At 46.1% G+C, this 57,347-nt stretch carries 59 protein-coding genes (2 of these 59 cut by a window edge); 39 read left to right on the top strand and 20 right to left on the bottom strand.

Features of this window, described 5'->3' with window-relative positions; all coding sequences use genetic code 11:
* The 11 genes from FOT42_RS13480 to FOT42_RS13430 all read left to right on the top strand — a co-directional run.
* A protein-coding gene (locus FOT42_RS13480; protein ID WP_151891073.1) for a MarR family winged helix-turn-helix transcriptional regulator crosses the window boundary here: on the top strand, positions 1-399 show its 3' portion. Its footprint begins 48 nt before the window's first position; the window shows 399 of its 447 coding nt (coding positions 49-447); its start codon lies off the left edge, out of view; the stop codon is at positions 397-399.
* 9 nt (positions 400-408) lie between these two features.
* Positions 409-1,041 (top strand): NAD(P)H-dependent oxidoreductase, encoded by a 633-nt coding sequence (locus FOT42_RS13475; RefSeq protein ID WP_151891072.1) that lies wholly within the window; start codon positions 409-411, stop codon positions 1,039-1,041.
* Between the two features lie 37 nt (positions 1,042-1,078).
* Positions 1,079-1,651 (top strand): YceI family protein, encoded by a 573-nt coding sequence (locus FOT42_RS13470; RefSeq protein ID WP_151891071.1) that lies wholly within the window; start codon positions 1,079-1,081, stop codon positions 1,649-1,651.
* A 243-nt stretch (positions 1,652-1,894) separates the two neighbouring features.
* Entirely contained in the window at positions 1,895-3,292 is a 1,398-nt protein-coding gene (locus FOT42_RS13465; RefSeq protein WP_151891070.1) for an anthranilate synthase component I family protein, read from the top strand.
* Positions 3,293-3,294: 2 nt separating this feature from the next.
* Positions 3,295-3,870: an anthranilate synthase component II gene (locus FOT42_RS13460; RefSeq protein WP_151891069.1), complete on the top strand. Its 576-nt coding sequence runs from the start codon at positions 3,295-3,297 to the stop codon at positions 3,868-3,870.
* A 176-nt stretch (positions 3,871-4,046) separates the two neighbouring features.
* On the top strand, positions 4,047-5,042 hold the full coding sequence (trpD, locus tag FOT42_RS13455; RefSeq protein ID WP_151891068.1) for an anthranilate phosphoribosyltransferase: 996 nt from the start codon (positions 4,047-4,049) through the stop codon (positions 5,040-5,042).
* Positions 5,039-5,824, top strand: coding sequence for an indole-3-glycerol phosphate synthase TrpC (gene trpC / locus FOT42_RS13450; protein WP_151891067.1), 786 nt, complete (start codon positions 5,039-5,041; stop codon positions 5,822-5,824). The genes trpD and trpC overlap by 4 nt, the downstream gene beginning before the upstream one ends.
* 105 nt (positions 5,825-5,929) lie before the next feature.
* Positions 5,930-6,634 carry a phosphoribosylanthranilate isomerase gene (locus FOT42_RS13445; protein WP_151891066.1) on the top strand — a complete coding sequence of 235 codons (705 nt, stop codon included), beginning with the start codon at positions 5,930-5,932 and terminating at the stop codon, positions 6,632-6,634.
* Between the two features lie 54 nt (positions 6,635-6,688).
* On the top strand, positions 6,689-7,870 hold the full coding sequence (trpB, locus tag FOT42_RS13440; RefSeq protein ID WP_151891065.1) for a tryptophan synthase subunit beta: 1,182 nt from the start codon (positions 6,689-6,691) through the stop codon (positions 7,868-7,870).
* An 81-nt stretch (positions 7,871-7,951) separates the two neighbouring features.
* Positions 7,952-8,713, top strand: coding sequence for a tryptophan synthase subunit alpha (gene trpA, locus FOT42_RS13435; protein ID WP_151891064.1), 762 nt, complete (start codon positions 7,952-7,954; stop codon positions 8,711-8,713).
* 34 nt (positions 8,714-8,747) lie between these two features.
* The gene (locus FOT42_RS13430) at positions 8,748-10,247 is read left to right on the top strand and encodes a M20/M25/M40 family metallo-hydrolase (RefSeq protein WP_151891063.1); all 1,500 of its coding nucleotides are present in this window, start codon (positions 8,748-8,750) and stop codon (positions 10,245-10,247) included.
* Here FOT42_RS13430 and FOT42_RS13425 read toward each other — a convergent pair.
* From FOT42_RS13425 to FOT42_RS13405, 5 genes are all read right to left on the bottom strand, one after another.
* Positions 10,231-10,941: a uracil-DNA glycosylase family protein gene (locus FOT42_RS13425; RefSeq protein WP_151891062.1), complete on the bottom strand. Its 711-nt coding sequence runs from the start codon at positions 10,939-10,941 to the stop codon at positions 10,231-10,233. The genes FOT42_RS13430 and FOT42_RS13425 overlap by 17 nt on opposite strands.
* A gap of 14 nt (positions 10,942-10,955) precedes the next feature.
* Complete coding sequence (locus FOT42_RS13420) at positions 10,956-13,502, bottom strand: phosphoenolpyruvate carboxylase (RefSeq protein WP_151891061.1); 2,547 nt, start codon at positions 13,500-13,502, stop codon at positions 10,956-10,958.
* Positions 13,503-13,676: 174 nt separating this feature from the next.
* The gene (gene yaaA / locus FOT42_RS13415; RefSeq protein WP_151891060.1) at positions 13,677-14,438 is read right to left on the bottom strand and encodes a peroxide stress protein YaaA; all 762 of its coding nucleotides are present in this window, start codon (positions 14,436-14,438) and stop codon (positions 13,677-13,679) included.
* Between the two features lie 164 nt (positions 14,439-14,602).
* Entirely contained in the window at positions 14,603-15,631 is a 1,029-nt protein-coding gene (locus FOT42_RS13410) for an RluA family pseudouridine synthase (protein ID WP_151891059.1), read from the bottom strand.
* Between the two features lie 2 nt (positions 15,632-15,633).
* Positions 15,634-16,221, bottom strand: a complete 588-nt coding sequence (locus FOT42_RS13405; RefSeq protein ID WP_151891058.1) for a PASTA domain-containing protein — start codon at positions 16,219-16,221, stop codon at positions 15,634-15,636.
* Positions 16,222-16,301: 80 nt separating this feature from the next.
* Between FOT42_RS13405 and FOT42_RS13400 the strand changes: the two genes are divergently transcribed.
* The 5 genes from FOT42_RS13400 (at position 16,302) to FOT42_RS13380 (ending at position 22,034) form a co-directional block, all read left to right on the top strand.
* Positions 16,302-17,276 carry a D-alanine--D-alanine ligase gene (locus tag FOT42_RS13400; protein WP_151891057.1) on the top strand — a complete coding sequence of 325 codons (975 nt, stop codon included), beginning with the start codon at positions 16,302-16,304 and terminating at the stop codon, positions 17,274-17,276.
* A 32-nt stretch (positions 17,277-17,308) separates the two neighbouring features.
* Complete coding sequence (gene coaD, locus FOT42_RS13395; protein ID WP_151891056.1) at positions 17,309-17,767, top strand: pantetheine-phosphate adenylyltransferase; 459 nt, start codon at positions 17,309-17,311, stop codon at positions 17,765-17,767.
* 187 nt (positions 17,768-17,954) lie between these two features.
* Positions 17,955-19,784: a PAS domain-containing sensor histidine kinase gene (locus tag FOT42_RS13390; protein ID WP_226789897.1), complete on the top strand. Its 1,830-nt coding sequence runs from the start codon at positions 17,955-17,957 to the stop codon at positions 19,782-19,784.
* Positions 19,768-20,181, top strand: a complete 414-nt coding sequence (locus FOT42_RS13385; protein WP_226789896.1) for a response regulator — start codon at positions 19,768-19,770, stop codon at positions 20,179-20,181. Before FOT42_RS13390 ends, FOT42_RS13385 begins: the two co-directional genes overlap by 17 nt.
* A 77-nt stretch (positions 20,182-20,258) precedes the next feature.
* The gene (locus FOT42_RS13380) at positions 20,259-22,034 is read left to right on the top strand and encodes a M14 family metallopeptidase (RefSeq protein ID WP_151891054.1); all 1,776 of its coding nucleotides are present in this window, start codon (positions 20,259-20,261) and stop codon (positions 22,032-22,034) included.
* Here FOT42_RS13380 and FOT42_RS13375 read toward each other — a convergent pair.
* Positions 22,024-22,623 carry an NUDIX hydrolase gene (locus tag FOT42_RS13375; protein ID WP_151891053.1) on the bottom strand — a complete coding sequence of 200 codons (600 nt, stop codon included), beginning with the start codon at positions 22,621-22,623 and terminating at the stop codon, positions 22,024-22,026. The two genes, FOT42_RS13380 and FOT42_RS13375, sit on opposite strands and share 11 nt — an antisense overlap.
* 7 nt (positions 22,624-22,630) lie before the next feature.
* Here FOT42_RS13375 and pyrE point away from each other — a divergent pair, with 7 nt between their 5' ends.
* Positions 22,631-23,269, top strand: coding sequence for an orotate phosphoribosyltransferase (gene pyrE / locus FOT42_RS13370; protein WP_151891052.1), 639 nt, complete (start codon positions 22,631-22,633; stop codon positions 23,267-23,269).
* 9 nt (positions 23,270-23,278) lie between these two features.
* Entirely contained in the window at positions 23,279-23,671 is a 393-nt protein-coding gene (locus FOT42_RS13365; protein WP_151891051.1) for an SRPBCC family protein, read from the top strand.
* A 121-nt stretch (positions 23,672-23,792) separates the two neighbouring features.
* Here FOT42_RS13365 and FOT42_RS13360 read toward each other — a convergent pair whose 3' ends face one another.
* Entirely contained in the window at positions 23,793-24,536 is a 744-nt protein-coding gene (locus tag FOT42_RS13360; protein ID WP_151891050.1) for a biotin--[acetyl-CoA-carboxylase] ligase, read from the bottom strand.
* A gap of 82 nt (positions 24,537-24,618) precedes the next feature.
* On the opposite strand from FOT42_RS13360, the gene rsfS reads away from it, so the two are divergent.
* Genes rsfS through FOT42_RS13330 form a run of 6 tightly spaced genes read left to right on the top strand, consistent with a single transcriptional unit; the run spans position 24,619 to position 29,335 of the window.
* Positions 24,619-24,996, top strand: coding sequence for a ribosome silencing factor (gene rsfS / locus FOT42_RS13355; protein ID WP_151891049.1), 378 nt, complete (start codon positions 24,619-24,621; stop codon positions 24,994-24,996).
* A 6-nt stretch (positions 24,997-25,002) separates the two neighbouring features.
* On the top strand, positions 25,003-26,949 hold the full coding sequence (ftsH, locus tag FOT42_RS13350) for an ATP-dependent zinc metalloprotease FtsH (RefSeq protein ID WP_151891048.1): 1,947 nt from the start codon (positions 25,003-25,005) through the stop codon (positions 26,947-26,949).
* A 59-nt stretch (positions 26,950-27,008) separates the two neighbouring features.
* The gene (locus FOT42_RS13345) at positions 27,009-27,617 is read left to right on the top strand and encodes an LUD domain-containing protein (RefSeq protein WP_151891047.1); all 609 of its coding nucleotides are present in this window, start codon (positions 27,009-27,011) and stop codon (positions 27,615-27,617) included.
* Between the two features lie 3 nt (positions 27,618-27,620).
* Positions 27,621-28,424: a phosphatidate cytidylyltransferase gene (locus FOT42_RS13340; RefSeq protein ID WP_151891046.1), complete on the top strand. Its 804-nt coding sequence runs from the start codon at positions 27,621-27,623 to the stop codon at positions 28,422-28,424.
* Entirely contained in the window at positions 28,414-29,079 is a 666-nt protein-coding gene (locus FOT42_RS13335) for a phosphatidylserine decarboxylase family protein (RefSeq protein ID WP_151891045.1), read from the top strand. The genes FOT42_RS13340 and FOT42_RS13335 overlap by 11 nt, the downstream gene beginning before the upstream one ends.
* A complete protein-coding gene (locus tag FOT42_RS13330; protein ID WP_151891044.1) occupies positions 29,072-29,335 on the top strand; it encodes an acyl-CoA-binding protein in 264 nt (87 codons plus the stop codon). The genes FOT42_RS13335 and FOT42_RS13330 overlap by 8 nt, the downstream gene beginning before the upstream one ends.
* Here the strand turns inward: FOT42_RS13330 and FOT42_RS13325 are convergent.
* From FOT42_RS13325 to FOT42_RS13305, 5 genes are all read right to left on the bottom strand, one after another.
* The gene (locus tag FOT42_RS13325; RefSeq protein WP_151891043.1) at positions 29,332-30,600 is read right to left on the bottom strand and encodes a sterol desaturase family protein; all 1,269 of its coding nucleotides are present in this window, start codon (positions 30,598-30,600) and stop codon (positions 29,332-29,334) included. The genes FOT42_RS13330 and FOT42_RS13325 overlap by 4 nt on opposite strands.
* Positions 30,601-30,653: 53 nt before the next feature.
* Positions 30,654-31,487, bottom strand: coding sequence for a sugar phosphate nucleotidyltransferase (locus tag FOT42_RS13320; protein ID WP_226789895.1), 834 nt, complete (start codon positions 31,485-31,487; stop codon positions 30,654-30,656).
* A 5-nt stretch (positions 31,488-31,492) separates the two neighbouring features.
* Complete coding sequence (locus FOT42_RS13315) at positions 31,493-32,545, bottom strand: GHMP family kinase ATP-binding protein (RefSeq protein ID WP_151891041.1); 1,053 nt, start codon at positions 32,543-32,545, stop codon at positions 31,493-31,495.
* Between the two features lie 7 nt (positions 32,546-32,552).
* A complete protein-coding gene (locus FOT42_RS13310; RefSeq protein ID WP_151891040.1) occupies positions 32,553-33,941 on the bottom strand; it encodes a Gfo/Idh/MocA family protein in 1,389 nt (462 codons plus the stop codon).
* Positions 33,942-34,041: 100 nt separating this feature from the next.
* Complete coding sequence (locus FOT42_RS13305) at positions 34,042-36,672, bottom strand: valine--tRNA ligase (RefSeq protein WP_151891039.1); 2,631 nt, start codon at positions 36,670-36,672, stop codon at positions 34,042-34,044.
* Between the two features lie 197 nt (positions 36,673-36,869).
* Here FOT42_RS13305 and FOT42_RS13300 point away from each other — a divergent pair, with 197 nt between their 5' ends.
* Positions 36,870-37,256, top strand: coding sequence for a DUF1573 domain-containing protein (locus FOT42_RS13300; protein WP_108424388.1), 387 nt, complete (start codon positions 36,870-36,872; stop codon positions 37,254-37,256).
* A 56-nt stretch (positions 37,257-37,312) separates the two neighbouring features.
* Here FOT42_RS13300 and FOT42_RS13295 read toward each other — a convergent pair whose 3' ends face one another.
* Positions 37,313-38,653 (bottom strand): aspartyl protease family protein, encoded by a 1,341-nt coding sequence (locus FOT42_RS13295; protein WP_151891038.1) that lies wholly within the window; start codon positions 38,651-38,653, stop codon positions 37,313-37,315.
* A 147-nt stretch (positions 38,654-38,800) separates the two neighbouring features.
* Between FOT42_RS13295 and FOT42_RS13290 the strand changes: the two genes are divergently transcribed.
* From FOT42_RS13290 to FOT42_RS13250, 9 genes are all read left to right on the top strand, one after another.
* On the top strand, positions 38,801-39,994 hold the full coding sequence (locus FOT42_RS13290; protein ID WP_151891037.1) for a pyridoxal phosphate-dependent aminotransferase: 1,194 nt from the start codon (positions 38,801-38,803) through the stop codon (positions 39,992-39,994).
* Positions 39,991-41,007: a UDP-N-acetylmuramate dehydrogenase gene (gene murB / locus FOT42_RS13285; protein WP_151891036.1), complete on the top strand. Its 1,017-nt coding sequence runs from the start codon at positions 39,991-39,993 to the stop codon at positions 41,005-41,007. The genes FOT42_RS13290 and murB overlap by 4 nt, the downstream gene beginning before the upstream one ends.
* 200 nt (positions 41,008-41,207) lie before the next feature.
* The gene (locus tag FOT42_RS13280; protein ID WP_108424203.1) at positions 41,208-41,774 is read left to right on the top strand and encodes an RNA polymerase sigma factor; all 567 of its coding nucleotides are present in this window, start codon (positions 41,208-41,210) and stop codon (positions 41,772-41,774) included.
* A complete protein-coding gene (locus FOT42_RS13275; RefSeq protein ID WP_151891035.1) occupies positions 41,771-42,529 on the top strand; it encodes an anti-sigma factor in 759 nt (252 codons plus the stop codon). The genes FOT42_RS13280 and FOT42_RS13275 overlap by 4 nt, the downstream gene beginning before the upstream one ends.
* 58 nt (positions 42,530-42,587) lie before the next feature.
* Positions 42,588-42,797, top strand: coding sequence for a membrane or secreted protein (locus FOT42_RS13270; RefSeq protein WP_108424205.1), 210 nt, complete (start codon positions 42,588-42,590; stop codon positions 42,795-42,797).
* 37 nt (positions 42,798-42,834) lie between these two features.
* Positions 42,835-43,395 (top strand): RNA polymerase sigma factor, encoded by a 561-nt coding sequence (locus FOT42_RS13265; RefSeq protein ID WP_151891034.1) that lies wholly within the window; start codon positions 42,835-42,837, stop codon positions 43,393-43,395.
* Between the two features lie 62 nt (positions 43,396-43,457).
* Positions 43,458-44,333, top strand: a complete 876-nt coding sequence (gene lipA, locus FOT42_RS13260) for a lipoyl synthase (protein WP_151891033.1) — start codon at positions 43,458-43,460, stop codon at positions 44,331-44,333.
* A 25-nt stretch (positions 44,334-44,358) separates the two neighbouring features.
* Complete coding sequence (gene gap / locus FOT42_RS13255) at positions 44,359-45,369, top strand: type I glyceraldehyde-3-phosphate dehydrogenase (RefSeq protein WP_151891032.1); 1,011 nt, start codon at positions 44,359-44,361, stop codon at positions 45,367-45,369.
* Between the two features lie 23 nt (positions 45,370-45,392).
* Positions 45,393-47,597 (top strand): response regulator, encoded by a 2,205-nt coding sequence (locus tag FOT42_RS13250; RefSeq protein ID WP_226789894.1) that lies wholly within the window; start codon positions 45,393-45,395, stop codon positions 47,595-47,597.
* Here FOT42_RS13250 and lpxK read toward each other — a convergent pair.
* Positions 47,594-48,592: a tetraacyldisaccharide 4'-kinase gene (gene lpxK, locus FOT42_RS13245; protein ID WP_151891030.1), complete on the bottom strand. Its 999-nt coding sequence runs from the start codon at positions 48,590-48,592 to the stop codon at positions 47,594-47,596. The two genes, FOT42_RS13250 and lpxK, sit on opposite strands and share 4 nt — an antisense overlap.
* 48 nt (positions 48,593-48,640) lie before the next feature.
* Here lpxK and FOT42_RS13240 point away from each other — a divergent pair, with 48 nt between their 5' ends.
* Positions 48,641-49,735 carry a Nif3-like dinuclear metal center hexameric protein gene (locus tag FOT42_RS13240; RefSeq protein ID WP_151891029.1) on the top strand — a complete coding sequence of 365 codons (1,095 nt, stop codon included), beginning with the start codon at positions 48,641-48,643 and terminating at the stop codon, positions 49,733-49,735.
* A 6-nt stretch (positions 49,736-49,741) separates the two neighbouring features.
* Complete coding sequence (locus FOT42_RS13235) at positions 49,742-50,521, top strand: zinc ribbon domain-containing protein (RefSeq protein WP_151891028.1); 780 nt, start codon at positions 49,742-49,744, stop codon at positions 50,519-50,521.
* 139 nt (positions 50,522-50,660) lie between these two features.
* Here the strand turns inward: FOT42_RS13235 and FOT42_RS13230 are convergent, their stop codons facing one another.
* The 5 genes from FOT42_RS13230 to FOT42_RS13210 all read right to left on the bottom strand — a co-directional run bounded on the left by FOT42_RS13230 (position 50,661) and on the right by FOT42_RS13210 (position 54,538).
* Positions 50,661-52,007 carry an FAD-dependent oxidoreductase gene (locus FOT42_RS13230; RefSeq protein ID WP_151891027.1) on the bottom strand — a complete coding sequence of 449 codons (1,347 nt, stop codon included), beginning with the start codon at positions 52,005-52,007 and terminating at the stop codon, positions 50,661-50,663.
* A 281-nt stretch (positions 52,008-52,288) separates the two neighbouring features.
* On the bottom strand, positions 52,289-52,837 hold the full coding sequence (locus tag FOT42_RS13225) for a ClpP family protease (RefSeq protein WP_151891026.1): 549 nt from the start codon (positions 52,835-52,837) through the stop codon (positions 52,289-52,291).
* Positions 52,838-52,912: 75 nt separating this feature from the next.
* Complete coding sequence (locus FOT42_RS13220; RefSeq protein ID WP_151891025.1) at positions 52,913-53,740, bottom strand: mechanosensitive ion channel family protein; 828 nt, start codon at positions 53,738-53,740, stop codon at positions 52,913-52,915.
* Positions 53,741-53,776: 36 nt separating this feature from the next.
* Positions 53,777-53,965 (bottom strand): hypothetical protein, encoded by a 189-nt coding sequence (locus tag FOT42_RS13215; protein WP_151891024.1) that lies wholly within the window; start codon positions 53,963-53,965, stop codon positions 53,777-53,779.
* Positions 53,966-54,538, bottom strand: coding sequence for an RNA polymerase sigma factor (locus tag FOT42_RS13210; protein WP_226789893.1), 573 nt, complete (start codon positions 54,536-54,538; stop codon positions 53,966-53,968). It lies immediately after the preceding gene.
* A 143-nt stretch (positions 54,539-54,681) separates the two neighbouring features.
* Here FOT42_RS13210 and FOT42_RS13205 point away from each other — a divergent pair, with 143 nt between their 5' ends.
* From FOT42_RS13205 to FOT42_RS13195, 3 genes are all read left to right on the top strand, one after another.
* Positions 54,682-55,362, top strand: a complete 681-nt coding sequence (locus FOT42_RS13205; RefSeq protein ID WP_151891022.1) for a hypothetical protein — start codon at positions 54,682-54,684, stop codon at positions 55,360-55,362.
* A gap of 290 nt (positions 55,363-55,652) precedes the next feature.
* Positions 55,653-56,012 (top strand): DUF4180 domain-containing protein, encoded by a 360-nt coding sequence (locus FOT42_RS13200; RefSeq protein ID WP_151891021.1) that lies wholly within the window; start codon positions 55,653-55,655, stop codon positions 56,010-56,012.
* A gap of 9 nt (positions 56,013-56,021) precedes the next feature.
* Positions 56,022-56,222 carry a hypothetical protein gene (locus FOT42_RS13195; RefSeq protein WP_151891020.1) on the top strand — a complete coding sequence of 67 codons (201 nt, stop codon included), beginning with the start codon at positions 56,022-56,024 and terminating at the stop codon, positions 56,220-56,222.
* Positions 56,223-56,353: 131 nt separating this feature from the next.
* Here FOT42_RS13195 and FOT42_RS13190 read toward each other — a convergent pair whose 3' ends face one another.
* A protein-coding gene (locus FOT42_RS13190; RefSeq protein ID WP_151891019.1) for an MFS transporter crosses the window boundary here: on the bottom strand, positions 56,354-57,347 show its 3' portion. The gene runs 155 nt beyond the window's last position; only the last 994 of its 1,149 coding nucleotides appear in the window; the start codon falls outside the window, past its right edge; it ends in the stop codon at positions 56,354-56,356.

The following is a 57,347-nucleotide window of genomic DNA, read 5'->3' as shown; positions in this document are numbered from 1 at the left end:
ACCAGGACCATCATCCACATGGCATTGGTCCAGAACAAGAACAACGAAGCATTTGCCAATGCATTGAAACCTTTTGAAATTTCGATGCAGCAGTTCAATGTGCTCCGGATCTTGAGGGGCCAACAGGGCAAGCCGGCCAACTTGTGCACCTTGAACGAACGGATGGTGGCCAAAATGAGCAACACGACCCGCTTGGTGGACAAACTTTTGGCCAAAGGTTTTGTGGACCGTTCGGTCTGCCCATCGAACCGACGAAAAGTGGAGATTGTGATCACCGCATCGGGTCTGGAGTCTCTTTCAAAAATGGACAAAGCCGTTGCTGAAGCGGAAAACGATCTTGTGAAAAATTTCAGCACGGAGGAATTGGAACAATTAAATCACCTATTGGATAAATTTTAAATACATATAATGAACAGCGTAATTGAACATAGAACCTGGCGCTATGCCACCAAAAAATTCGATGCCACCAAAAAAGTGTCGGAACAAGACTTGGAAACCCTTTTGGAAGCGACCCGCTTGAGTGCTTCTTCCTACGGATTGCAGCCCTACCATGTGTTTGTGATCTCCGACCAGGAAGTAAGGGAACAACTGAAACCTGCTTCTTGGGGGCAGTCCCAGATCACCGACGCATCACATTTGATCGTGTTTGCCAATACCAAAGATTTTGGCGAGGAACTGGTGGATGATTATTTGGCCAATGTGAGCGAAACAAGGAACATTCCCTCCGAAGGCCTAAAAGGGTATTCCGATTTTATGAAGTCCAAATTAATGGACCTGCCCGAGGAACTAAAAAACCAATGGACAGCCAAGCAGGCCTACATTGCCTTTGGCAACTTGATGCAGGCCGCTGCCGAACTGAAAATCGACACCTGCCCCATGGAAGGATTTGAGCCCGAAAAGTACAATGAGATCTTGGGACTGGACGAAAAGAACCTCAATGCCGCAGTGGTACTGGCCATTGGATACCGTTCCGAGGAAGATGCCACCCAACATCTTCCCAAAGTGAGAAAATCGAAAGAAGAATTGTTTACCCTTATATAAATCCATAACTATTAAAAACAGAAATTTTAAAACAATCATGAAAAAGACAATCTTAAGTTTGGCCCTGATCACCGTTTTTGGCGCATCTGCCGTTGCAAATCCTATTGAAAAAGAAACCAAAGAAGTAAAGACTTCTGAAAGTAACGTAACCTGGAAGGGCTACAAAGTGGGCGGTTCGCATACCGGAACCATTTCCCTGAAATCAGGTGCCTTGGAATTTGACGGTGAAAAATTGGTAGGTGGTGAATTTGTAGTGGACATGACCAGCATCAACACTACCGACCTGGAAGGTGACTACAAAAACAAATTGGACGGTCACTTGGGCTCTGATGATTTCTTCGGAATTGAAGCCCACCCAACTGCAAAATTGGTGTTCACCAAAGTGAAGTCAAACGGTAAAAACTCGTATGCGGTCACTGGTGACCTTACCATCAAAGGCATTACCAAGCCTGTGACCTTCGATGTATCCGTATATGGAGACAAGGCCACTGCCTCTTTGAAAGTGGACCGAACCAACTATGATGTAAAATACGGCTCTGGGATTATTGGTACCGCCAAGGACAAATTGATCTATGACGAATTTGATTTGGTAGTTGATCTACAGATGTAATCAGCTCCGGTTTAGTGTGTGAAAATCCCGTCCAGGAAATTCTTGGACGGGATTTTTGATTTTAAACAAAACAATGTTTGCCCGTTAAAAATTCATCCCTATATTTGAGGCAATGAAAAACAACATAGCAAATAACTGGTGGTGGAACAACTTACTTCGAAAGTCGTGAGCTAAGTCCCCATTATAACCATACAAGAGGCTTGTCATCACGACAGGCCTTTTTTAATTTATAGCGTTTATACAATGAGTTATACCCTCAAGACACATTACAAAAAAATCTTGGCCGATACCATCACCCCGGTGAGTGTCTATCTCAAGATCAGGGACAAGTTCCCGAGCAGCATTTTGCTGGAAAGTAGCGATTACCATGCCAACGACAACAGCTTCTCGTACATCTGCTGCAATCCCATTGCCTACATCAAAGTGGAGAACGAGACCATCACGCAGCAATTTCCTGATGGTAAAAAAGTGGAAACTGCCATTGACTCTTCTACTGATGTGACCGAGGTCATCCACAACTTTGCCAATCAATTCTCGGTGACCCAAAACGGTTTTAAATTCATCAACAATGGCCTTTTTGGTTACATGGCCTACGATGCGGTCCGGTATTTTGAGGATGTGGAGATTTCAAAAAAAGAGGATTCCGTCAGCATTCCGGACATCTATTATGCAGTGTACCAGAACATTATTGCCATCAACCATTTTAAGAACGAGGCCTATCTGTTCGCACACTGTTATGGTTCGGAAAGCAATGTGGATGAGATAGAGCAACTTTTCAATGTCCGTACCTTTTCTTCCTATAATTTCAATAAGGAAGGGGAGCCAAAATCCAATCTGAAGGACGAAGAATATATGGAGCATGTGGAACTCGCCAAAAAGCATTGTCAGCGAGGCGATGTGTTCCAATTGGTGCTTTCCCGAAGGTTCACCCAAAAGTTCAAGGGGGATGAATTCAATGTGTACCGTGCACTGCGCTCCATCAATCCATCCCCTTACCTATTCTATTTTGATTACGGTAATTTTAAAATATTCGGCAGCTCGCCCGAGGCACAATTGATCGTGAAGGAGGGCAAGGCGGAAATCCATCCCATTGCCGGCACCTATAAACGTACCGGGAATGATGAAAAGGATGCGGAACTTGCCAAAAAATTGGCCCAGGACGACAAGGAAAACAGTGAGCACGTGATGTTGGTGGACCTGGCCCGGAACGACCTCAGCCGAAATGGCAACACCGTGAACGTGGAAACGTACAGAGAGGTGCAATACTTCTCCCACGTGATCCATTTGGTGTCCAAAGTGACCGGACAAAAAAAGAAGGACATCAGTACCATGAAGGTCGTGGCCGATACTTTCCCTGCGGGAACCTTGAGTGGTGCTCCCAAGCACATGGCCATGCAACTCATTGAAAAATATGAAAAAACCAGCCGCTCCTATTACGGTGGTGCCATCGGGTTCATGGATTTTGAGGGCAATTTTAACCACGCCATCATGATCCGGACTTTTTTGAGTAAAAACCACGAACTGCACTACCAAGCAGGGGCCGGGTTGGTGGCCGCATCCAAGGCCGAGGACGAACTACAGGAAACCTATAACAAACTGGGCGCTCTGAACAAGGCCCTTGAAATTGCCGAAACGATCTGACCATGGGAAGAAACATTTTAATGATTGACAATTACGATAGCTTCACCTACAATTTGGTGCACTATCTCGAGGACTTGGATGGTGAGGTCACCGTAAAACGGAACGATCAGCTCACTTTGGACGAAGTGGAGCCGTTTGATTACATCGTTTTGTCCCCTGGGCCGGGCATTCCTGATGAAGCCGGGCTGTTGAAGGACATCATCAAAAAATATGCTCCCACCAAACGCATTTTTGGCGTCTGCCTGGGATTACAGGCCATTGGCGAGGTTTTTGGCGGAACTTTGGTGAACCTCGACAAGGTGTACCATGGAGTGGCAACCACCATCACCGTGACCAAGGGCGATCCCATTTTCAAGGGATTGCCCAAAAATCTTCAGGTGGGAAGATATCACTCCTGGGTAGTGGACCCCAATGTGCCCGAAGTACTGGAAATTACTTCCGTAGATGAAAACGGACAGATCATGTCACTTCGGCACAAGGAATATGATGTTACCGCCGTACAGTTTCACCCCGAATCTGTCTTGACCCCGGAAGGAAAACAAATGCTTAAAAATTGGCTCGAAAAGTCAGAAGCATGAAGTCAGGAGTCCGAAGTGAAATATTCCCAAGAATATTTGGATGGAATCCATATTTAGGTTTAAAAAGACATTGCATTGGTCAAAAGGAAAAAGCAGCCCTAAAATGAATATGATCGAAAATCAAGTACTTTAATTCCCCCGATTTCGGACTTCCGACTTCGGATAAAAAAATAGACATGAAAGAGACTTTAAACAAACTGATCAATCACGAAATACTGCCCAAGGAAGAAGCCAAACAGGTGTTGGTGAACATTGCCAAAGGCGATTACAATCCCTCGCAAATAGCCGCATTCCTTACCGTGTATATGATGCGTAGTGTCACCATTGAAGAACTCGAAGGTTTCCGGGATGCCCTTTTGGACCTTTGCCTAGCGGTCGATCTTTCGGATTATGACCCCATCGACCTGTGTGGAACAGGGGGGGATGGCAAGGATACCTTCAACATTTCCACTTTGGCCTCCTTTGTAACGGCCGGAGCAGGAATTCCAGTGACCAAACACGGTAACTATGGGGTTTCCTCCAAATGTGGTAGTAGCAATGTGATGGAATTTTTGGGCATCAAGTTCAGTAATGACCCTGATTTTCTGAAAAAGTCAATAGACGAAGCAGGTATTTGTGTCTTGCACGCGCCCCTCTTCCACCCCGCTATGAAAAATGTGGGGCCCATCCGAAGGGAGCTGGCGGTAAAGACCTTTTTCAATATGTTGGGGCCGATGGTAAATCCTGCTTTTCCCAAAAATCAGATGGTGGGTGTGTTCAATTTGGAATTGGCCCGAATGTATGGCTACCTCTATCAGAACACCGATAAAAAATTCACAGTGTTGCACGCCTTGGACGGCTATGATGAAATTTCGTTGACAGGTGACACCAAGACCATTTCCAACAACTCAGAGTCCATGTTGACCCCTTCGGATTTTGGCGTTTCCAAGATTTCACAGGCTGAAATAACAGGTGGTGAAGACATCGCAGAATCGGCCCAAATATTCTTGGATGTATTGCATGGAAAAGGTACCGAGGCCCAAAACAATGTGGTCTGCGCCAATGCAGGCATCGCCATCGCCACCGTGAAGGGCATTACCCCGAAAGAAGGTTTTGAAAAGGCGAAGGAATCGCTGTTGAGTGGAAAAGGTTTGGAGGCGTTGAGGAGGTTGCAAAAATTGAGTGCCCAATGAACATCCTAGATAAAATAGTAGCCGACAAACGCAAAGAAGTCGATTTGAAAAAATCGTTGATTCCCATTTCCCAATTGGAAACTTCGGTGCTCATGAAACGCACCACGGCTTCTTTGGCGGCAGCATTACGAAAAAGCAATACGGGGATCATTGCCGAACACAAAAGACGATCTCCGTCCAAATCGGTCATCAACCAAAACCTGAACGTGCAGGATGTGGCCAAGGGTTATGCGGATGCAGGCGTTTGTGGCATGTCCGTTTTAACGGACGGAAAATATTTCGGTGGTTCCTTGGACGACTTGGTTTTGGCGAGGGCATCCGTGGACATTCCGCTGTTGCGAAAAGAATTCATCATAGATGAATACCAGATTATGGAGGCCAAGGCCTATGGGGCCGATGTCATTTTGTTGATCGCGGCCATTTTGTCCCGCGAGGAAATCAAGACGCTTTCCGAATCGGCCAAAAGCTTGGGGTTGGAGGTGTTGTTGGAAGTCCACAACGAAGAGGAACTCCAAAAATCCATCATGCCCAGTCTGGATATGTTGGGGGTGAACAACAGAAACCTGAAAACCTTCGAGGTAAGTTTGGATACTAGCAAGACCCTGTCGGAACAGATTCCGGATGATTTTGTGAAAGTGTCCGAAAGCGGCATCAGTACCATTGGGGCCATTCAGGAATTAAAGGAATTCGGGTACCAAGGTTTTCTGATCGGTGAGAATTTTATGAAAACGGATGATCCTGGCGCCAGTGCCAAAATATTTATTGATGGATTAAAAAAATGATGTCACTTCGAAATGAGCGTAGCGATTGAGAAATCTCCGTTTGGATTTCTCACTTTGATTTCGACTGCGCTCAACCTGACAGTTCGAAATGACAAAAATCGAAATATGAAACTAAAAGTTTGCGGCATGAACCATAACCCTATCGAGGTGGCACAAGTGCACCCCGATTATCTGGGTTTTATTTTCTGGGAACCTTCCTCACGGTATTTTGGGGAAGCAATGCCGCAATTGCCGCAATCCATTAAAAAAGTGGGCGTATTTGTGGATGCCCCTTTGGAAGAAGTTCTGGAAAAAGTGGATCACTACGGACTGGACGCCGTGCAGCTGCATGGTAAGGAAAGTCCTGAATATTGTGAAGAATTAAAAACCGATTTTCTGTCATTTCGAGCGCAGTCGAGAAATAAGAAAATTGATACCAAGCTTGAGGTTTCGACTCCGATCGGCCTGACAAATTTGGAAATCATCAAAGTCTTTTCCATCAAGGACGATTTTGATTTTTCCATTTTGAAGGAGTATGAAGAGGTATGCGATTATTTCCTTTTCGACACCAAAGGAAAATTGCCCGGCGGAAATGGGTACACTTTTGATTGGTCCGTTTTGGAACACTATCCATCCACCAAGCCCTTTTTTTTAAGCGGGGGAATTGGATTGGGTTCCGTGGAGAAACTAAAGGAATTTTTGAACAGTCCCGCTTCACGATATTGCTTCGCCATAGATGTGAACAGCAAATTCGAGATTGAACCTGGATTGAAAGACATACCATCGTTAAAAGCGTTCACTAAATCGCTTTCCGAATTTCTAACAGAATAAACAGTCACTTAAAATTGACAACTGTACATTGATAACTGATAATTGTATATTGAAATGAGCTATCACGCTGATGAACGAGGCTATTACGGCGAATTTGGAGGAGCTTTCATCCCCGAAATGTTGTATCCCAATTGTGAGGAGCTACGGCAGAATTACCTAAAGATTATGGCGGAACCTTCCTTTCAGGAAGAATTCCATCAATTGCTGAAGGATTATGTAGGCCGACCCACACCTTTATATTTTGCGGAACGCCTATCCAAAAAGTACAACACCAAGATCTACCTCAAACGGGAAGACCTATGCCATACCGGTGCACACAAGGTCAACAACACCATTGGGCAGATTTTGATGGCCAAACGATTGGGCAAACACCGCATTATTGCAGAGACCGGTGCTGGTCAGCACGGCGTGGCCACAGCGACCGTTTGTGCCCTGATGGGAATTGAGTGTGTGGTGTATATGGGCGAGATTGATATTGCCCGTCAAGCACCCAACGTGGCCCGCATGAAAATGTTGGGTGCTGAGGTACATCCTGCCACATCGGGCAGTAAAACGCTTAAGGATGCCACCAACGAGGCCATCCGTGATTGGATCAACAATCCCGTGGACACGCATTACATTATCGGTTCGGTGGTTGGGCCGCACCCTTACCCTGATATGGTGGCCCGATTTCAATCGGTCATTTCTGAAGAGGTAAAATCCCAATTGTTGGAAAAAGAAGGTCGTGAAAACCCGGATTTTGTAGTCGCCTGTGTAGGTGGCGGCAGTAATGCGGCTGGAGCTTTTTATCATTTCCTGGACACTCCCGAAGTGGGCATCATCGCTGTGGAGGCCGCAGGAAAAGGCATCCATTCCGGGGAAAGTGCCGCAACTTCGGCATTGGGAAAAGTGGGCATCATCCACGGGAGTAAAACCTTGTTGATGCAGACCCCAGACGGACAGATTACCGAACCCTACTCCATTTCCGCAGGATTGGATTATCCCGGTGTGGGACCCTTACATGCGCATTTATACACCTCGGGTAGGGGCGAATTTATTTCCATCACCGATGACGAGGCCATGAAAGCCGGACTGGACCTGTGCAAATTTGAAGGCATCATTCCTGCCATCGAATCCTCTCATGCCTTGGCCATTTTTAAGGACCGAAAGTTTAAGGAAAATGATGTGGTGGTGGTCAACCTTTCCGGTCGTGGAGACAAGGATTTACAGAATTATATTGATTATTTTAAATTATAGATGTGAGACATTAGATATTAGACGCTAGAGTCTCATTTCTCACATCTCACATCTCACATCTCACATCTCACATCTATCTATATGAACAGAATCAAACAAAAACTACAGGAGGACAAGAAAATCCTCTCCATATATTTTACGGCTGGCTATCCTTCCTTGAACGATACGGTAAAGATCATCCAAGATCTGGAAAAAAGTGGCGTGGACCTCATCGAAATCGGTTTGCCCTTTAGTGACCCCTTGGCCGATGGTCCCACCATCCAAGCAAGTTCCACGGCTGCCTTAAAGAATGGGATGACCACCACCTTACTGTTTGAACAATTGAAAGATATCCGTAAAACGGTTTCCATTCCCTTGATTTTGATGGGGTATTTCAATCCTGTTTTGCAATATGGCGTGGAAGCATTCTGTAAAAAGTGTGAGGAAATTGGCATTGACGGACTCATTCTTCCCGATCTCCCCCTTGATGTGTACCTGGCTGAATATGAAACCATCTTCAAAAAGCACGGCTTGATCAACGTGTTCCTCATCACCCCCCAGACCAGTGATGCGCGCATCAATGCCATTGATGAGGCTTCCGAAGGTTTCATCTACATGGTGAGTTCTGCCAGCACCACTGGGGCCAAAGAAGGTTTCGGACCGGAGCAATCCGCTTATTTTGAACGTATTGCATCGATGGATTTGAAAAATCCGCAGATAGTTGGGTTTGGGATCAGCAACGCACAGACCTTTCAACAGGCAACGTCAAAAGCCAAGGGAGCCATCATTGGTTCGGCCTTCATCAAACATTTAACACAAAATGGGGTGGATGGAATCGATGCTTTTGTGGGCCAAATTCGTTAAATTTCAGGTCTGAAAATCAACCCTGATCGTTTCCATGAAAAATACGGCTTCCCTAGTATTCCTATTCTTATCGATTTCCCTTTTTGCCCAAGATGATGTAGCTATAAAATCGCAAGTGGCCAATACCATACAAGAGCTAAAAGAGTTCATCGCCATTCCGAACGATGCGCTGAAGCCGGATGATATTGACAGGAACATCATGTGGCTGAAACGCAAGTTCGGGGAGCGCAATTTCAACACGGCGGTTCTGGAGACTGAAAATCTGCCCCTGTTCTTTGCGGCCACCCCTGTGGACAATGAAAAACCCACCGTCTTGATCTACATGCACCTAGACGGACAATCGGTAGATCCCAGCAAATGGGACCAGCCCGACCCTTATAAAATGGTGCTGAAAGTACCCGAAGATGACAGCTTCAAAATTGTTTCCTTTGATGAATTGGGCGACGACATCAATTACGATTGGCGTTTGTTCGGCCGCTCCACTTCAGATGACAAGTCACCCATCGTTGTATTTTTGAACACCATAGATTTGTTAAAAAAAGACGGAAAGGAAATACCGTTCAATGTGAAAGTGATTTTGGACAGCGAGGAGGAGAAGAGCAGCAAACCCTTGCCCAAAGCGATAAAACAATACCGTGAACTTCTGGAAGCCGACTTTTTGATGATCGTGGACGGTCCCGTGCATGCCACTGGCGCACCGACCATCGTTTATGGTTGTAGGGGCATCACCACACTTTCCCTGACCACCTATGGTCCCATCAAACCACAACATAGTGGACATTATGGGAATTATGCCCCAAACCCGGGGTTCCAATTGGCCCAATTGCTGGCCAGTATGAAGGACGCCGATGGCAAAGTGACCATTCCCGGTTATTATGATGGCATCACCATTGATGAAACCACTAAAAGCATTTTGCAAAGCGTTCCCGATAGTGATGAAGAGATTGCTGAAAAATTACAGTTCAAGTCAGCTGAAAAAGTGGGCGGTTTTTACCAAGAAGCATTGCAATATCCTTCTTTGAACATTCGTGGATTGGGTTCGGGCTGGATCGGGGAAAAGGCCAGGACCATTGTTCCCGAAAGCGCCACCGCCGAACTGGACCTTCGTTTGGTAGTGGAAACCGATGGAAACCGCTTGAAAAAATTGGTGAAGGACCACATTGCCCAGCAGGGTTTCACCGTATTGGACCACGAACCCTCCAAAGAAGAACGCATGCAGTATGACAAAATAGTCACCGTCAAAGAAGGGAGCGTCACCGATGCGTTCCGCACGGAACTGGACAATCCCTATGGTCAATTCTTGACCGAAAACTTGAAAAACACCTTTGGTTCCAACGTGGTACAGATACGCACCATGGGCGGGACGGTGCCGATTGCCCCGTTCATCAATGAACTGAAGATTCCTGCCTTCATCGTTCCAATGGTGAACCCAGACAACAACCAACACAGTCCAAACGAAAATGTGAAGATTGGCCAGTTGGCGTATGGAATTAAAATGTTTTATGGGATTTTGTCCACTAAAGTGAATCCATAAAAAAGTCCCTATACTGCATCACCCTGAAATCCAATGTATTGAATTTAGGGTCTTTGGTTTTGAGGTCTTTATAGGCCTGTAAACTTCCCACTGCGCGGTTGGCAGTGCCAGAAGGAGCGGTCAGGGATATGGTTTTTATGGTTCTCGACTGCGCTCGAACTGACATTGGATTTGAATCAGTTGGTAACTCGAATTGATGGATCCGCGGCACTTCATCATTCACCACATCCAATTTCAAGTTATGTTCCTTCAGCTGTTTCCGAAAGAAATATTCCGGGCCGTTCTTGCTGTTGCCCCCCATAAAGAGAATCGTATGGATGTTCCCATACTTTTTTAGATATCCGACCAAATCCCGAAGCTCCACATTTTGCATCCCCAGATCGGAGGCATCGATTTTGGTCCGTTCGGCACTGGCAACAATATCGCAAACCCCGATCTTATGCTTTCGGAGGAATGTTTCCCGTTGCGAGATGGCCTCAAACGTGGTCTCATACTTCAATCCCAGATCAAAGATACGGTCCAGAATAGGCCAGAGCATGCCATTGCAACTTCCATAGCAGAAATCAACATCTTCCTTTTTAAGATCACCCATAGTGAAGCGAGGTGGTGGCAAGGTGCCCACAATCAATTTGGTGGCTTCCTCCAACAGAAAGGGCTCGTAGGGGTGTATATGTTTGAATGGTTTGGACTCCAAGATTTGTTCCCTGTCTATGCCGAGTTCCTACTGGCGTTGATGTTCCCGTACAGAGAACGTGTCACAATCTTTTCATACAGTTCCTTGAATTTCGAATCCTGGGTGATGTGGTACAGCGCATTCTGCTGGATCACCAACAGCGGCAACACTATTTTTTCCCTGATCTTTACGGATTCCCTGGATACTTCCTCATCTTCCATCAAGATCTTGAGTCCTGAAATCTGGAGGAGCATTTTCTTGGAAAGTTGGAATTCATCATGCAATATATTCCAGAACTCCCCAAACTCGGGGTCATCCTTCATATAACTGGTCAGGTTAAAGTTGGTCTTGGCCAAGGACATCATACTGTTGTGCATCAATGCCCTGAAAAAGGGAACTTCCTTGTACAGTTTCTTGACCTCGTTAAGCCTTCCTTCTTCCTTGAGTTGATGAATGGCCGTCCCTAGACCGAAATATCCCGGCACGTTCTGTTTCAACTGGCTCCAGGATCCCACAAAGGAGATGGCCCTAAGGTCCGACAGGGTGAGCTTTGCCTTGTTGCCCCTCTTGCCCGGTCTACTGCCAATGTTCGCCTTGGTGTAATATTTCAAGGTACTGCGGTGTTCCAAGTACGGAATGAACTTATCATGCTGTTTCAAGGCATCGTACTTGTCAAAACTCAGATCTGAAAGTTCCTCGATCAGTTTGCGCTGCGCGGACGTTATGACAAGTTCCTTCCCGAAGATATTGTTGCTGAGCCCAGCGGTGAGCAACTGTTCGGAGTTGTGCTTGAACTGTTCCTTGGTGCCATAGGTACTGGTTATGGTCTGCCCTTGGATGGTCAATTGGATCTCATGGTTGGCCACATCCTTGGTCTGGGCGGCATAGAACCTGTGGGTCTTGCCCCCTCCCCTTGCCGGTGGTCCTCCCCTTCCGTCAAAGAAAATGGCCTTGATCCCGTTCTTCTTGCAGACCTTGCTCAGTGTTTCCTTGGTCTTCAATATGGACCAGTTGGCCTTCAAGTAGCCCCCATCCTTGGTACCATCTGAAAATCCGAGCATGATGGTATGCATTTCGTTTCGTTTCTCCAAGTGTTTTCGATACTGCGGAATGTCGAAAAGGGTCTGCATGACCGCTTCGGAAGCATCCATCCCCTTCATCGTTTCAAATAAGGGGACAATGTCAAAGGTAATGTCCTTCTCGTCCCAGCCACACCATCTAAACAGTCCGAAGACGAACAATACGGCAAAAATATCCTCGGAATTACTGATGATGTACCGATTGCACCCATCTTCCCCGTTTGTGTTCTGGATTTCCCGTAGCTGTTGGATATTGGCAATGGTATCCTTCACGATTTCGTCATCAAAATCCTTTGGATTTAGTTTGAAGTTTTTCTTGAGCAACAACTTCACCAATTCCTGTTCCTTTAGTTCATCCAAACTTTCTTTGATGATTCCCTGCTTCTTCAGCACGGTTTCCACCACCAATGTATGTTTGCTATGGTCCTGACGGATATCCAACGTGGCAAAATGGGTCTTGAAGATGTGCACCTTGTCCGTGAAACTATCCAAAATATCGAGGTACAATCCGTGGTAATCCGCAATCAGTTTTTCCCTGATGACATCCAGATGGCCAATGATCTCCGCATAAGTTATGGGAACCGTGGGGTCGAACATTGCCTTGTAGAGTTTGTCGCTCAGTTCGGCAAGGTCTTCCTGCATCCCTTTGAAGGTGAGTTTTTTACGAAGTTCCTTCAACTCGTTGTAATAACACTTCATCAAGGTGAGCCTTAGTTCATCGGCCACTTTGCGGGTAATGTCCGCCGTCACAAAAGGATTTCCATCACGGTCACCACCGGGCCAAAAACCCAGTTTGATGATATTGTAATTCTCAAAATCCTCGTCCTTGATATTGCTCTTCACATATTGGTACAACTCACCAACGGCATTGTAATAGGTATTTCGGAGGATGTAGATGATATTCTTGGCCTCATCCAAAGGGGTTGGCTTTTTCGCATTGATCAATGAGGTGAGGCCCAACTGCTGAAGGGTCACGTCAATGTCATATATCCTGTCCTCGTCTATGAGCGAACGCAACTCGGCGATGATGTCCAAAACAGCGGGGGTATAAAATTGGGTGGGGTGCGCCGTCAAAACGATCCGCGCACTGAAGGTGGACAGTTTTTTGGAAACCTTGTCCCAATTCTTGGTCCGGTTCACCAATTCAAAGTAATCCTTGATGGTGAGCGAGTTACTATATTTTTGGAGATGGGGAAAGGCGGAATCCTCCACACTGTCATAAAGTACCACTTGGCGTTCCACGTATTGGATGATGCGGAACATGAAATCCAAGCGTTCCCTTTCGTCCTTGATATTGGCGAAGTTGGTGAAAAAAACCTCCAAAATCTCTTTGGGGTCCTTGCCATCCCTTAGTCCCCTTTCGCACTGATCGAGCAAAACGGGAATGAGGATCCCCACATTTTCAATATTCTTATACGGCAAGCTCAAGAAAAGGCTATTGTATATATTGAACTTGTTGGTGACCGACTTTTTGAACTCTTCTAACCGTCTGGACTGCTGCATGGATTTTTCGGTGTTAGTGTTTGCTATGTTGAACGATGTCCCAAAGATCGTGATTATAGCGCAACCTTTGGGTCAAATTTGAATGTATCACAATTTAGGGCAGGTGTCCCATAAACGTAACAGTACGACCCATTTTTCCAAAACATAGGAAATCTGGTCGTTTTTCCCAAAAAATCAGCGCACAAAAACCGGCTCGTTGGCTTTTTGGGTATGTTCTTGGCTGAACGTATAGCCATCACGGTCAAAACCTTTGATGTCCTCCAAGGTCTTGGCATCGGTATCGAGGATATAGCGCACCATGGATCCCCTTGCTTTTTTGGCAAAAAAGCTGATCACTTTGAGCTTGTCATCTTTCCAATCCTTGAAAATGGGTGTGATCACGGGCACCTTCAGTTTCTTTTCATCAACGGCCCCAAAATATTCGTTGCTGGCCAGGTTGACGAACAGTTCCCCATCTTCCAACTCGGCGTTCAAGTGGTCGGTGAGCTGCTTTTTCCAAAACTCGTGCAGGTTCTTTTTGCGGCCCACTTTCAATTGGGTGCCCATTTCCAACCGATAGGGCTGGATCAGGTCCAAAGGCTTCAAAACTCCATAGAGCCCGGACAAGATCCGGAGCGTGTCCTGCAATTGATCCATTTTTTTTTCTGGGATGGTGTAGGCATCAAGGCCTTGGTACACATCTCCATTGAAGGCATACACGGCCGGCCTTGCATTTTCCGGGGTAAAAGGAGGCTCAAACTCTTGGTTCCGCTCCCAGTTCAATTGTGCCAGATTGTCGGAAATGGACATCAACTTGGAGAGTGCCTTTGGCTTTTTCTTTTTCAGGACCCCGTTCAACTTTTGGGCTTCTTCCAAAAACTGTGGCTGGCTATATTTCGATGTGGGCAATGTCGTTTCAAAATCGAGCGACTTGGCCGGGGATACAACAATTTTCATGTGTTCTAATTTTACTGTTTTAAAAACTTGCCTGAGCTATCTTGATGGTATCAAGAATGGTCATGGCTCATTCCATTTACCTCAATATTTGGTAAAAATAACGAAGGATTTGGTTTCATGGAAAGATACGCAAAAGGTGTTTTCAATCTAAAGATTGAAAGAAACTATGATTCGTGATGCTTGGCATATCCACGCCATTTTTCGATACAGTTCACCATATCTTCGGGCAACTCGGTATCGAACCGCATGAACTCTCCTGTCACGGGATGCTCAAAGCCCAAGGTCTTGGCGTGCAATGCCTGTCTGGGCAATATCTTAAAGGCGTTTTCCACAAACTGTTTGTACTTGGTGAACGTGGTCCCTTTCAATATCTTTTCGCCACCGTAGCGCTCATCATTGAAAAGCGTGTGCCCAATGTATTTCATGTGTACCCGAATCTGGTGGGTCCTGCCCGTTTCCAGTCGGCACGAGATCAGGGTAACATAGCCAAACCGCTCCAGCACCTTGTAATGGGTCACGGCTTCCTTGCCATCTTCCCCATTGGGATAGACCGTCATCTGCAAACGGTTCTTTGGATTTCGCCCAATGTGCCCTTCAACAGTGCCTTCATCTTCTTCCACATTGCCCCAGACCAGTGCCACGTATTCCCGTTCGCTGCTCTTGTCAAAAAATTGTTGGGCCAAATGGGTCATGGCCCTTTCCGTTTTGGCGATGACCAACAATCCTGAGGTATCCTTATCTATTCGGTGCACCAATCCCGGTCTTTCCGAGCTGTTGTTGGGCAAGTTTTCAAAATGATACACCAATGCATTGATGAGGGTCCCGGAGTAATTGCCATGTCCAGGATGGACCACCATTCCCGCTGGCTTGTTCACCACCAAAAGGGAATCGTCCTCATAGACGATGTCCAATGGAATGTTCTCTGGGGTCAACAGAAATTCATAGGGAGGATGCTCAAACATCACCTTGACCTCGTCTCCAGCCTTTACTTTGTAATTTTGCTTCACCGTGGTCCCATTCACCCAAATATGGCCTTGCTTGGCCGCCTGTTGGATCTTGTTACGGGTGGCATTCTCAATAAAGTTCATCAGGAATTTGTCCACACGCAAAGGTTCCTGCCCTTTGGAGGCCACGAACCTATAATGCTCAAAAAGTTCGTCCTGGGAGAGTTCTTGGTTGTCCTCGATGTCCATGATTATTGGGAATCTGCCTGTACACGGGCACTTCCGGGTATCGTTCCATTGCCACAGATCAATTCAACCTTTGAGGTCTTGGGCAGCTTGTCCCCTGGCTTTACATATTTCCCCCTGAACTTCATGTTGTAGACCATGTCCTTGCCCAATTCGTCTATGTAGGTCACCCGTTCCACTTCCAGGCCCACAGCCCTGAGCATGGCCGTTGCATTGCGTTGGGTAACTTGGATGATATCGGGAACACTTACTTTTTTGTACCCAGATGGGTTCACGGTGAAATAGATCTTACGATTGTCCTTTACCTTGTTGCCCGCTGGAGGGTTCTGGGCCAAAATGGAAAATCTTGGATAATCGGGGTTGTATTCGGACGAGTCCAGCACCTGATAGCGCAAACCCGCTTCCTCGACCGCTTTTCGCATTTCTGCCACCGACATTTTTGAAAAATCCGGGACTTCCACGAACTCACCATGGTTGGTCGTGCCCTTGAGCCATTGCAAGGTGGCAAAAACAATCACCATCGCGGCCACAACGGCCAGTCCCAATTGTATGAGGAACGTTTTACTTTTTAAGAACTCCAAAAAATTTTTCATGCGGAAAACCTTATCGGAACAAATATAGGAAAGCCTTCCCTTTTTTCTTTACTTTGGCAAAGCGATATTTTGAAAAGCAGATGAAAAAGAACATTGCCATTATCATGGGCGGCCACTCCAGTGAATACAACATTTCCATCAAGAGCGGCAACGTGGTGCACAAATTTTTGGATACCCAAAAATACAATACCTATCGAATCATTATCAGCAGGGAAAAATGGATCTATCTTGATGCATCCAACCAAGAATTCCCAGTGGACAAGGCAGATTTCAGCATCCAGCCCAATGGCGCCAAGATCCATTTCGATTGTGTTTTCAATGCCATCCATGGGACGCCTGGTGAGGATGGGCTATTGCAGGCCTATTTTGAACTATTGGGCATTCCCCACACTTCTTGCAACCATTACGAATCGGCCCTTACCTTCAACAAAAGGGACTTGTTGAGTACCCTAAAACCCTATGGTGTGCCCTGCGCCACTTCCTATTACCTGAACAAGGGGCAGGCGGTGGATGAGGCGGCCATTGTGGAAAAAGTGGGACTCCCTTGTTTTGTTAAGGCCAATCGGTCCGGCAGCAGCTACGGGATTTCCAAAGTATATCAAAAGGAAGAACTGGCCGGTGCCATAGAGATGGCTTTCAAAGAGGACAGCCAAGTGATCATTGAATCTTTTTTGGACGGCACTGAAGTATCTGTGGGCGTGATCACCCACAATGGAGAAGTGACAGTGCTACCCATTACCGAAATAGTTTCCGAAAACGATTTTTTTGATTTTGAGGCCAAATACATGGGCAAATCACAGGAAATCACGCCTGCTCGCATATCGACTGCACAGGAGGCCAATGTGAGGAAATTGGCAGAATTTATCTATAGAACACTCGGACTGAAAGGCTTTACCCGAAGTGAATTTATATTTATCGGGGATGTGCCCCATCTTTTGGAGGTCAATACCACACCCGGACTTACAGAGGAAAGCCTATTGCCCCAACAAGCCGGCGTAGCTGGAATTTCCTTGAAAACCTTGTTCGATAGTGCCATTGAAGAGGCCTTACGATAGAAAACCGTATTTTTGGATAAAACCTTTCAACCATGAGACGTGCAGTGTTCCCCGGTTCCTTCGATCCTCTTACCCTAGGACATTATGACATCATAAAAAGGGGGGTTACGCTCTTTGATGAGTTGGTGATCGCCATCGGGATCAATGCGGACAAAAAATACATGTTCTCCTTGGAGGAACGCACGAAATTCATTGAGGAGGCCTTCAAGGACGAACCCAAAATCAAGGTGATGACCTATGAGGGAATGACCGTGGATTTCTGTAAAAAAATAGGAGCGACCTTTATTCTGAGGGGGCTTCGCAACCCTGCCGACTTTGAATTTGAAAAGGCCATAGCCCACACCAACCGAAAACTTTCCGAAATAGAGACCGTGTTCTTGTTGACCTCATCAGGCAAATCCTACATTAGCTCTTCCATCGTCAGGGACGTTATTCGCAACGGTGGTGACTATACGGGACTGGTTCCCGACACCGTTGTGGTCAATTTCTGATTCTTTCACTACATATTTTTCTGTCATTTTTGATATTGTCTTTGAAATAACACTACAATATTGACATTTGTCAAGAAAACAACATTTTTAGGGCCTTTCACAACAATAAATGAGCATGCTGATACATTACGCCTATATTGGTCAGAAATTTCTTAAGAGTATAAAGTTTCCCTAACACCCCCGAGTTTTGAAAGCAGTCGAGAGAATTGCACAACACTACTTACTGAAACAATTGCCCAAAGCGACAGCACTTGTTGCTATGGACGGTATAGTTTCGGACGCCTCAGATTCATGGCTGAATATTTTTGGGATAGCCCCAAAGGACAGTACCGGCGTCAATATTTTTTCCCTCTATGGAGAAAGTGATGCCCTAAGGGAAAAACTAATGGAGAGCAGGGCATTTTCCTTAAGACATAGTATTGGGAAAGAGATGGACAAGCGCTGGCTTGAAAGTACCTTTGCTCCCTGGTACGATGAAAAGGAAAATATCATAGGCACCATTATCCAAACCGATGATATCTCTCGAGAGGTAGATAAGGAACGGGAACTGGAGAAGGCTAACCATATCTTAAAGACCAAATCCGAGGTGGCCCAAGTGGGTTGCTGGGAATACACCATCGCCACTGAAGAACTTTTTTGGTGCGATGAAACCAAAAAAATCCATAATGTAGCCCTATCCTACGACCCCAATGTGACCGATGCCATCGCCTTTTACAAACAAGGATATAGTCGCAACAAAATATCGATGTTGATCCACAGCGCAATCCATGAAGGAGCGCCTTTCAATAAAAAATTGATCATACTGACCCAGACCGGTGAAGAAAAATGGGTGAGCGTTGCAGGAAGACCCATTAGTGAAAATGGGAAGATCGTAAAATTGTTCGGGACCATTCAGGACATCAACGAACAGGTCGCGAACGAAACCAAGATCAAGCAGCACCAACAGTTGCTCACCGCCTTGATAGACAACCTCCCTCTGAACGTGTTCGTAAAGGACCTGGATTCCAAAAAGATATTGGTAAACAAGGCCGAATGCGACTATTTGGGAAAAAGCGCCAAGGACCTCATAGGAAAAACAGATTTTGACCTTTACGACAAGGAAGTGGCAAAAATATCAAGGGAGGAGGACCTTGAGGTGATAAGGACGTTGAAACCCATGCTTGGCAAGGAAACCATCAGCATTAAGAAGGATGGACATATCACCTATTTCCTGACATCCAAAATCCCTCTATTTGACCTGGAAGGAAAAATAAGCGGCCTGATCGGTATAGGGATGGACATCACCGCCATGAAGAAAAAGGAGGACCAGTTGAGGAATTTGATCAACATCACCTCTGTCCAGAACAAAAAACTCATCAATTTTGCCCATATCGTATCGCATAACCTACGCTCCCACTCGGCAAACTTTTCCATGTTGCTGAAATTTTTATCGGAAGAAAAGGACGAAGCGGAAAAGGCCCATATCATGACCATGCTCAACCAGGCATCCGACAGTCTGCTGGAGACTTTGGAGAACCTCAACCAGGTGGTGGACATCAATACCAATGTGACCTTGAGCAAACAACCGCTCAACCTGAACGAAAGCATTGCCAACGTGCGTCAAAACCTTTCCGCTTTTCTGGAAAAGAACAAGGTGAAGATCATCAACAACATCCCATTGGACATGGTGGTCTGGAGTGTTCCCGCCTATTTGGACAGTATCATCCTGAACTTGGTGACCAATGCCGTAAAATACAGCAGTCCCGAAAGGAACCCCATCATCACCATGGATGCAAAAAAGAGGGAAAAAACATTAATTTTCAGTGTATCGGACAATGGTATGGGAATAGACCTTGAAAGATACGGTGATAAAATATTTGGTATGTACAAAACGTTCCATAACAGGAAGGACGCCAAAGGCATAGGCCTATATATCATCAAAAACCAGATAGAGGCCATGGGCGGAAGTATAACAGTTAACAGTGAAGTGGACAAAGGTGCTACTTTCAATGTATATTTCAATGAAGAAAGTAAGTAGCATTTTTATTGTGGACGATGACCCCATAACCGTATTTGGCATCAAAAAAGTACTGAAACCTGTGGCGATATGCGATGATGTGCAAATTTTCCAGAATGGAAAAGAAGCCTTTGACGCCCTGAAGGAACGGACCGAGAACGACCAGTGCATTCCCGAAGTGATCTTTTTGGATATCAACATGCCCGTCATGGACGGTTGGGACTTTTTGGAAGAGCTCATCCTCCTGGACATCAAGGAACACATCATTATCAATATGATCACGTCTTCCATTGATCCCTTGGACTATCAAAAGTGGAACGAGTTCAAGGACAAGTGCCCACACACGCTCAATTTCAAGAACAAACCCATCTTCAAAATTGAGACCAGCGATTTGGACAGCATCAACATGGCCTCGTGAACAGATAATTCGTTATTTTTGGGATTGCCAAAACGTAAATTCCGTTTTGGCCCTACTGATAACAAATACGTGGCACCTTGAAACATATCCTCTCTTTTGCAGTCCTGTTCCTTTTCATATCCTGTGAAACCGAAACACAGAACAAGGAAACCTCTTACCAGACCGTTTACGAAGCATCCGGGGAGAAAGAGACCGCTACCTATGCTGAGACCATCGATTTTTATATAAAGTTGGCCCGAGACTTTCCACAGATCAACATACACACGATTGGAAAGACGGATAGTGGGCAGCCCCTTCATATGGTGACCTTCAATCCGGATGGGGACTTCAACTTTGAGAACATCCGAAAGGAAAAATCGATCATCCTCATCAACAATGGCATACATCCTGGCGAAAGCGATGGGATAGATGCCACCATGATGCTCTACAGGGACCTCGCCACCAAGAATGTGCCTGCACCCGAAAAAACAGTATTGGTCACCATACCCATCTATAACATTGGAGGTGCCCTCAACAGGAACTCGACCACCAGGGCCAACCAAAATGGTCCATTGGAATATGGTTTCCGCGGTAATGCCCTGAACTATGACCTGAACAGGGACTTCATCAAAATGGATTCCAAGAACGCCAAGACCTTTGCGGACATTTTCCATTTGGTAAAGCCCGATGTCTTCATAGACAACCATGTGAGCAATGGAGCTGACTACCAATACACGCTGACCCATTTGTTCACCCAACACAACAAGTTGGGCGGAGATCTTGGCGAATACCTGTACAGTTCCTTTATGCCCGACATCGAAAAGTCGTTGGCCGAAAAAGATTGGGACATCACTCCCTATGTGAATGTTTTCAACATGCCCCCAGAAATGGGTTTCAGTCAATTTATAGACCATCCCAGATATTCCACAGGCTACACCACGCTTTGGAGCACTTTGGGGCTGATGGTGGAAACCCACATGCTAAAGCCCTACAAACAAAGGGTCGATGGCACATACGAGATCATGGAAAGCTTGATCGCTGTGGTGGAAAAAGAGCATGAAAACATAAAGAACCTACGCAAGGTGACCTTGGAGACCAATTTGGACCTATCCGAATATTACCTGAACTGGCAAGTGGACACCACACAAAGTTCCACGCTCCAGTTTAAAGGGTTTGAAGCGGAGCGGCTCACAAGCGAAGTTACCGGACTTCCACGTTTAAAATATGACAGGACAAAACCCTTTACCAAAGAGGTTGTCTATCAGGACCAATATTACCCCGCCGACACTATTTCCGTTCCCGATGCCTATATCATTAGGCAGAGTCAACAGAAAGTCATAGAAAGATTGGATGCCAACAAAATCCAATATTTCAAATTGGACAAGGACACTACCCTGAACGTGGAAACCTATACCATCTTGGACTACAAGACCCGAAACGCACCCTATGAAGGACATTATCTCCATTATGGTACCAAGGTGGAGAAAAACACCAAAAAGATCACTTTCAAACCTGGGGATTATGTGGTTCCCACCCGCCAACCGGGCATAAGATACCTTTTGGAAACCTTGGAACCGCATGCCGTGGACTCCTTTTTCAACTGGAACTTCTTTGACACTTTCCTTCAGCAAAAAGAAGGTTTTTCGCCCTATGTCTTTGAAGATGTTGCCTTGGATATGCTACAGAAAGATTCCATACTTCGTCAAAATTTTGAGGCCAAAAAGAAACTGGACCTCAATTTTGCGAACAACTGGTACGCACAACTGGATTGGATTTTCCAACGTTCCGTGCATCTGGAAGAAGCCTATCTCTCCTACCCCGTTTACAGGGTGGCAAAGGGCAGTGAGGCTTCTGGGATTTTGGCTAGGAAATAAATGGGTCGTCAAACAATAGCCTAATATTTTTGTATGAATTTTTTAGGGCCTTCGCCGCTTTTTCGGGGCCTTTCCATTTCACTTTTTTGATGCCTTCGGCCTTCTCGGCGACCAATTTCCCATCATAATCCGTGGACATCAGAAACCAATGGGTCTGCTTCAACTGGTATTCCCCATTGCGCTTGAATACATGGTAGGTGGTTCGCAGAAACTTCTCGATGACCAAACCAGTCACCCCGGTCTCCTCCTCCACTTCGCGGACAGCAGCATTTTCAATGGATTCGCCTTTGTCCACCTTTCCTTTGGGCAGGTCCCATTTTCCATTTCGATGGATGAACAGCACCTTTCCCTTTGGGTTCACCACAAAACCACCCCCAGCGACCACCACGGGGATCTTGTGCATAAAAAGTTTGAGTATTTTGTTCCCGTCCGGATGGTACAGATAGGCCTTTTTCAATTTCTTCTTGGACAACAGCTCAATGGCCTCCATTATGGAATCACCGTCCAACGAAAACAGGTTGCCGTTGGATTTTTCCGGGCGCTCGTTTGTTAAGATCAGTGGGGACTCATTAACAAAAACTTCATACATTTGCGCAATGGTTTTAGATAAGGGAATTGCTAAAAAGACAGCAGAGCTGCTTTTACAAATTAATGCAATAAAGTTGAAACCCGAAAATCCCTTTACATGGGCATCTGGGTGGAAATCCCCAATTTATTGCGACAACAGGATCATGCTCTCCTATCCGGAAATCCGGAACTTTGTGAGAGAGGAAATGGCCAAACAAGTGGAAAACCTCTACGGAAAGCCCGATGTCATCGCCGGTGTGGCCACAGGAGCCATAGGAATAGGCATTTTGGTGGCAGAAGCGTTGGGACTTCCCTTCATCTATGTGAGGCCCGAACCCAAATCCCATGGACGGCAGAACCAGATTGAAGGCCAATTTGAATCCGGCCAATCCGTTGTGGTCATCGAAGACCTCATCAGTACGGGAAAAAGCAGCCTCAACGCCGTTAAGGCCCTAAAGGACCAAAATGCCAAAGTAAAGGGCATGCTGGCCATCTTTACCTACGGTTTTCCCGTGGCGACCACCAATTTTGAGCAGGAAGGCGTGGAACTGCACACCCTCTCTGACTACGAGCACTTGGTGGAACAGGCATCCGAGACCCATTATATCAAAGAATCACAACTGAAGACCCTGCTGGAGTGGAGATCCAATCCACAGGAATGGAAATAAACGAACACCATGCACATAGAAACCTCCAAAAAGAAAGTATCCAAGAACGATAAGGACGTATTTGACTTCCTCACGGACATCAAAAATTTTGAAACCTTGATGCCAGACAACATCGACAAGTTTGAGGTGCTGGATGAAAAGACCTTCAAATTTGCCCTAAAGGGCATGCCCGAAATCGTGCTCAGACTGAAGGAACAACACCCCTACGATAAAGTGGTCCTGGGCGCGGCCAGTGACAAACTGCCCTTTACCCTGACGGCTGACATTACGGCCTTGGGAGAAAATGAAAGCGAAGTGGGCCTTAGTTTCGAAGGTCAGTTCAATGCCATGATGGCCATGATGATCAAATCTCCCATCACCAATTTCATGGAGACACTTTCCAAAAACTTGGACAAAATATAGCTGAAGCTGAAGGCAAGTGTGCGGTGTCATTATACTGTATCTTGTTCAAGTTCAAGTATCAAATCCAACAAAAGGAAGCACCAAGCCGCAATAACCAAATAACTCAATACCGAACAACAGTTCAATAGAGCAAGGTTACCTCCTTCAGGTCATATTCCCTAAAAATGTGGTCCTCAAGCTCCAAAACGAGCTTGCCTGAATCCGACACCCTTCGAATGAATCCCATGAATCGTTCACCTTTGGCATTGGTAAAAGTGGACGGTTTGTCCTTTCTGAACAGGCATTTTTCGTAGCTTGGCAAAAGTTGGGCCATGGTTTTTCCCTCGATTTCATCCAAATGCAGATGGAGTTTGTCCAAGATGCTGTGCAGCAGTTCATCAAGGTCATAAAAATGTCCCGTGATGGATTTCATCGAAGCCGCTTTTTCAAGATTTTCAAAATGGCCCTGGTTCACGTTCAACCCGATTCCTATAATCGAATTTTGGACCCATTGTCCTTTTAGGACATTTTCAATCAATATACCGCCAATTTTGAAGGAACCTGACATAATGTCGTTGGGCCATTTCACCATCATATTGGGCACGGAAAGCCCCTCCAACGTATCACAAACTGCCAATGACACCCCGATGTTCAGCAAAAATTGCTGTTCAACGGACATTGAGCTATACTTTTTCAAAATACTGAATGTCAGATTTTTACCCTCTTCTGACTGCCAAACAGAACCCATTTGTCCCCTTCCCTTGAGCTGCTTTTTTGCGACAACGACCGTATAATCGGCCAACTGTGCTGATTGCGACAGTTCCTTCAAATACACATTTGTGGAATCCGTGGCATCAAGTTTGATTATCCGAGTATGTTCTCCCAATGTGGTACGCCTTATTGATTTGTTAAAAACTAAGGCTAAGAAAACAAAAAAAACATAACTTTGTAAAAACTAAATTTTTTGAATGCAGAAAACGAAAGCCAGCGCAGATGAACTGATTGCCTTGATTTTGCATGGGATAGAAGACGTAAAAGGAGTTGATATAAATCTACTGGACCTCAGGGAAATCGAAAACACAGTTTGTGACTACTTCATAATCTGCAACGGTACTTCCAACACGCATGTCAATGCAATTGTTTCCTCTATCCAAAAAACCGTAAGCAAGGCCATCCAAGATAAGCCTTGGCACATTGAAGGTTCAGACAACGCAGAGTGGGTATTGATGGACTATGTCAATGTGGTGGTACATGTATTTCAAAAACATATCAGGGAATTCTACGACATTGAAGGACTTTGGGGAGATGCCAAGGTAACGATGGTGGAGAGCAGCTACAATTCTTAAAAAACAATGGCAAAAGAAAACAATCCAAATACCCCTAAGAAACCCCGTTTCAGTTCGTGGTGGATATACGGCGTGGTCATCGCCCTGATCATCGGCTTCCAGTTCTTTGGAGGAAGCAGTTTCTCCAGTACCGAGAAGACCACGACATCCGAGCTGCAGGAATTTTTGCGGAATGGTGACATCGCCAAGATCGTCATCATTACCAATACCCGTCAGGCCAAGGTATATCTTACCGAAGAAGCCCTTAACAAGGATGTGCACAAGGGTGTGGCCAAAAAGCCCCTTTTCCCTTCTTCCAGTTTGATGCCCCAGTATATCCTGGACTATGGTGATCTACAGATTTTCCAGAACGAGATCACGGAGATCAAGAAAGAGAACAACCTGGACACCATTGTGGAATTCGACACCGAATCCAATGTGCTGGGCGATCTATTGTTGTCCTTGCTGCCCTTTGCACTGATCATTGCCATCTGGATCTATTTGATGCGCAGGATGTCAGGAGGTGCCGGAGGAGGTGCCGGGGGACAGATCTTCAACATCGGAAAATCCAAGGCCAAACTATTTGATGAAAAGACCGATACCCGCACTTCCTTTAAGGATGTGGCCGGTTTGGAGGGTGCCAAGGAAGAGGTGCAAGAGATTGTCGAATTCCTTAAAAACCCAGACAAATACACCTCGCTTGGAGGAAAAATACCCAAAGGGGCCCTTTTGGTAGGACCTCCTGGAACAGGTAAGACCCTTTTGGCCAAGGCCGTGGCAGGAGAGGCAAAAGTGCCTTTCTTCTCCCTTTCAGGTTCCGATTTTGTGGAAATGTTCGTAGGTGTGGGAGCTTCCCGCGTGCGCGACCTTTTCAAACAGGCCAAGGACAAGTCCCCTGCCATTATCTTTATTGATGAGATTGATGCCATAGGACGTGCCAGGGGCAAGAACAATTTTACAGGTTCCAACGATGAGCGCGAGAACACCTTGAACCAGTTGCTCACCGAAATGGACGGATTTGGTACCAACACCAACGTCATCGTACTGGCCGCCACCAACCGTGCCGATGTACTGGACAAAGCTTTGATGCGTGCCGGACGATTTGACCGTCAGATCTACGTGGACCTTCCCGATTTGAACGAGAGAAAAGAGATTTTTGAGGTGCACTTGCGCCCCATCAAGACTGCCGAGACATTGGACTTGGACTTTTTGGCCAAACAGACCCCGGGCTTCTCGGGTGCAGACATTGCCAATGTGTGCAACGAGGCGGCACTGATCGCTGCCCGTAAAGAGAAAAAGGCGGTGACCAAACAAGATTTCCTCGATGCCGTTGACAGAATTGTCGGTGGTCTGGAGAAAAAGAACAAGATCATCACCCCTGAAGAGAAAAAGACCATTGCTTACCACGAAGCCGGTCACGCCACCGTGAGCTGGATGCTGGAACATGCCGCACCTTTGGTGAAGGTCACCATTGTCCCACGTGGACAATCGTTGGGGGCTGCCTGGTATTTGCCCGAGGAACGCTTGATCGTTCGTCCAGAACAGATGTTGGACGAAATGTGTGCCACCATGGGAGGCAGGGCCGCTGAAAAGGTCATTTTCGACAAGATTTCCACAGGAGCCTTGAGCGATTTGGAAAAAGTGACCAAACAGGCCAGGGCCATGGTCACCATATATGGTCTGAACGATAAATTGGGGAACATCACCTATTACGATTCCTCTGGGCAGAACGAATATGGCTTTACCAAACCCTATAGTGAGGAGACTGCCCAACGGATCGATCAGGAAATATCCAAAATGATAGAAGAGCAGTACCAAAGGGCCATTAAATTATTGGCCGACAACAAGGACAAACTTACCGAGCTTGCTGACAGGCTTTTGGAAAAAGAAGTTATCTTTAAGGACGATCTGGAAAAGATTTTTGGCAGAAGGCCTTTTGAAAAAGAGGAGGAAAAACTGGAACCTGCCAAATAGATTGGGTTCCAAGCAATGGAGTCTAAACTGAAATAGGAAAAATGCACTCGATACGCTAAATGGGAGTTTTTAAGAAGATTTTCGGAGGAGGAAAAAAGGTTTCCAAGGAAACTTTGGAAACCCGTGGAGACCACATGCCCGATCTGAAAATTCCCATTGACGAAAAGTTTACGATCTATTTCAAGAAAAACGGGGGCAAGTTCATCTATTGCGAGGATTTTTCAGAAATATCCGAAGCGTTGAAAAATATCATTTCGGAGAACAACTGGCAGAACCACATGCTCTATTCCCTCGACCCCAGGTTGGAGACCCGTTTTGCTTCTGAAAAACTTGAATTTACAAGCAACCGGCAGGAAAGTGACATTTTCTTCACTACCTGCGAGCACCTTGTCGCCCACAATGGTTCCATTTTGGTCTGTTCCAACCAAATCAAGGAAAAGAAATTGGACGAGCTCCCTTCCAACCTGATCGTGTTTGCCACTACCAGTCAATTGGTGGATTCCATCAGCGGGGCACTCAAGATCATCAAGGAAAAATACAGAAAGGACATTCCCAACAATATCACCACATTAAAGCACTTTCAACCCACACCGGAGAACAAGGACGATTTCCTTTCCTATGGAAGTGCCTCAAAAAATGTCTATCTTTTACTCCTGGAAGACTACTAGTACATGAAAGAGATTTTAAGGCGCTCCATAACGGGGGTCATCTACGTGGTGCTTCTCTTGGGAGCGGTTTTTTTAAGTTCGGACGCCTTTGACTTCCTGTTCATGGCTTTTGGACTGGCCTGCCTGTATGAATTCAAACGCATCGTAAAGCTTAGGGGATACTACATCTTTGTCGCCTATCTGGCACTCTGGTGGATATTCATCTATCTGGTTCAGGACGGCGCACTGGTAACGCTCCTGATGTTACTGACCATAACGGTAGACTTGGCGCTGCTCTCCTTTCTTTTCTCCAAAAGACCAAAAGAGTTCACGGAACTCCAAAAATCCATCATTGCCGTTTTCTACATTGGTGGCGGATGTATTTTCCTGACCATGATTCCCTATAAGGACGATGCATTTGCCCAATTTTTGATCATGGGCATTTTTATCCTGATCTGGGTCAACGATACATTTGCCTATTTGGTGGGAAGGGCTTTTGGCAGAACAAAATTATTTCCCGCAGTTTCTCCAAAAAAAACCATTGAAGGTTCTGTAGGAGGTCTTATTTTTGCACTGGTGGCCGCATACATCCTTTCTTGGTACGAAACCAAGTTGAGCCTGATGGAATGGATGGCAATGGCCACCTTGATCGTGGTTGCGGGAAGCCTTGGCGATCTATTGGAATCCAAATTCAAACGTATGGCGGGAGTGAAGGACAGTGGTGCCATCCTTCCCGGACATGGTGGGGTTTGGGACCGATTGGACAGTTTGGTGTTCGCTTCCCCATTTGCATATTTGATACTTAATATTTTCTCCTATGTTTCATAAAGAGGGTCAAAAAATAGTCATTTTCACTTTTTTTCTGGTGGTCGCCGCCCTATTTGCCGCACAATACCTTGTTGATGTGGAATGGGCACGGTTCACCATACAGATTGCCGCCCTTGTTGTGCTCATCGCCATCCTCCAGTTTTTTAGGAATCCCAAAAGGCCAGTGACCCCCAACTTTGATGAAATCTTGGCGCCAGTTGATGGCAAGGTAGTGGTCATTGAGGAAGTGGACGAACCCGAATATTTTAAGGAACGAAGAAGACAGGTTTCCATTTTCATGTCACCCGTAAACGTGCATGTCACCCGATACCCAGCCAGCGGAACCGTAACCTATTCCAAATACCATCCCGGGAAATATTTGGTGGCATGGCACCCCAAATCCAGTACCGAGAATGAACGTACCACTGTAGTTCTGCACACTCCAAAATTTGGGGAGATCGGGTACCGACAGATCGCCGGGGCCATGGCCAGGCGTATCGTCAATTATGCGGAAGAGGGCGAACAGGTGGCACAGGGCGAAGATGCCGGATTCATCAAGTTTGGATCAAGGGTGGATCTTTTGTTGCCCCTGAATTGTAACGTCACCGTAAAATTGAACCAAAAAGTGACCGGGGCGAAAACCTGTATTGCATCTGTTAGAAAAGCCGATGACTGACGAAACGCTCCATAAAAAATTTGAGGAGGCAGTGGCTTTTGTGAACAGCTACACCGAACCTTTGCCTGCCGATCTTTTATTGAAACTGTATGCCTATTTCAAGATTGCCAACCGAAATTTTGACAATCCGGGCAGCAGGACCCCTTTGATCAATGCCTTCAAGGCCAATGCGCTGTTCCAAGCCAAGAACATGGGCCGAAAAGAGGCCATGGAAAACTACATTGAACTTGTCAACTCGGAATTGAAAAAGTTTTAGGACGCCAAATTGGGTGCCGCATAGGGCTTTTCAAAATAGGCAAAATAGACCCCTCCAAAAATGGTGGTCAAAAAATAAATTGCCACTAAATAACTGGCCATCGGCAAAAAAGAATCGATCCCAAACCAATCCTTGGTGAAGAAAATCAAGGCCAGCCCCGCCACTCCCCGGAACACTTCAATCCAGACAGCATATTTTTTTCGGTCCATCAAGGTCGTATATCCATAGACACCGACAAAAACAAACGCACCGAACAGCAAAAGCCCCTCAAAACCAATATTGGAATAATTGTAGAACATAAAGAGCATCAAAACCGTGGTCATAATCAGCTGGAACAAAGCATACGCCTTGAGCGAATTGGAAGCTTCCGGCCGGTATTTCTCAAAATTATAGACATCTTCAATGATCTCTACCGGATAGGCTTCCTTCACATCCGCAGGCCGCCAGCCAGTGGGCATGAACCAAATCCGCAGTTTGTCCCAATAGCTGTTCGTTCGCCAGGCATCCTTCACCAATCGCCACAAGTGTTGGAAATTGATGATGATGGGATTCCACGTATTGGCAGGTTTCAAGACACCATATTGGGGCGGTACCTCATCCAGTTCCTCCTGAAATGTTCCGAACATCCTGTCCCAAATACAGAATATCTGCCCCAGGTTCTTGTCGATATACTCCTTGTTGATGGCATGGTGCACACGATGTTGAGAAGGGGTAACGATTACATATTCCAACCATCCCATTTTTCCGATATGTTGGGTATGGTACCAAAACTGGGCAAAAAGATGGATGGGTGCCAAAACGGCTATGACCTCGTGCGGAACACCAAGAAGTGCGGCAGGAATCAACAGCAGCGCATAATAGCCCAAAAGATTGGAAATGGGCTGCCGAAGGGCACAGGCCAGGTTGAATTCTTCACTGCTATGGTGAATGACATGCTGGTTCCAGAAAAAATTGATGTGGTGGCTGAGCCGATGGTTCCAATACCCCGCAAAATCCAGTACAATGAAGGCCACCACCCAGACCAGCCATGTGGCCTTGATCTCGGTAAGGGCCAAATGTTCCAACAAAAATGGATAGCTGACCAGGACGAGTACCAGCCCCAAAGAGTCTTTCACCACATTCGTCAACCCCGAGCTGAGACTGCTCACGGTATCCATCAAGTTATGTTTCTGGTTTTTCACAAAACGGCCATAGAGCACTTCGAAGAGTACCAGACCTAGAAAGAAAGGGGTGGCATATAACAATGCCGTTGCATACGATTCCATTCCAAAAGTTTAAAATTTTAGTCGTTGCAAGTATGGGGCTGTGCACCATGAAGTTACTCCAAATTTTTGAATAATTGGATATCGTTGGCATCTGTCAGGTCGGGAATGTGTTCCAGACGTGGAATACAGAGCACACTCTGCGGGTCATCCATCACCAAATTCCCCACAGCCTTGGGAAGTTCCTTCTCGTCCCGAACCGGATCCAGGGGGCAATTCTGCAAATAGGGGTAAATGTCCTCACCATAAAAACTGAAGATGTTCATGCTCACACGGAGTTCCCCCGTTTCGTCGATATAGTTGGGCATATCCTGTAGAGTAGGTTTTTCAATGATCTTCTTCAGGAAACCATCTTCGGAAATATCCATGACCGCAAATTTGGAGATACGCTCGTCCGTAAACTCAAATCCGGAACTGGCATAACTGATGAGTGCGTTGGCCGCTTTTCTTTCACTCCGCAAATCTTGTAGAGCCCCAACGGAATATAGGTTATCCCCATTACAGACGGTAAAAGTGGATGTTTTGAGCACCGGATATTGATCCAAACATTGCTGAAGGGCATCTGCAGTTCCCAAGGGCTTTTCCCTGTCGCCCGGCACCTTCTGGATGGCCATGAACACCTGCAAACCAGAAGGAAGACCTCCATGATCTACCAGATTTTTGAAAGCCTCATTCCCTGGACTTGTAATCAAATAGAGGTTTTCATAACCAGCTTCCATGGCATTCCTGACCAGATAAAACAAAAAAGGCTTCCCATTTTTTCCAACGGGAATAAGGCTTTTATGCGGAATGTGGTCCATCACGCCCTTGTTTTTTCGATCTGATGACAGACTTCTTTTCATTCGGGACGAAGCCCCTCCTACCATGATCACCAAACTATTGTTTTCCATGTTCACTATTGTGTTATTTCAACTTCGTATACTGCCTTGGCCCCTGCATCCATAAAAGCTTGCCGTACTTTTTCCTTGACATCCCCAATGACCATGGCCACCATGCAGCCACCTCCACCCGAACCTATGGTTTTTGCACCGATGGCCCCTGCCCCAATGGCTGCCTCCATCATCCGTACCATTTCGGCGGGGGTATTCTGGATCTGTTCCTGAAGGATTTTTTGGTGCATATTCATCAAATCTCCCAATTTTTGAAGGTTGGGCAATTTATTCTGCAGTTCCTTCTTGGCCTCGAGCGTGATCTGATAATTATGGATGGCCGCATACCAATGGTTCTGAAATTCATTCGGGACCCATTCCAAGTATTTTTCATAATCATCCAAAACAGACTCCTTCAAAACAAATCCGGGGTGGTTCCTTTTCACGGCCTCGACCGCATTTTGGGCATAGACACGGGCATTCTTGAGCACTTCGAGGGTCTTTTTGGCCAGTCCTGATTCGGCCACCAGCAATTGTCCCATGTTGCCCACCAAGCGTTCACTTTGTCCACTTTCGGTATCGATATAAATCAGACCTCGCTGCGCAATGGTGTATTGATCCATCAATCCACCTGGGGAATCGAAGAACAAGACTTCGGCTTCATAGGCCCATCTACCCACCTGAAAGTCGCTTGTTTCGTCCAATTTATCATTTATCGCCACCAAAAAACGGATCCAGGCCACCAATAGGGCCGAGGAACTGGAAAGGCCTGCGTTAACTGGGATATTCCCCGAGATTTCGACCGTATATCCTTGTCGGTAATAAAACCCCTCATTCTTTAAAACGGACATGGCCGAACGGAAAAAATCACCGGGCCGGACATTTTTTAGGTCATCGTCCAAAGCAATGAAGTCTTCCTCTCCCAGATCCAATAGTTTCAAAATAAATTTTCTTTGGGTATTGGGTCGGGCCGTTATGTTGATATAGCGATCTATGGCTCCCGCAATTACCGGAAGTCCCAGATAATCTTGGTGGTCCCCATAAAAGCAGATACGTGCCGGAACTTGTATTTGAATCATGTGATGGTCAGTTTATAATATCCAAGGGTGTGGTTTCTTTCCAGTTGCCCCTGGTAAAATCAGGAAAGGGTTGTGGGGCCCCGCCACTGGCAACGGAACGCTCGCTCAATGGCGAAACGGCACTCCAGAGACATCCTTCATAGACGTTTTGGTCCAAGGGAAGTCCTTTCTGGAGGCACTCCACGATACGATAGACCATGATTCCGTCCATACCTCCGTGCCCGCTGCCTTTGGCCGCTTCGTTCAGCCTTTTGTATAGTGGATGGTCGTATTTTTCATATAATTTTTCCAATTGTTCGCCCTGCACCCAGGAATGGTGGTCCTTGGTGAGCCCCTCAACACCTCCTTCGAGCGCGACCCGTGTTGGAAATCCGGCCAATGTACCTTTGGTACCCTGGATCAAGTTCAATCTGGAATAGGGCCTGGGACTGGTTTCGTCCCATTGTACCATGATAGTCCTACCTAGGTTCGTTTTGATGATGGAAGTGTTCAAGTCCCCTCCCTTGAACTCCAATTGGTTCCACTTATGGTCTTTTGGATAGTTCTTTTCCGCATAGAGCTCCCGCCCTCGTGATGGGGTGGAGAAGGAAACCAGACTTCCAAAGGTGTCTTCTCCCCTGGCCAAGTTCATATATTGGGCAACGGGACCCAAACCATGGGTAGGATATAGGTTTCCATTTCTCTTGGCATAATGATGGGTGCGCCAAGAACCCGTGCCCCTTTCCTGCTCCTCCATCTGCCATCGCAATTCGTGGATATAAGCGGCCTCGCCATGTAAAATCTCACCGATCACTCCTTGCCTGCACATATTCAGGAACATGAGCTCATCTCGACTGTAGTTCACGTTTTCCAACATCATGCAATGTTTTTGGGTACGCTCACTGGTATCCACAATGTCCCACATTTCTTGAATCGTCAATGCGATGGGTACCTCCACAAAGGCGTGGGCACCTTGCTCCATCGCACCGATGGCCATGGGGGCATGGTTCACCCAATTGGTGGCAATAAAGACCACATCTGGCCGCACCTCCTGCAACATTTTTTGCCATTGGTTTCCATCGCCCCAATATTGCGCTATGTTTTTATGCTTGTTTGGTCCGCCTGCCTCTTTTACCCACTGTGTCTTCTCCTTGACCAAATCTTCATAAAGGTCACAGATGGCAACGACTTCGGTACCCTCCAAGGCCGCAAAGAACTTGGCATGGGTGCCTCCCCGGGCCCCTACCCCGATGAAGGCGGCACGGACCTTTTCAATCTTCGGAGCGGAAAAACCGCCCATGTAGGTCGATGAGATCGGTCTATCGGGGGCTGCCTTTAAATAATTGGGGGCAATGGCCACCGCAGCAGCCGTCAAGGAAGTTTTTTGAATAAAACTTCTTCTATTGAGGTTTTTCATGGTCCATAAAAAGTGTTGGTTCTAATCGATTCCAAAGTATGAAAAAAAATAAAAAGGGAAGCTGGCTTCCCTTTTCAAAAAATGTCCGAATAACCAAAGGTTATTGTAAACTGGCCAAGCTTTTCTCCAAAGTCTCGATCTTGGCCTCGGCATCTGCAGCCTTTTTTCGTTCGATGGCCACCACCTGTTCCGGGGCATTGTTCACAAAGCGTTCATTGCTCAATTTACCTTGTACCGATTTCAAAAAACCTTTGGTGTATTTAAGTTCCTCCTTGATCTTTGCAATTTCGGCCTCCACATCGATGGCACCACTTATCGGAATGAAATACTCGTTGCTCTTCACCCTAAAGGTCAGTGCACCATCCAAACTGGCATCTGTAACCTCTAAATTCGACAGGTTGGCCAACTTCCGAATAATGGCATCCATTTGGTTGTCCACTCCTTCGGCATTCATCATGAAAAGTTCCAATGCATCTTTTTGGGGAATGCTTTTTTCCTTTCGGATGGTCCTGATACCGGAAATCACCTCAGCAGCGAAATCAAATCCATTGATCAGTGCCGTATCCACTTTACCTGGTTTTGGCCATTGGGACACGATCAATGCTTCTTCAGGGGTTCGCTGGGCAATATGTTGCCAGACTTCTTCGGTCAAAAATGGCATGAACGGGTGCAGCAACTTCAAATTTTCTTCAAACAGTTGTATGACCGCATCAAATGTTTTGGTATCGATGGGCTTTTGGTAATCCGGTTTCACGATTTCCAACAACCAGGAACAGAAATCGTCCCAGACCAATTTATAAATGGCCATTAGGGCATCGGAAATACGGTATTTGGAAAAATGGTCCTCTATTTCCACCAACGTCTGGTCAAACTTGGCCTTGTACCAATCGATACCTACTCTGGCCGCTTCGGGCTGCGGGATATCGGCAATCTCCCATCCCCTTACCAACCGGAAAGCGTTCCAAATTTTATTGGCAAAGTTGGAACCTTGTTGGCAAAGTGCCTCATCGAACAAGAGATCGTTGCCCGCCGCAGAACTCAAAAGCAGTCCCACGCGAACACCATCGGCCCCAAAATCCTCGATCAATTTTAGTGCATCGGGCGAATTCCCCAACGATTTGGACATTTTCCGACGCTGTTTGTCACGGACCAATCCGGTCAGATATACATTTTCAAAAGGCCTTTTTCCACGGTATTCATATCCGGCCATGATCATACGGGCCACCCAGAAAAACAGGATATCCGGTCCAGTGACCAGGTCATTGGTCGGGTAATAATAGTCCACTTCTTCATTGTCCGGCTCCAAAATACCACCAAACACACTGATGGGCCATAGCCACGAGGAAAACCAAGTGTCCAAAACGTCCGGGTCTTGTGTCAAGTCCGAAGCCTGAAGTCCGAAGTCCGAAGTTTTTTCCTGTGCCAATTTCAGGGCTTCTTCAGGCGTTTCCGCCACCACAAAATCATCCTGTCCATCCCCATAATAGTAGGCCGGAATCTGCTGGCCCCACCACAATTGACGCGAAATGTTCCAGTCACGGATGTTTTCCATCCAATGGCGATAGGTGTTATCAAATTTGGATGGATATAGTTTGATGTCGTTCGTTTCCAGAACACCTTCGAGGGCCGGTTTGGCCAATTCTTGCATTTTCAGGAACCATTGGTCGGACAGTCGGGGTTCAATGACGGCTTTGGTCCGTTCCGAGGTGCCCACTTTGTTCATGTGCTGTTCCACTTTGACCAAATGGCCCTTTTCCTCCAGCTCCTTTGCAATTTCCTTGCGGACCACAAAACGGTCCTTTCCTTCGTAGTGAAGTCCAAAAGAGTTGAGGCTCGCATCTTCATTAAAGATATCGATGACCTCCAAATTGTGTTTGTCCCCAAGGTTTTTGTCATTTTCATCGTGGGCCGGGGTCACTTTCAGGCAGCCTGTCCCGAATTCCACATCCACATATTCATCCTCAATGATGGGAATCACACGTCCGCAGATGGGCACAATGGCCTTTTTGCCGCGGAGGTGATGGTACCTTTCGTCGTTGGGGTTGATGCAGATCGCGGTATCGCCCAGAATGGTCTCCGGACGGGTGGTGGCAATGGTCACTTTTTCGTCGGAACCTTCTATGGCGTAGGCCAAATAATAGAGATTTCCCTGTCTTTCTTCATAAATGACCTCTTCATCGGACAAGGTGGTCTTGGCCTCAGGGTCCCAATTCACCATTCGGTACCCCCTGTAAACCAATCCTTTATTATAGAGATCCACAAAAACTTTGATCACAGAAGCTGACATATCGTCATCCATCGTGAACTTGGTTCGGTCCCAATCGCAGGAGCAACCCAGTTTTTTCAACTGTTGAAGGATGACACCTCCATACTCATTCGTCCAGTCCCAGGCATGTTTTAGGAATTCTTCCCGAGAGAGGTTGGCCTTGTTGATACCCTCGTCCTTCAATTTGGCGACTACTTTGGCTTCCGTGGCGATGGAAGCGTGGTCCATTCCCGGTACCCAACAGGCATTTTTGCCCAAAAGCCTTGCCCTTCGTATCAAAACATCTTGGATGGTATTGTTGAGCATGTGCCCCATATGCAGCACCCCGGTCACGTTTGGTGGGGGTATCACAATGGTATAGGGCTCCCTTTTATCTGGTTTTGAACTAAAATACCCATGCTCAGTCCAGTAGGCATACCAGTGTCCTTCAACCCTTTGGGGTTCATATTTTGATGGAATCTCCATTTTTCGGTACAGTTTTTGTTAAATGGCTATGGATTGGTTTTTATTGAAGGGAAGCATAATGTTAATTTAATGCAATTCTCCTGATGGAAGCCAATCCAGAAATACGAAACAAAAATAAGTAACGTTATTACATAACAAAAGAATTTTGGATGCAGGTGACAAAACATCTACATTTGGAATTCACCCAAAAACCAAAAATGATGAAAAAAACTGTACTCATGCTGTTTGTCGGGCTTCTGTCTCTAGGGATATATGCCCAGGAAACTGCTAAGATTGAATTTAAGAGCGAGACCATCGATTACGGTGAAATTGAAAAAGGAAGTGACGGTGTCCGGGTATTTGAATTCACGAATACCGGAAGTTCACCTTTGGTGATCAGCAGTGTAAAATCAAGCTGTGGCTGCACCATCCCCAAAAAGCCTGAAGAGCCCATTATGCCCGGAAAGACCGGAAAAATTGAGGTAAAATATGACACCAACCGGGTAGGACCCATCAGAAAGGCCATTACAGTGACCTCCAATGCGGACACGCCCACCAAGGTTCTAAAAATAAAAGGGAACGTTAACGGCCCAGGAGCTAAGTAAGTAAAAAGAAAATTATGACCCTATCCCCGAAAAGCAATTGCTTTTCGGGGATTTTTTTAGTCATCATCGAAAACTTTTTTGAGCACAAAGGAGAACATAAGGTCCTTGTTGTACCTTTCTATGTGTACCTTGATACGTTTGCCTTCTTTTTCGTTCATCATTTTGAGAATTTCCTGTAGTTTGTACCGATGAACACTTTTACCATTGACGGCGAGTATTACGTCCCCTTCGCGCAGTCCCGCCTCGGCAGCAGGGCTCCCGGCCCTGATACCTGACACCACGATTTCCGGCACCAAACTGAGCCTGGTCTTGTTCTCCAATAAGATCTGGACATTACCAAAGGTAGAGTCATCGTCCTTCACAATACCGCCGGGCCCGGCAATGCTTTCGGCAATGTAGCGCAAACCGTTATGTTGGAGTTCCACTCCGGCCAAGTTATAATGGAAGGGTTCTTTAAAGTTTCCGTTTTTCTTTAGGGTGACCAGTGCGCGGGTATAGTCGAAGATGATGTTGAACCGTTTCAGGATCTCACCTCCCACACTGCCATTACGATCGCCAAGATTTTCCAAAGCGGCAAAGGATTCCCAGTATGGAAAGGCCACTTTGGCCTCTTTCAGTTCAAAACCACCGATTTTGACACCGTCGATTTTGCTCCGTTTTCCAAAAATATCACCACTGAGTCCCCTACCCAGATGATCTTCATAGTTTTTTTCCGGTATGTCCAATCCCTTTTCTGGCTCCTGGAACAGCCATAGGGCATCACTACTTCCCGTATCCACGAGCAATTTGACGGGAATATTGGCGGTATCCTTCATCAGTACCGTTCCTTCCACATAGGCCTTGTTGCGCTGAATGACCAAGGGAAGGGTCTGTGTATTCTTTTTCTTTTTGTGCTTGTACAATTGAGGGTTGTGGAGTTTTATGGTATGTGAACCATAATTCACCTCCATGATGAAATCTTTGAAAAGATCATAGCCCATTATACCATGGACCGGTATGCCCAATGAGGTGGAAAAATTGATTTCCCTGTCCAATACCACATAAAGGTCCTGGGAAAAATTCCGAACATCCCCAAGCCGAAAGATGTTGGATTTTGAACTGAGGGCTTTCATGGGTTCCCCAGTCCCAAGTCCCCTGATGGTGACTTCGGACACATTGTTGATGGGTATGGAATCCGATTCGGAAAGATTGAAAAGGATAGGTTTACTGACCCCCGAATCCAAAATAAAGGTGAGGTCTGCACCATTGATCTCCACAGGGATGATGATGAGGTTGTTGATGAGTTCAAACTTGATTTTCTCGAACTTTTGCCCTTTGGGCAAGAAATATCCCTGCGCCAAAACCAACAAGGGCACCATCGTTAAAAAGACAAAAAAAGTAAGCTTTCTTCCCAACATTCTTAATTCTAGCAGGTTGTACATATTAAATATACAAAATAAGACGGTTCGTTCACCTTAAATTAACATTTTGGTCAACAGATAAATAAACCTGTAATGTGTTGTTTTCAAGTGTGGGTTTTCCCATTTTTGCCTAAAATTTAGCACATGCCGAGTATCTCTGAAAAAGGAAGGCAAATGCCTGCCTCCCCCATCCGAAAATTGGTCCCCTATGCCGAAGCTGCAAAGAAGAGAGGGAGCCACGTCATACACCTTAATATAGGGCAACCCGACATCAAGACGCCAAAAGTGGCCTTGGATGCTGTGAGGAACCATAACATCGAGGTCTTGGCCTATAGCATGACCGAAGGTTCGGAAATCTATCGGGAAAAGATAGCGGCCTATTATGCCAAAAAGGACATCCACGTCACCGCCAAGGACATCATTGTGACCACGGGTGGCTCGGAAGCCCTTTCCTTTGCCATGGGGACCATCATGGATGCTGAGGATGAGATCATCATCCCGGAACCCTTCTATGCCAACTACAATGGTTTTGCCACTGCTGCCGGTGTGAAGGTGGTGCCCATTGCCTCATCCATCGACACCAATTTTGCCCTTCCGCCCATCGCAGAATTCGAAAAACTCATCACCCCACAGACGAAGGCCATATTGATCTGTAATCCAGGGAACCCAACAGGATACCTATATAGTAAGGAAGAGATAGAACAACTGGCCACTTTGGTGAAGAAACACGACCTTTTCCTTATTGCGGACGAAGTATATCGCGAGTTCACCTACGAAGGAAGTCAACATTATTCCATTTTGCAGGTCAATGGCCTTGAGGAACATGCCATTGTGGTGGATTCCGTTTCCAAAAGATACAGCATGTGCGGGGCACGTATCGGATGTATCGTTTCCAAGAATAGGGAAGTGATCCAAACCGCAATGAAATTTGCCCAAGCCAGGTTGTCGCCCCCCACTTTCGCCCAGATAGCCAGTGAAGCCGCATTGGAGACCCCTCAGGAATATTTTGATGAAGTCATCGAAGAGTACGTCTCCCGCAGGAATATACTCATCTCCGAACTGAAACAATTGGAGGGCGTAAAAGTAGCCGTGCCACAAGGTGCTTTTTACTGTGTTGTGGAACTGCCCGTTGCCGATGCCGATGATTTTGCACAATGGTTGTTGGAAAAATTTGAAATGGACGGCAATACGGTCATGGTAGCACCTGCGGCAGGCTTTTATGCCACTCCCGGATTGGGAAAAAACCAGATCAGGATTGCCTATGTGCTGGAAAAAGACCAACTTGTAAAGGCCGTCCAGATTTTGGGCAGGGCCTTAAAGGAGTACAACGCCAAGTGACCATACAGGAAAACATATCACTCAAGAGTCACAATACCTTTGGTATTGACGTAAAGGCCCGCTTTTTTGTGGAGATAACCGGATTGGCCCAACTACAAAAGGTACTGGAACTGACGGCATATCCCAAAAGGTTCATCATCAGTGGAGGGAGTAATATGTTGCTCACCAAGGACATTGATGCCCTTGTGATGCACATCAACCTGAAAGGCATTTCCATCGCCGAAGAAAATGGGGAAAGTGTCGAAATCAAGGCCATGGCCGGTGAAAACTGGCACAATCTGGCCATGTGGAGCTTGGACAGAGGGTATGGTGGACTGGAAAACCTATCCCTTATCCCTGGCAATGTGGGAACTGCACCTATACAAAACATTGGCGCCTATGGTGTGGAACTGAAAGATGTCTTTATAAGTTGTACCGCTATGGATGTGGAAACCGGGGAATTGGTCGCCTTCGACAAGGAAGACTGTCAGTTTGGGTACAGGGATTCCATTTTCAAGAACGAAGCGAAGGACAAGTTCATCATCACTTCGGTAAACCTCAGATTGACCAAAAAAGACCACGTGCTGCACACGGGTTATGGCGCCATCGAGGAAGAACTCAAGAGCAACGGCATTGTTTATCCCACCATTAGGGACATTTCCAACGCAGTGATAGCCATTCGGCAAAGCAAATTGCCGGACCCTAAGGAGTTGGGGAACAGTGGCAGTTTTTTCAAAAACCCAGTGATCTCGAAAAAAAAGTTCGACAAGTTCATCAAACATCATCCCAAGGCCCCTTTCTATGAACTGGAAGACGATCAGTTCAAAATACCGGCCGGATGGCTCATTGAACAGTGTGGATTCAAGGGAAAGCGTTTCGGGGATGCCGGGGTTCATGAAAAACAGGCCTTGGTGCTCGTTAATTATGGAAAAGCCACGGGAAAAGAGATCCTTGAGCTGGCCGAGAACATACAGAAGGAAGTAAAGAATAAATTCGGGATAGACATCCTACCCGAAGTGAACATCATAAAATAACCCCCGCATTGAAACCAATAACGGGGGTTATACCAAACCAAACTAACCAAAATTATATGTATCGTAGAGGGTCTTACCCCTTTTTCTTGCTCAATCGAACGCTGACAAGTAAAGCTTTTTCTACCTTAGCGTTGTAGTATGTACGATATAAATCCTATTTTAGATCACTTGTCCCAAAAAAAATACCCAAAGCACCGCAAATGAGCACATTGATTGAGAAACACATTGTTTCGCTACTGGCAGAAAAGGATGATAGGGCCATTGCCCTACTCTATGAAAACTATGGGGATACGCTTTTTGGGGTGGCCCACAAAGTGGTCAAGGACGACGAACTTGCCCAAGATGTGCTCCAAGAAAGTTTCATCAAAATATGGAAAAAGGCCGACTCCTATGATGCCTCAAAAGCCAAGCTCTTCACTTGGCTGTTTCGCATTACCAGGAACACCGCAATCGACAAATTGCGAAGTGTGAACAATAAAGCGAGCAAGGAAGTCCAAATCGACGTTTCAGACGTATATAATCTTGGAGTGAGTGGCATTAGCCCCGAACATCTGGACGTCCAGGAAAACTTGGACAAGATAGAACCCAAGTACAGAATAGTTTTGGAAGCCCTATTTTTTGAGGGAATGACGCAACAAGAGGCAAGTGAGGAACTGGATATCCCCTTGGGCACCATCAAATCCAGACTGAAAATTGGACTTAGGGAACTTGGAAAGATATACGGCACAACAATGGCCTTGCTCATCGTTTTAAATCTATTGTCATGAAAGAGAAAGTTAAAATATTTTTGGAATCCGACTCACTGGAAAAATACCTATTGGGACACACCACAAAAGAAGAGTCCCAGCAAGTGGAAAGGTACATCGCCATGTATCCCGAAGTGAGGCAAACCTATGATGAGCTCCAGAAAAATCTGGAAACCTTTGCAAAAATGTATGCAAGGAAAACCCCTGAAGGCCTTAAGGAAATTATTCTGAGCAGTGCCCGAAAGGAAAGAATGATCAGCAGAAGGTTCTACAGATATGCCATTGCCGCCAGCGTGGCCCTGATGATCTTTGCGGGGTCATCCCTGTTCTTTTGGAACCAGAACAAAAACCTCCAGGAAGAAAATGCATTGGTCACCAACAAGATCAAATATTTGGAGGATGACATGAAAAATCAACTGGAAGACATGAGGAACCAGTTTATCGTCCTCAACAACCCTGATACCAAGAAATATCAGGTAAACGGAAAAAAAGAGGGCAAAGAACTCAAGGCCATCGCCTATATCAACCCGGTAAAAAAACTTTCATATATCAATGTAAGCAACGTTCCCCAGCTACCTGAGAACAAATGTTTCCAGATGTGGGCCGAAGTGAACGGGGAATTGGTGAACTTGGGTGTGATCAAGCAGTTCAACGAAAAGGACAAGCTCCTTGCACTCCCCTATGCCGACAAGGCCATAGGCTACATTACCATTGAACCGGAAGGCGGAAACTCTTCGCCAACCGTGGAGAACATTGTGGCCAACATCACATATTGATAACCCAAATCCCCCACTTTTAGTCAGGCATTTTGTACCTTTGCACAAAAGTTGGATTATGAAGTTAGTACTATTGACCATTGGTTTGTTGGCCCTCGCATTTGCAGGGATTGCCATCAAGATTTGGGGCAAAAAGGACGGAAAGTTCGCTGGCACATGCGCCAGCCAAAGTCCCTTTCTGAACAAAGATGGCGAGGCATGTGGATTTTGCGGAAAAATGCCCGACGAACAGGAATGTAAAAGAGACTCCGTACCTGGATTGCAATAATCCCATCAATATCGTATTTTAGGCAAAAGCCACATTTTTGGAAAAAACCAACGATTCCATCAAAGACATCATCAAGAAGGCAAAGGAAGGAAACCAAATTGCCTTCAGCACACTCTTGGACACCTTTTGGAACGATGTGTACGGATTTCAGCTGCTCCGCACCAAAAATGAAAACGATGCGGAGGACATCACCATCCGCACCTTTTCCCGCGCTTTCGACAAAATAGACACCTACGATGACGCCTACGAGTTCAAGACCTGGCTGATTGCCATCTCCAAAAATCTTCATGTAGACCTCATCCGAAAGCGAAAAAGAAACTTTTTGGACGAAATGGAATCCCAAGGGGATGCCGTGAAAAAAGTACTGGACGAAACCCCTACGGTGGAGGACCGACTGATCACGGAACAGAACCTTGCCGATTTGCTCTTGGACATCAAAAAATTGAAGCCCCATTACCAAGAGGTCATCAACCTACGCTATTTCAACGAATTGAGCTACGCCGCCATTGCCAAGGAACTCAACGAACCCGTGAACAATGTCAAGGTAAAATTGCTCCGCGCCAAAAAACTCCTGGCCGAGATCATCAAAAAAAAGTGAGCCGTCCCAACAACTACATTTTCCTTCCCAGTTTCGTATCTTTGTAAATCAAATTTCTTTGTATGAGCACAAGTGTTGCGGAAAACGTACATCCACCCAAAGGAAAGCCCAAATGGCTCAGGGTAAAGCTCCCCACGGGGAAAAAGTATACCCAGCTCAGGGGGCTTGTGGACAAGTACAATCTCCACACCATCTGCACCTCCGGGAGTTGCCCCAATATGGGCGAATGCTGGGGAGAAGGCACGGCCACCTTTATGATTTTAGGCAACATCTGTACCCGCTCCTGCGGATTCTGCGGGGTGAAGACCGGAAGACCGGAAAGCGTGGATTGGGCAGAACCCGAAAAAGTGGCACGGTCCATCAAGATCATGAACATCAAGCATGCGGTGCTCACCTCCGTGGACAGGGATGACCTCAAAGATATGGGATCCATCATCTGGGCAGAGACCGTAAAGGCGGTACGGAGAATGAACCCTGAAACTACACTGGAAACATTGATTCCTGACTTTCAGGGCATTGAATCCCATTTGGATCGAATGCTCGACGTGGCACCCGAGGTGATTTCACACAATATGGAAACCGTGAAGCGACTTACCCGTGAAGTACGCATACAGGCCAAGTACGAAAGAAGCCTCGAGGTATTGAACTATTTGAAAAAGAACGGTGCCAACCGTACCAAATCGGGCATTATGCTGGGGCTGGGCGAAGAAGAGCACGAGGTCATCACCACGATGGAAGACCTGAGAAAAGCGGATGTGGACGTGGTCACCATTGGACAATACTTGCAACCCTCCAAAAAACACCTTCCCGTAAAGCAGTTCATCCTGCCCGAACAATTCAAAAAATATGAGGAAATCGGACTGGAAATGGGCTTTAGGCATGTGGAGAGCGGGGCATTGGTCCGTTCATCCTACAAAGCGCACAAACACATCCACTAGTCCCTAACCTTCCCCATCACACATCATGAAAGTTATCAGAATAGGCATCAATGGCTTTGGGCGTATCGGCAGGACCCTTTTTAGGCTTCTGGAAAAGCACCCGAACATCCAAGTGGTTGCCATCAACGACCTAGCGGATGCCACTACCTTGGCCCATTTGCTGAAATATGACAGCATACACGGCACCCTCGATGCAGATGTCCGTTCGGAGGGCAATTCGATTATCGTAAATGATCGAAAAATACAGGTGCTCAACCAAAACCACCCCAAAGAAATAGACTGGAAGAGCCATGAAGTGGACCTTGTGGTGGAAGCGACCGGAAAATTCAAGAAAAGGGAACAATTACAACATCATTTGATCAATGGGGCCAGAAAAGTGATCCTTTCCGTGCCGCCAGAGGACGACTCCATCAAAATGGTAGTGTTAGGGGTGAATGAAGGACAAATCGAGGCGGATGACCAGATCATCTCCAATGCCTCCTGTACCACCAACAACGCAGCCCCCATGATCAAGGTGATCAACGAGCTCTGCGGGGTGGAACAGGCGTATATCACCACGATACACTCCTTCACCTCGGACCAAAACCTGCACGATGCGCCACACCGGGACCTCAGAAGGGCCAGAGCGGCCTCACAATCCATCATCCCAACGACCACGGGGGCAGCAAAGGCACTTACGGGCATTTTCCCCGAACTGTCCAATGTCATCGGTGGCTGTGGCATACGCGTTCCAGTGCCCAACGGCTCCCTCACCGATATCACTTTCAACGTGAAAAGGGAAACATCCATTGCCGAAATAAATGCTACCTTTAAGGAATATGCCGAGAATGAGTTAAAAAACATACTCCATTATACCGAAGACCCCATAGTTTCCATCGACATAAACAATAGTTATCATTCTTGTACGTTTGATTCTTTGATGACCTCCGTGATCGGCAAAATGGTGAAGATTATAGGGTGGTATGACAATGAAACTGGATATTGCTCCAGAATTATCGATTTAATAGCTTTGCTTATAAAGAAAGACTACGTTTGACCTCAGGTTTGCAACACAAATGGATGGGCGTAAAAACGCTCCTTATCTTGTGCATGATAGTGTGCACCCAAGCTTCTTTTGGCCAAAACGATACCAGCTCCACCAGTAAAATCCAGTCCATCTTTGATGACTTTATGGACTACAGACACCAGAACAAGGTGGACAAAGCACTGCAGACCCTTGATGAGGCCGCCAATATTGCGGAAAGCAACGAGGACGCCAAATTGTTGCTCGACATCTACCACCAATATGCCCGACTGTTCCTAGAGGAAGGCGATAGGGAAACTGCCCTTTTTTATTGGGACAGGGCCAACATTCTCCTTCGGGATATTTCCTATTCCTTCGGACAGGCCTTCCACCTCTACTTGGAAGCTGCACTCCGCTTTGACGAGGGGAACAATTTCCAATCCCTGAAATTATTGGAGGAATCCAGAAAGCTCAGCAACAACAGGAACCTTGGCAACAACATCCTTCTTTTGGAGGCATACATTTACACCAACATCACCAATTACGAGAATGCCATCAAAAACCTGAATGCACTGATCGTCAACTCAGATGACAAGGAACGGGCCTACCTCGCCACCAAGGCCAACCTGCAATTGGCCAAGATCAGTGTCATCCTCAATGACCTGGATGAAGGCATCATCCACGCCAAGGCCACCTTGGAACTGGCCGAAAAGTATGGGTTTGCCAAAGAGGTGAAAAACGCCTATGAACAGTTGTCCGGCATCTATGAAAAAACGGGGCGCTATGACGAATCGCTCTTCTACACCAAGAAACTGGAGCGCATCAAGGACTCTATTTTCAATATAGAAAAGGCCAAACTTGACCTTGTGACCGCAGACAAGATCCGTTTTGAGCACCAAATGACCGAACTGAACAAGCTGCAGGCCAAAAATGAAGAACTGAGCGAATCCAAAAATAGATCGGAGATCACCGCCATTTTGACCTCAGCGTTTTTGACCATTATCTCCCTATTGGCCGTGTCCCTTTTTAGGAACAACCAGATCAAATTGAAGACGAACGATCTTCTGTACACCAAGAACAAGGAATTGGAGCTGGCCAGGGATGCTGCGGTTTCCGCCATGGAGGCCAAAACGAATTTCTTGTCCACTGTGACCCACGAGCTCCGAACACCGCTCTATGCCGTGACCGGGCTCACCCATTTGCTCTTGGAGGAAAACCCTTCGGAACACCAAAAAGAACATTTGAAATCGTTGAAATTCTCCGGGGAATACCTATTGAACTTCATCAATGACATCCTTCAGATCAATAAAATAGACGCGGACAAATTGGAACCGTTGAGCATTGAGTTCAAATTGAACAAAGTACTTACGGATGTTGTGGATTCCCTACAACAGAATGCCAACGAGAACAAGACCAAGTTGATCCTTGATTACGACCCCAACATACCCCAACAGCTTCTTGGTGACCCCATTAAGCTTTCACAGATATTCATGAACCTAGTGGGCAACGCCCTTAAGTTCGCCAAAAATGGAAAGGTCGAAGTGATAGCCAAAATGCTCAGAAAGGAAGAGGACCAAGTAAAACTCTATTTTGAGGTAAGGGACAATGGTATTGGAATCTCCGATGAACAACAGAAACACATTTTTGACAGTTTTGAACAGGGATCCATCCAAATCAACCGGGAATATGGGGGTACAGGTCTTGGCCTAACCATAGTGAAGAGTCTTTTGGGGCTATTTGGCAGCACCATCCACCTGGAAAGTGAACTGGGACATGGCAGCTCCTTCTTTTTTGAAATGGACCTAAAATGTGACAGCAAGGCCTTGGACGAACTGTCCTTTGAACTGCATCCGGAAGAATTTGATTTCAGTGGATTACATGTGTTGGTCGTTGAGGACAACAAGATCAACCAGGTCATCACCAAAAAGATGCTCAACAAAAAGGAGATCAGCTGCGATATTGCCAACAATGGGAACGAGGCCATCGATTTGGCCAAGACCAATACTTACGATGCCATTTTGATGGACATCCATATGCCCGGCATAAGTGGCGAGGAAGCTACCCGACAGATCCGAAAGTTCAATCAGGATATTCCCATCATAGCCCTAACGGCCATTTCCTTGGATGACAGTTTGGAAAGTTTTTATCAGGCAGGCTGCAACGATGTGGTGACCAAGCCTTTCAAGCCGGAGGTATTCTATCAAAAAATTGGGGAGAACATCTTCAAGAGCAAAATCCAAGGTCCCATCGGTTCCATCTAGACCACTTTTTTAATCATCTTTTCCAGCGTGGCCACATCCGAAGCATCAAAACGGTGGGTTATCTGCACATAAAATAGATGTTCCAACCGGCCTTCCAACCGCACGAAATCCTTTTCCGTGGTCAACACCACTTCGTGGTCCTTGAACCTCTCGATCTCCTTGTCCGTGAAATGGTGGTGGTCCCCATACTCAAAATGTTCAAATTGGATGCCCAATGAAGCCAAATGATCAACAAGGGGACCCGGAGACGCAATCCCAGTGACCAGGGCGACTTGTTTTCCCTTCAAGTCCAACAGTTCCATTTTTTTTTGCCCGCCATCGGTAACCTCGTTGCGGTATTCCAAAGTGGCAAAGAGTATTTGCTGATCGGCACCGGCCCTTAACCTTCTCGTCATTTGCCCCCGTTCGGCAGTGGATAGATTGGCCGGACACTTGGTCACGATGATGACATCCGCCCTCTGGGCTTCCCTCTTACTGTCCCTCAAATTTCCCGTGGGCAAATACCAATCATCCACAAAGAGGGCACTGTGCATGGTAAGAAGGATAGAAATGGTAGGTTTCACACGTCTGTGCTGAAAAGCATCGTCCAAAATGATTACTTCAGGCTTCACGAACTCTTCCAGTTGGGCAATGCCGTTTCGCCTGTCCGCATCCACAGCGACGGCCACGTCCGGAAACTTCTTTTTCAATTGGTAGGGCTCGTCCCCAAGATCCAAGACCCCGCTATGGGGCGTGGCCAAAAGAAAACCTTTGGACTTTCTTTTGTAGCCCCTGCTCAACACGGCCACCCTGTGGTCATGCAACATCCGGATAAGGTATTCCGTCATTGGGGTCTTGCCTGTGCCCCCAACACTCAGGTTGCCCACACAAATGGTAGGTGTTCCATAGGACCTGGAGGTAAAGATTCCCACATCGTACAGAAAATTTCTTAGATAAACCACCAAGGCATAGACCAAGGAAAACGGAAATGCTATTTTACGGAGCAGTTGCTGCATTGAACGAAAATATAATATTTTATCTTTAGCACATTTAAGAATTTTAAAATGACCGTACAGGACATCACAAAAATACTGGAAGAGCTTGCTCCCTTGGCACATGCCGAGGATTTTGACAATGTGGGGCTATTGGTAGGGAACCCGAACATGGCCGTAAAGGGCGTTTTGGTGACCTTGGACACGCTTGAAAATGTAGTGGATGAAGCCATTGAGAAGAAATATAACATGATCGTGAGCTTCCACCCCATCATCTTCGGGGGTCTCAAAAAACTTACCGGAAGCACCTATGTGGAGCGGGTGGTGATGAAGGCCATTGCCCACAACATTGCCATCTACAGCATGCACACTGCCCTGGACAACAGCATTATGGGCGTGAATGCAAAAATCTGTGAGGTATTGGACATCAAGAATCCCAAAATCCTCATCCCACGAAAAGGAGCCATAAAAAAATTGACCACTTATGCCCCTTTGCAAGATGCCGAAAAGGTGAAAGATGCCCTTTTTGCCGTTGGGGCAGGTGAAATCGGAAAATACAGCAACTGCAGTTATAGCCTGGAAGGTACAGGAAGTTTCAAAGCGGGCAACAAAGCGAACCCGGCAGTGGGAAAAATCGGGGAGATCCATTTTGAGAAGGAAACGCAGATCAATGTGATCTATACCTTTGAAAAGGAGAATAAAATACTGGAAGCCCTTTTTACGGCCCATCCCTATGAAGAAGTGGCCCATGAGGTGGTCACTTTGGAAAACACCAATCAGGACATGGGCATGGGCATGGTCGGGACTTTGGATAAAGAGATGGACGAAAGGGAGTTTTTGTTATGGGTCAAAGAGCGGATGGGGGCGTCTGTGGTGAGACACTCCCGTTTATTGGGCAAAAAGGTCAGGAAGGTGGCCGTTCTTGGGGGCAGTGGTGCCTTTGCGATAGCTGTGGCCAAGCGTTCGGGGGCCGATGTTTTCATCACTTCGGACATTAAATACCACCAGTTTTTTGAGGCGGAGGACCAAATCGTGATCGCCGATATTGGGCACTTTGAAACTGAGCAGTTTACAAAAGATTTATTGGTTGATCATCTTACAAAAAAAATTCCTAATTTTGCAGTCGCTTTATCAGAGAGTATTACGAATCCCATCAAGTATCTATAAAATTATATGGCGAACAAGAAAGAAAGCACCGTGGAGGAAAAATTGAGAGCTCTGTACGATTTGCAGCTTATCGATTCCAGGGTTGATGAAATACGCAACATTAGGGGCGAACTGCCTTTGGAAGTACAGGACCTGGAAGATGAGGTCCATGGCCTTAGGACCAGGTTGGACAAGTTGAAGACAGATCTTGAGACCATCAATTTTGAAATCACTGCCAAGAAAAATCTTATCGATGAGTCCAAGACGCTCATCAAAAAATACAACGAGCAACAAAAGAACGTCAGGAACAGCCGGGAGTTCAATTCGTTGACCAAGGAAGTGGAGTTCCAAGAACTGGAAATCCAATTGGCCGAGAAGAACATCAAGGAGTTCAAGGTGCAGATTGAGCAGAAAAAAGAGGTGATTGCCCAGACCAAGGACAAACTGACCGAGCGTGAGGGACACCTAAAGCATAAAAAAGGGGAGTTGGACGCTATTTTGGCCGAGACCGAAAAAGAGGAAAAAGCCCTTTTGAAAAAATCAGAGGAATTCGAGGACAAGATTGAGGACAGATTGGTGCAAGCCTACAAAAGGATCCGTCACAATGTGAAAAACGGTCTTGCCGTGGTTGCCGTGGAGCGTGGGGCCTCAGGAGGTTCTTTCTTCACCATTCCACCACAGGTACAGGTAGAGATCGCTTCCCGCAAGAAGATCATCACCGATGAGCACAGTGGCAGGATTTTGGTAGACCCGCTTTTGGCCGAGGAAGAACAGGAAAAAATGCAAGAGCTTTTCGCTAAGTTTTAATTGCATTTTCACTAGATAACAAAAAAGCCACCCAAAGGGTGGCTTTTTTGTTGGTTTGCAGATTACTTTGACCCCGCTGGGCATTTGGGGAGGTCTCTTATACCAAAACCGTCAATATGTACAACGATGGGGGACTTTATTACTCCCCTAACAGTTCCAATATTTTATGCTCCACTTCCTGGGAGTCCCATTTTTCTTCAATATGGGGCATTCCCATGACCTCCTTCATGATCTTTTCCTGCTGGTCCCCAATGGCCAATGCCTCTGCATAAGGCCTTTCGGAAAAAGTGACCCGGCTATAGACTGGCACCCACTTCTCTGGATGTTTTGCCGCAAAATGTTTCTCAATCTTTTTTTGCAGTAGAAATTTGGGATCGGCCGTTTTACTGCTCATTTCCACAAAATTCCTGTAACTGAGTTCCGCAATCGCATCTGCGTTGGGCTTACGCTCTTTTTGATAGGTCGAAAAAATAGTGTCCCAATCGTCCCCGTGGGCATCCATCAACTTATCGAGCATATAAATGTCCTCAAAGCCCGCGTTCATGCCCTGCCCATAAAAGGGTACAATGGCATGGGCGGAATCCCCGATCAAGGCCACTTTGTTCCAATAGGTCCACGGATAACATTTCATGGTGACCATGGCACTTGTGGGGTTATTGAAAAAATCTTTGGTCAAATCCTCGATATCCTTTCGCACATTGGGGAAATATTCCTTGAAAAACGCACGGGCATCATCTTCCGTTGCAATGCTCTCAAAGGACACTTCTCCTTCAAAAGGCAAAAAAAGCGTACAGGTGAAACTGCCATCCACATTGGGCATGGCTATGAGCATGAACTGACCCCTGGGCCATATGTGGAAAGAGTTTTTGTCCAATTTGTGGGTACCGTCCTCATTGGCCGGAATGGTAAGTTCCTTATAGCCCACATCTATAAAATCTTGGGAATAATCGAACCTGCTCTGGCGTTGCATCTTGTGCCTGACCCTTGAGAATGCCCCATCACAGCCGAACACGAGATCGTACTGATATTCCTTCCACTCCCCTTTTTCGGATTCGCCCGTATATAATCTTGCTGTGGGTAGATCAATGTCCCATACTTTTTCATTGAAACGGAACTCGGTCCCTTCCTCTTCCGCCAAATCGATCATTCGCTTGTTCAGGATGCCCCGGGAAATGGACCAAATGGCCTCCCCTTCCTTACCATATTTCTGAAAATACACCGGTTTGTCGTTCACGTGCATGGCACGCTTGTCCAAAGGAATGGCTATTTCCTTGATCTTTGCTTCGAGACCTACTTGCTCGAGGGAGCGCCAACCCCTATTGCTCATGGCCAGATTGATGGATCGGCCAGAAAATTTGATGGTCCTGATATCGGGCCTTCTGTCAAAAACCGTAACCGTGTGTCCCTTTTTTCGAAGATAAATTGCCAAGAGCGAGCCCACCAATCCGGAACCGATGATGGCTATATTTTTGGGAGTCTGTGCCATAAATGCCCGTTTGGGCCAATTCTAGTTAAGCTTCAAAAATACGGATTTTTCACTTGTATTCCCTGTAACTTGTTCATTATACAATTCCTGCCCAAGTCTGTAAAAGGAAGATGGAATCTACCATTGGCCCATGTTTAGGAATTTTTAACAGGCCCTTGAAATCCCTTTTCTCCAATCCGGCCGTATATATTACAAATATCCCGCTTCGGCGTCCATATATATGAAAAAAGTCCTTCTCAAAAATTTGCGAAGGACTTTTTCCCTTTTAGGCCCTGTGGTTTTTATTTCAAGATTCCATCAACGATTCCGTACTCCACGGATTCTTCGGCACCCATCCAGTAATCACGATCAAAATCCTTCATTACCTTTTCGAAGGATTGCCCGCAATTGTCCGCCAAAATACGTGCCCCCAACTCCTTGGTCTTGATGATCTCCTTGGCCTGTATCTCGATGTTTGAGGCCTGGCCCCTGGCACCACCACTGGGCTGGTGGATCATCACCCGTGCATGGGGCTGGATGAACCTTCTCCCCTTTTCACCCACGGACAGAAGAATGGAACCCATGGAGGCCGCCAATCCACTACAAACAGTGGAAACCGGGCTTTTGATCTGCTTGATGGTGTCGTAAATGGCAAAGCCAGAGGTCACATAACCTCCTGGACTGTTGATGATCAATTGGATCTCCTTATGGTTCTGAAGATCCAAATAGAGCAAACGATCTATGACATGCTTGGCAGAATCATCATCTACTTGGCCCCACAAAAATATCTTGCGCTCATCGAGCAACTTCTCTTGGATCAATTCCTGTACCTTTCCTTTTTTTGAACTCATTTTTTTATTGTTGTGAACCTCAAAAATAATCAAATTCCAAGGAAATTGCGCCACGACCTTGCCACAATGGAACTATTATGACAGTATCTCCACTTTTTGGGACACCACATCCTTTATCGGGATAACGAACTTGCCCTTGTAGGTGACCAAGGTGAGGCTATTGTTGTCAATGGATTCTATAGTGCCCTCATCTTCCCCGATCACGATCCTGTCGCCGACCGCATATGTTTTTCGAGTATAAAAGGACCTTAGCAAATCGGCAATGATTTCCCTGGATCCCAATCCAACCCCCAGCGCAAAGGACAAAAGGAAGGAACCCATGATCAAGGTGATGTTGTTGGTGATGATGGTCGTGTCCACCCCAGCTTGGTTCAAGGCGGTAACGGACATAAAGATGACAATGACATAGAACAAAAGGTTGCTCACCAGGTTGGATCCGCCAAACTCCAAGGAATCGAACAACCGCTTTACGGTGTTCTTCACAAAGTTGCCGATGTAGAACCCGATCATGAGCAGGGCCAGCGCACTGAAGAAACGGGGCAGGTAATGGAGCAGGTTGCCGATCTCAACCGAAATGATCTGCCAGTTGAGGATATCCGCGGCCACGATCAAAAATACCAAGATCAAAAGCCATTTGACAAAACCTAGGATGATCTTGCTCACATCGATCTTAAAATCCCCTTTGCTTGTCATGCCCATGCCATTTATCTTATCGTTGAGGAGGTTGACCTTGGCCAGTCTCAATATGCGGCCCAACAAAAACATGACAATTTTGATGACCAGCCATCCCAGGAGCATGATCACAGTGGCCCCGATTATTTTTGGAAATACCTGTGCCACTTCCTTGCCCATGGCCGAGAGGGAATCGAATGCAATATTCTTCCAGTTGTTGATTGTTTCCATAATTGATGTTTATTTATATAGTGTTGTTGATAGGTTTCAGTTTTCTCCCAGTGTCCTAAAAAGTTTTCGCAGGGCACTTCCCAAGTTGATGGAAAACAAAGAGGCCATGTCCATGACCAACTTTGCGGCCGCAATGTCGTTCATGATTTTCTTTTTCATGCCGGGCGGGGCCTCCCTAAGTGAGGCCTCCAGCTCTTTGAACGGGTTTTTGTGTTGCTCTGCCATCTATTCCTGGGTATTGTAGATTTCCAATAATCTTTCCTTTGCTCTCTTCAACCGCATCTTCACGGCACTCTCCCCTAAGTCCATCAAGTTGACCAGGTCCTTTATACTGGCACCGTCTTGATATTTCAACAACAACAGGGACTTGTCCTCCACAGAGATCATTTCGAGGGCTTTTTTGAGCCGGTCCGCCTTCATTTCGTAGAGGCTCTCATCGGGCACGTCTTCGGTGAGCTTATATTCGGTCTCTTCGACCTGTACGGACTGGTCCTGTATTTTTCGCTGTTTGTTCCGGTTGATATAGTTGACACAAAAGTTATAGGTAAAAGAATATAGCCAGGTGGAGAACTTGGATTTCCCCTTGAACGTCCGCAACTTAATGAAAAGTTGGAGAAAAACGTCCTGTGTCAGGTCCTGGGCCTCGTCATCGGATTTTGCAAATCCATAGCATTTGTTGTACACCATCTTGGCATAGCGGTCATACAACTTCTCGAACAACAAAGGGTCGTTGCTCGCAACAATCTGTTCCACTAATTCCTCATCCGACAGATGGGCATAAAGGTCTTCTGCTTCCAAAAACGTTTTGTCGGGGTTACTTATCAGTATTAGAAACAGTTTTTTGAGAAAAGTCACTCCAGGGTCGATTTAATTTATAGTGGTCTTTCGAAAATGGGCGCGAAAATAGTGGAATTTCAGGTATATTTGGTTAAAAACCAGATATGAAGACTGTTTACCTCGTTGGAATGTGCTCCCTGATCCTTTTGATGGGCTGCAAAACCGAAACCAAAAAAACGGAAGAGGCCACTGAGCCTGAAAAAACCGTCCCCGAACTGGTGGCGGATGCGCATGGTTTCCAAAACTGGAAATCGGTGAAGGAGATTACCTTTACCTTCAACGTGGATAGGGATTCCATGCACTTTGAGCGCAGCTGGGCATGGAGGCCCAAACTGAACGAAGTGACCGCCATTTCCGGCCAGGACACCTTGATCTATAACAAAGGGGACATGGATTCCATCGCCTACAAGACCAATGCAGGTTTTATCAATGACCGATACTGGCTGTTGGCGCCCTTCAACCTGATGTGGGACTCCAAGAGCTATACGTTTGAGCACTCAGCGGACGCAAAGGCACCCATCAGTGGGGAGCAGATGCAAAAACTGACCATCGTGTACAAGAACGAGGGTGGCTATACCCCGGGGGATGCCTATGATCTTTATTTCAAAGACGACCATATCATCCGGGAATGGGTCTATCGCAAGTCCAACCAAGAAGAGCCTTCGCTGACCGCCAGTTGGGAGGATTATACCGATGTGGGCGGGCTGAAACTGGCACAGGAATACAACAGACCCGAAGGGGGCACCAAACTGTATTTTACGGGGTTGACGGTAAAAAAGGAGTAAGAACACAAGTATGAGCCATTACATCTTTTATATTCCATTTTGGATATATCGGTGTTCTTTGCATCCATATAAGCAAGTTGTTATCCAATCCGTTGTCTAAATTCAGAAAAGAAAAGTTTAGAAGAATAGGAACAAATATGGGTTTTTGATACTCATGATAGTCCTATTCGATTCTTGTGATCTAAAAAACGGATGTGGATTACAAATGAAAGAACTGATGGAAACATTGATAGCGGACTCTGAACAGCATCAAAAAATTGGACCAAAATTAATCAATTCAAAAGGTTGAAATGAAAATTGAAACCCACACCATAAATAGTATAAAAATAGGCGAACTCATCTCGGACCAAATCATTTTAAAAACACCGGAAGACGGACTGGAAATTTTTGGAAACCTATATTACCAAGGGTTTGATAAAATCATCCTGTACGAGAAAAATATAATTCCTGACTTTTTTGATTTAAAAACAAAGATTGCAGGTGAAATACTTCAAAAGTTCGCACAATACGGAATGCCTTTAGCCATTGTTGGGGATTTTTCAAAATTTGAAAGTAAGAGTTTAAATGACTTTATTTTTGAGAGCAACAAAGGAAAACATATCAACTTTGCCATATCAAAATCAGAAGCTATAAAAGCTCTGTCAAAATAACCAACATTAATGGAAACATATGATGCGTATAGTAGAGAAGAACTGGATGAAGCTAAAGTTGCAATTATTTCCATCATACACAAATGCGAAAAAGCATTACCTAAATTAAAGGAAAAATCTTCTCAACAAACTTTGCTTAAACGCAGGATTAAAGCAATGTATATCGCATTAAGCTTGATTGAAAAGGAAACTATTGGATTTGACATCTAATAGGACTGAATGTAAAATGGCCAGAATGGCCAAAATTGAGTTGTTATGTAAGCGAGCAGAGAAGTGTTTTAAAAACCATCATAAGCAACATGCAAGGTCATTTTTCACCAAATTTCAAAACAACCAATTTTTCATTTCCGCTTCTTACCCAGAAAAAAAGTAACTCCCATAACCAATACAGCCATACCCAACAACAGCATAAAGCTATACCTCAACGAAGCACTTTCTGCAATGAACCCCAGAATGACAGGGCCCAACAAAAAACCGATATAACCCGAGCCTGCAATAAAGGCAACTCCTTGGGAAGAGTCCACTCCCTTTACATTCCCGCCTATCCGGAACAATTCGGGCACAATGACCGAAAACCCAAGGCCATTAAAGGCAAATCCAATAATGGACAATGTGGTATGCTGCGTGAGTACCAACAAATAGCCCAAAGCAGCGATAAAGGCGCCCAACCCCACAATTTTAATGGGTCCAATTTTAGCACTGATCCCATCACCAAGAAATCTGCCCAAGGTCATGGTCGTGGAAAACGCCAAGAACCCTGCGCCAATCAGCAATTCGGGTGCCATGGTCATTTCTTTGAGGTAAAGCCCGCTCCAGTCGATGATGGCACCTTCGCTTCCAAAAGAAACAAAACCAATGATGCCCAACAGCAGCAAAGGCTTAAAAAGTTTGAGACTAAACGGTTCTTTTTCCACGGGAGCGGCAACAATATGGATATAATGTTTTCTAAAATACAGATTGAGGATAAACACCAACACTACCGTAATGCCCATGTGCAGCACCGGGCTGCCAATAACAGGGATCAGGAAACTGCCCAGCCCCACCAAAATACCACCCAGACTAAAAAAACCATGGGCCGCCGACATGAAATTTTGCTTGTCCTCTTTTTCAATCTCGGTCACCAAGGTGTTTATGGCAATATCAATAAAACCATTGCCCGCCCCAAATAGGTACAGTGCCGCCATCAACAGATTATAATTAGGGGCCATAAGCGGCAGCATGGCCGTAGCGGTGACGCCTACAACACCAAACCAAGAAGCCCTGCCCACTCCAATTTTGTTGATGAACTTCGATGCCACCGGAATAATGGTGAACACGCCGAGGGACAGACAGAAC

Source organism: Flagellimonas hadalis, from assembly GCF_007785775.2.
Taxonomy (GTDB): Bacteria; Bacteroidota; Bacteroidia; order Flavobacteriales; family Flavobacteriaceae; genus Flagellimonas; species Flagellimonas hadalis.
The sequence above is the reverse complement of the archived record's forward strand: the minus strand, read 5'-3'. Positions and strand labels throughout refer to the sequence as shown.

What these genes read in the sequence shown, in the direction of transcription:
- FOT42_RS13475 (WP_151891072.1), top strand. Translation starts at nt 409, where the DNA reads ATGAACAGCGTAATTGAACATAGAACCTGGCGCTATGCCACCAAAAAA.
- FOT42_RS13470 (WP_151891071.1), top strand. Translation starts at nt 1,079, where the DNA reads ATGAAAAAGACAATCTTAAGTTTGGCCCTGATCACCGTTTTTGGCGCA.
- FOT42_RS13465 (WP_151891070.1), top strand. Translation starts at nt 1,895, where the DNA reads ATGAGTTATACCCTCAAGACACATTACAAAAAAATCTTGGCCGATACC.
- FOT42_RS13460 (WP_151891069.1), top strand. Translation starts at nt 3,295, where the DNA reads ATGGGAAGAAACATTTTAATGATTGACAATTACGATAGCTTCACCTAC.
- trpD (WP_151891068.1), top strand. Translation starts at nt 4,047, where the DNA reads ATGAAAGAGACTTTAAACAAACTGATCAATCACGAAATACTGCCCAAG.
- trpC (WP_151891067.1), top strand. Translation starts at nt 5,039, where the DNA reads ATGAACATCCTAGATAAAATAGTAGCCGACAAACGCAAAGAAGTCGAT.
- FOT42_RS13445 (WP_151891066.1), top strand. Translation starts at nt 5,930, where the DNA reads ATGAAACTAAAAGTTTGCGGCATGAACCATAACCCTATCGAGGTGGCA.
- trpB (WP_151891065.1), top strand. Translation starts at nt 6,689, where the DNA reads ATGAGCTATCACGCTGATGAACGAGGCTATTACGGCGAATTTGGAGGA.
- trpA (WP_151891064.1), top strand. Translation starts at nt 7,952, where the DNA reads ATGAACAGAATCAAACAAAAACTACAGGAGGACAAGAAAATCCTCTCC.
- FOT42_RS13430 (WP_151891063.1), top strand. Translation starts at nt 8,748, where the DNA reads ATGAAAAATACGGCTTCCCTAGTATTCCTATTCTTATCGATTTCCCTT.
- FOT42_RS13420 (WP_151891061.1), bottom strand. Translation starts at nt 13,502, where the DNA reads ATGCAGCAGTCCAGACGGTTAGAAGAGTTCAAAAAGTCGGTCACCAAC.
- yaaA (WP_151891060.1), bottom strand. Translation starts at nt 14,438, where the DNA reads ATGAAAATTGTTGTATCCCCGGCCAAGTCGCTCGATTTTGAAACGACA.
- FOT42_RS13410 (WP_151891059.1), bottom strand. Translation starts at nt 15,631, where the DNA reads ATGGACATCGAGGACAACCAAGAACTCTCCCAGGACGAACTTTTTGAG.
- FOT42_RS13405 (WP_151891058.1), bottom strand. Translation starts at nt 16,221, where the DNA reads ATGAAAAATTTTTTGGAGTTCTTAAAAAGTAAAACGTTCCTCATACAA.
- FOT42_RS13400 (WP_151891057.1), top strand. Translation starts at nt 16,302, where the DNA reads ATGAAAAAGAACATTGCCATTATCATGGGCGGCCACTCCAGTGAATAC.
- coaD (WP_151891056.1), top strand. Translation starts at nt 17,309, where the DNA reads ATGAGACGTGCAGTGTTCCCCGGTTCCTTCGATCCTCTTACCCTAGGA.
- FOT42_RS13385 (WP_226789896.1), top strand. Translation starts at nt 19,768, where the DNA reads ATGAAGAAAGTAAGTAGCATTTTTATTGTGGACGATGACCCCATAACC.
- FOT42_RS13375 (WP_151891053.1), bottom strand. Translation starts at nt 22,623, where the DNA reads ATGTATGAAGTTTTTGTTAATGAGTCCCCACTGATCTTAACAAACGAG.
- pyrE (WP_151891052.1), top strand. Translation starts at nt 22,631, where the DNA reads ATGGTTTTAGATAAGGGAATTGCTAAAAAGACAGCAGAGCTGCTTTTA.
- FOT42_RS13365 (WP_151891051.1), top strand. Translation starts at nt 23,279, where the DNA reads ATGCACATAGAAACCTCCAAAAAGAAAGTATCCAAGAACGATAAGGAC.
- rsfS (WP_151891049.1), top strand. Translation starts at nt 24,619, where the DNA reads ATGCAGAAAACGAAAGCCAGCGCAGATGAACTGATTGCCTTGATTTTG.
- ftsH (WP_151891048.1), top strand. Translation starts at nt 25,003, where the DNA reads ATGGCAAAAGAAAACAATCCAAATACCCCTAAGAAACCCCGTTTCAGT.
- FOT42_RS13345 (WP_151891047.1), top strand. Translation starts at nt 27,009, where the DNA reads ATGGGAGTTTTTAAGAAGATTTTCGGAGGAGGAAAAAAGGTTTCCAAG.
- FOT42_RS13340 (WP_151891046.1), top strand. Translation starts at nt 27,621, where the DNA reads ATGAAAGAGATTTTAAGGCGCTCCATAACGGGGGTCATCTACGTGGTG.
- FOT42_RS13335 (WP_151891045.1), top strand. Translation starts at nt 28,414, where the DNA reads ATGTTTCATAAAGAGGGTCAAAAAATAGTCATTTTCACTTTTTTTCTG.
- FOT42_RS13330 (WP_151891044.1), top strand. Translation starts at nt 29,072, where the DNA reads ATGACTGACGAAACGCTCCATAAAAAATTTGAGGAGGCAGTGGCTTTT.
- FOT42_RS13325 (WP_151891043.1), bottom strand. Translation starts at nt 30,600, where the DNA reads ATGGAATCGTATGCAACGGCATTGTTATATGCCACCCCTTTCTTTCTA.
- FOT42_RS13320 (WP_226789895.1), bottom strand. Translation starts at nt 31,487, where the DNA reads ATGGAAAACAATAGTTTGGTGATCATGGTAGGAGGGGCTTCGTCCCGA.
- FOT42_RS13315 (WP_151891041.1), bottom strand. Translation starts at nt 32,545, where the DNA reads ATGATTCAAATACAAGTTCCGGCACGTATCTGCTTTTATGGGGACCAC.
- FOT42_RS13310 (WP_151891040.1), bottom strand. Translation starts at nt 33,941, where the DNA reads ATGAAAAACCTCAATAGAAGAAGTTTTATTCAAAAAACTTCCTTGACG.
- FOT42_RS13305 (WP_151891039.1), bottom strand. Translation starts at nt 36,672, where the DNA reads ATGGAGATTCCATCAAAATATGAACCCCAAAGGGTTGAAGGACACTGG.
- FOT42_RS13300 (WP_108424388.1), top strand. Translation starts at nt 36,870, where the DNA reads ATGATGAAAAAAACTGTACTCATGCTGTTTGTCGGGCTTCTGTCTCTA.
- FOT42_RS13295 (WP_151891038.1), bottom strand. Translation starts at nt 38,653, where the DNA reads ATGTTGGGAAGAAAGCTTACTTTTTTTGTCTTTTTAACGATGGTGCCC.
- FOT42_RS13290 (WP_151891037.1), top strand. Translation starts at nt 38,801, where the DNA reads ATGCCGAGTATCTCTGAAAAAGGAAGGCAAATGCCTGCCTCCCCCATC.
- FOT42_RS13280 (WP_108424203.1), top strand. Translation starts at nt 41,208, where the DNA reads ATGAGCACATTGATTGAGAAACACATTGTTTCGCTACTGGCAGAAAAG.
- FOT42_RS13275 (WP_151891035.1), top strand. Translation starts at nt 41,771, where the DNA reads ATGAAAGAGAAAGTTAAAATATTTTTGGAATCCGACTCACTGGAAAAA.
- FOT42_RS13270 (WP_108424205.1), top strand. Translation starts at nt 42,588, where the DNA reads ATGAAGTTAGTACTATTGACCATTGGTTTGTTGGCCCTCGCATTTGCA.
- lipA (WP_151891033.1), top strand. Translation starts at nt 43,458, where the DNA reads ATGAGCACAAGTGTTGCGGAAAACGTACATCCACCCAAAGGAAAGCCC.
- gap (WP_151891032.1), top strand. Translation starts at nt 44,359, where the DNA reads ATGAAAGTTATCAGAATAGGCATCAATGGCTTTGGGCGTATCGGCAGG.
- FOT42_RS13250 (WP_226789894.1), top strand. Translation starts at nt 45,393, where the DNA reads ATGGGCGTAAAAACGCTCCTTATCTTGTGCATGATAGTGTGCACCCAA.
- lpxK (WP_151891030.1), bottom strand. Translation starts at nt 48,592, where the DNA reads ATGCAGCAACTGCTCCGTAAAATAGCATTTCCGTTTTCCTTGGTCTAT.
- FOT42_RS13240 (WP_151891029.1), top strand. Translation starts at nt 48,641, where the DNA reads ATGACCGTACAGGACATCACAAAAATACTGGAAGAGCTTGCTCCCTTG.
- FOT42_RS13235 (WP_151891028.1), top strand. Translation starts at nt 49,742, where the DNA reads ATGGCGAACAAGAAAGAAAGCACCGTGGAGGAAAAATTGAGAGCTCTG.
- FOT42_RS13230 (WP_151891027.1), bottom strand. Translation starts at nt 52,007, where the DNA reads ATGGCACAGACTCCCAAAAATATAGCCATCATCGGTTCCGGATTGGTG.
- FOT42_RS13225 (WP_151891026.1), bottom strand. Translation starts at nt 52,837, where the DNA reads ATGAGTTCAAAAAAAGGAAAGGTACAGGAATTGATCCAAGAGAAGTTG.
- FOT42_RS13220 (WP_151891025.1), bottom strand. Translation starts at nt 53,740, where the DNA reads ATGGAAACAATCAACAACTGGAAGAATATTGCATTCGATTCCCTCTCG.
- FOT42_RS13215 (WP_151891024.1), bottom strand. Translation starts at nt 53,965, where the DNA reads ATGGCAGAGCAACACAAAAACCCGTTCAAAGAGCTGGAGGCCTCACTT.
- FOT42_RS13205 (WP_151891022.1), top strand. Translation starts at nt 54,682, where the DNA reads ATGAAGACTGTTTACCTCGTTGGAATGTGCTCCCTGATCCTTTTGATG.
- FOT42_RS13200 (WP_151891021.1), top strand. Translation starts at nt 55,653, where the DNA reads ATGAAAATTGAAACCCACACCATAAATAGTATAAAAATAGGCGAACTC.
- FOT42_RS13195 (WP_151891020.1), top strand. Translation starts at nt 56,022, where the DNA reads ATGGAAACATATGATGCGTATAGTAGAGAAGAACTGGATGAAGCTAAA.